The 44,722-nt window shown below is 31.9% G+C and carries 25 protein-coding genes and 1 tRNA gene; 7 read left to right on the top strand and 19 right to left on the bottom strand.

Annotated features, from left to right (window positions below; genetic code table 11):
- The 4 genes from GQS57_RS07470 to GQS57_RS07455 form a co-directional block, all read left to right on the top strand.
- Window positions 1-372: T9SS type A sorting domain-containing protein (locus tag GQS57_RS07470; protein ID WP_165731955.1), on the top strand; the 372-nt coding region annotated here is incomplete at its 5' end.
- A 653-nt stretch (window positions 373-1,025) separates the two neighbouring features.
- Window positions 1,026-12,428 (top strand): T9SS type A sorting domain-containing protein, encoded by an 11,403-nt coding sequence (locus GQS57_RS07465; protein ID WP_165731953.1) that lies wholly within the window; start codon window positions 1,026-1,028, stop codon window positions 12,426-12,428.
- A 995-nt stretch (window positions 12,429-13,423) separates the two neighbouring features.
- Window positions 13,424-22,411 (top strand): T9SS type A sorting domain-containing protein, encoded by an 8,988-nt coding sequence (locus GQS57_RS07460; RefSeq protein WP_165731951.1) that lies wholly within the window; start codon window positions 13,424-13,426, stop codon window positions 22,409-22,411.
- Window positions 22,412-22,863: 452 nt separating this feature from the next.
- Window positions 22,864-23,841 carry a T9SS type A sorting domain-containing protein gene (locus GQS57_RS07455; protein WP_165731949.1) on the top strand — a complete coding sequence of 326 codons (978 nt, stop codon included), beginning with the start codon at window positions 22,864-22,866 and terminating at the stop codon, window positions 23,839-23,841.
- A 66-nt stretch (window positions 23,842-23,907) separates the two neighbouring features.
- Here the strand turns inward: GQS57_RS07455 and GQS57_RS07450 are convergent.
- From GQS57_RS07450 to GQS57_RS07435, 4 genes are all read right to left on the bottom strand, one after another.
- Window positions 23,908-23,981, bottom strand: a tRNA-Arg gene (locus tag GQS57_RS07450).
- A gap of 33 nt (window positions 23,982-24,014) precedes the next feature.
- Window positions 24,015-24,464 carry a GatB/YqeY domain-containing protein gene (locus tag GQS57_RS07445; RefSeq protein WP_165731947.1) on the bottom strand — a complete coding sequence of 150 codons (450 nt, stop codon included), beginning with the start codon at window positions 24,462-24,464 and terminating at the stop codon, window positions 24,015-24,017.
- A gap of 20 nt (window positions 24,465-24,484) precedes the next feature.
- Window positions 24,485-24,934 carry a retropepsin-like aspartic protease gene (locus tag GQS57_RS07440; protein ID WP_165731945.1) on the bottom strand — a complete coding sequence of 150 codons (450 nt, stop codon included), beginning with the start codon at window positions 24,932-24,934 and terminating at the stop codon, window positions 24,485-24,487.
- A 52-nt stretch (window positions 24,935-24,986) separates the two neighbouring features.
- Window positions 24,987-25,694 carry an alpha/beta hydrolase gene (locus tag GQS57_RS07435; protein WP_240915444.1) on the bottom strand — a complete coding sequence of 236 codons (708 nt, stop codon included), beginning with the start codon at window positions 25,692-25,694 and terminating at the stop codon, window positions 24,987-24,989.
- A 314-nt stretch (window positions 25,695-26,008) separates the two neighbouring features.
- Here GQS57_RS07435 and GQS57_RS07430 point away from each other — a divergent pair, with 314 nt between their 5' ends.
- The gene (locus GQS57_RS07430) at window positions 26,009-26,188 is read left to right on the top strand and encodes a hypothetical protein (protein WP_165731941.1); all 180 of its coding nucleotides are present in this window, start codon (window positions 26,009-26,011) and stop codon (window positions 26,186-26,188) included.
- A gap of 312 nt (window positions 26,189-26,500) precedes the next feature.
- Here the strand turns inward: GQS57_RS07430 and GQS57_RS07425 are convergent, their stop codons facing one another.
- The 12 genes from GQS57_RS07425 to GQS57_RS07370 all read right to left on the bottom strand — a co-directional run bounded on the left by GQS57_RS07425 (window position 26,501) and on the right by GQS57_RS07370 (window position 38,551).
- Complete coding sequence (locus GQS57_RS07425; RefSeq protein ID WP_165731939.1) at window positions 26,501-27,247, bottom strand: LytTR family DNA-binding domain-containing protein; 747 nt, start codon at window positions 27,245-27,247, stop codon at window positions 26,501-26,503.
- Window positions 27,234-28,040 carry a sensor histidine kinase gene (locus GQS57_RS07420; RefSeq protein WP_165731937.1) on the bottom strand — a complete coding sequence of 269 codons (807 nt, stop codon included), beginning with the start codon at window positions 28,038-28,040 and terminating at the stop codon, window positions 27,234-27,236. The genes GQS57_RS07425 and GQS57_RS07420 overlap by 14 nt, the downstream gene beginning before the upstream one ends.
- Window positions 28,013-28,675 (bottom strand): hypothetical protein, encoded by a 663-nt coding sequence (locus GQS57_RS07415; protein WP_165731935.1) that lies wholly within the window; start codon window positions 28,673-28,675, stop codon window positions 28,013-28,015. Before GQS57_RS07415 ends, GQS57_RS07420 begins: the two co-directional genes overlap by 28 nt.
- A 34-nt stretch (window positions 28,676-28,709) precedes the next feature.
- Window positions 28,710-29,402 carry a hypothetical protein gene (locus GQS57_RS07410; protein ID WP_165731933.1) on the bottom strand — a complete coding sequence of 231 codons (693 nt, stop codon included), beginning with the start codon at window positions 29,400-29,402 and terminating at the stop codon, window positions 28,710-28,712.
- Between the two features lie 164 nt (window positions 29,403-29,566).
- Window positions 29,567-30,421, bottom strand: coding sequence for a hypothetical protein (locus GQS57_RS07405; protein WP_165731931.1), 855 nt, complete (start codon window positions 30,419-30,421; stop codon window positions 29,567-29,569).
- Between the two features lie 90 nt (window positions 30,422-30,511).
- Window positions 30,512-32,236, bottom strand: a complete 1,725-nt coding sequence (locus GQS57_RS07400) for an OmpA family protein (protein WP_165731929.1) — start codon at window positions 32,234-32,236, stop codon at window positions 30,512-30,514.
- A 240-nt stretch (window positions 32,237-32,476) separates the two neighbouring features.
- Complete coding sequence (gene nqrF, locus GQS57_RS07395) at window positions 32,477-33,787, bottom strand: NADH:ubiquinone reductase (Na(+)-transporting) subunit F (protein ID WP_165731927.1); 1,311 nt, start codon at window positions 33,785-33,787, stop codon at window positions 32,477-32,479.
- 2 nt (window positions 33,788-33,789) lie between these two features.
- A complete protein-coding gene (gene nqrE, locus GQS57_RS07390; protein WP_165731925.1) occupies window positions 33,790-34,518 on the bottom strand; it encodes an NADH:ubiquinone reductase (Na(+)-transporting) subunit E in 729 nt (242 codons plus the stop codon).
- Between the two features lie 79 nt (window positions 34,519-34,597).
- Window positions 34,598-35,245, bottom strand: a complete 648-nt coding sequence (locus tag GQS57_RS07385) for an NADH:ubiquinone reductase (Na(+)-transporting) subunit D (RefSeq protein WP_165731923.1) — start codon at window positions 35,243-35,245, stop codon at window positions 34,598-34,600.
- 3 nt (window positions 35,246-35,248) lie between these two features.
- The gene (locus GQS57_RS07380; protein ID WP_165731921.1) at window positions 35,249-35,995 is read right to left on the bottom strand and encodes a Na(+)-translocating NADH-quinone reductase subunit C; all 747 of its coding nucleotides are present in this window, start codon (window positions 35,993-35,995) and stop codon (window positions 35,249-35,251) included.
- A gap of 2 nt (window positions 35,996-35,997) precedes the next feature.
- A complete protein-coding gene (locus tag GQS57_RS07375; RefSeq protein WP_165731919.1) occupies window positions 35,998-37,197 on the bottom strand; it encodes an NADH:ubiquinone reductase (Na(+)-transporting) subunit B in 1,200 nt (399 codons plus the stop codon).
- A gap of 4 nt (window positions 37,198-37,201) precedes the next feature.
- Complete coding sequence (locus tag GQS57_RS07370; RefSeq protein ID WP_165731918.1) at window positions 37,202-38,551, bottom strand: Na(+)-translocating NADH-quinone reductase subunit A; 1,350 nt, start codon at window positions 38,549-38,551, stop codon at window positions 37,202-37,204.
- Window positions 38,552-38,755: 204 nt separating this feature from the next.
- Here GQS57_RS07370 and GQS57_RS07365 point away from each other — a divergent pair, with 204 nt between their 5' ends.
- Window positions 38,756-39,973 carry a DUF5103 domain-containing protein gene (locus tag GQS57_RS07365; RefSeq protein ID WP_165731917.1) on the top strand — a complete coding sequence of 406 codons (1,218 nt, stop codon included), beginning with the start codon at window positions 38,756-38,758 and terminating at the stop codon, window positions 39,971-39,973.
- Between the two features lie 62 nt (window positions 39,974-40,035).
- On the top strand, window positions 40,036-42,465 hold the full coding sequence (locus GQS57_RS07360; protein WP_165731916.1) for an ATP-binding protein: 2,430 nt from the start codon (window positions 40,036-40,038) through the stop codon (window positions 42,463-42,465).
- Here GQS57_RS07360 and GQS57_RS07355 read toward each other — a convergent pair.
- The 3 genes from GQS57_RS07355 to GQS57_RS07345 form a co-directional block, all read right to left on the bottom strand.
- Window positions 42,458-43,816 carry a sigma-54 dependent transcriptional regulator gene (locus tag GQS57_RS07355; protein ID WP_165731915.1) on the bottom strand — a complete coding sequence of 453 codons (1,359 nt, stop codon included), beginning with the start codon at window positions 43,814-43,816 and terminating at the stop codon, window positions 42,458-42,460. The two genes, GQS57_RS07360 and GQS57_RS07355, sit on opposite strands and share 8 nt — an antisense overlap.
- Before the next feature lie 126 nt (window positions 43,817-43,942).
- Window positions 43,943-44,305 (bottom strand): hypothetical protein, encoded by a 363-nt coding sequence (locus tag GQS57_RS07350; RefSeq protein WP_165731914.1) that lies wholly within the window; start codon window positions 44,303-44,305, stop codon window positions 43,943-43,945.
- A gap of 93 nt (window positions 44,306-44,398) precedes the next feature.
- Window positions 44,399-44,722 (bottom strand): hypothetical protein (locus GQS57_RS07345; RefSeq protein WP_165731913.1); only part of this gene is annotated, 324 nt, incomplete at its 5' end.

Below are 44,722 nucleotides of genomic sequence, written 5' to 3'. Positions count from 1 at the left end.
ACAAATACATCTTACAATGTTAAACAAGGAAAAGCTACTTTAACTTTAGAAAAAGGAGTTTATACAGATCGATTTGTACTTGCTTTTAAAGATGCTAATGTACTTAGTGTAGAAGATGATGTTTTAGCTGCATACACCAATATATACGCAGACAATGAAAACCGCCAAATTGTTATTTCTGTTAATAATGAAGTAGAAATTAATAAAGTTGAGTTGTTTGATATTCTTGGTAAGAAAGTAAGTCTTTGGAACATTAAAGAACAAAAAGATGCGTATCAATTAGATATCAAAAAACAAATACCAACAGGTGTTTACATTGTAAAAATGAATACCAATAAAGGAGATACAAACAAAAAAATTATAATTAACTAATATAATATAAGTATATAAAATTTTAAAAAAAATGATGCTACTAACTCAAGTACCTCCGGTAAACCCACCACCTCCACCACCAGGTCTAGAAATAGATAATGGAATTTTAATACTAGGTATCGCAGCTATATTATATGCTGTTTTTATCATCCTAAATATTAAAAAATTAAAATATAAATAATCACTTAAAAAAAAAGGCCAAACTTATATAAGTTTGGCCTTTTTTTTTAGTGATTATCAACTGCTGTAAAACACCTTTTTTTCAACCTCTACTAACACCAAAAACCTAAGTAACTAATAAAAAGACACTTAAAAATATCGAAAAAAATAAAATCTTAAAAAAAAGTTAAAATTATCACAAAATAAAATTATCTTTATAAGAAAAAAAAGCTACTTTATATAATCTAAGAAAAAAACACCCCCATGACTCCTCCAAAAAAAAAGAAATCTTTTTTTAAACTTAGTAAGGTTTTATACTCATTGCAAACAGTTGTCTTTATAACATCAAGACTTCACAAGACCTATCGTCTTAAAATACCCCTCTTTTTTCATTTTAATTACAATTAATTGTTTTCTACAACAAATATTTTGTTCTAAAGAAAACGTGTAATCAGTTTTAAAAAGTTAAACCTATGTTTAAAAAAATACCTCACATGAAACCTTTTTCCAAATACTTTGTTAAAACTACAATGCTATTTCCCTTCTCATTTAAAACATTTATTTTCAATAAAAAAATACATATCAAATTAATTATATGTACTCTTTTATTGTTTAATCTATCATTACAAGCACAAACAAACCCAAGTACATTTACTTCTGGAGATAAAGTAGATTATTATCCTGGCGGTGTTTTTTCTTCAATACTTGCAGATAATAATGATGCGAACCCAACAAATGAAGTTTCAGATTTAAAAACATCTGGAGAAGATAACACTCCTTTAATGACAACAGGAGATGTAGTTGCCTATAGAAATACAGGAACTCAAGGAGGAACAATGTATGATATTATTGCAACAATAATATCTGTCGTTCCTTATTCAGGAACAATAGATACTGCTCCTGTTGTTGCTACAACAACTTATACCACAGGTAATGTAACAGATGGCAATGGGCATTTTCCATACTTTGTTATGCCAACCGGTACAGGAAGTAAAGTTGGTTTTGCTGTAGCACCGAGTAATGTTTTTGGAGGTACTTCTGCAGAATACTCAGCTACTATAAAATTAGAATTTTTTGAAGCAGGAACATATTCTGGTAATGGTACAGGAACACCAATAGAAATATCACCAATTTTCGAAATGCTAGATATTGACTTTGACCCTAATTTAACTGGTACAGAGAAAAAAGAATTTGTAACCTTATATAAAAATGATTTTGAAAATTTATATTTTAGCAATAATACATTTTTATCTGATATAACTTCTGGAACAAATGCTGTAACAGTTATCTCTTCAGACTCAAATAATGTATCACCATTAATCACCGACGAACAATTAGCCGTAAGAGTTGATACTAATGGAATTACAGACATCACTTTTACAATAGGTTCTAAATCGGGTCACGAAGGACCAGCTTTTAGAGTACAATCTATACAACCCGTTTTAATTGATGATACAGAAGTAGGAACTGCAATTTCGGGAAACCCAATTTCTGCGAATAATGATTCTGGATCTGTAAATAAAGGTTATGGAGGTACAGCTATTGCAAATGTTGTTGCAAATGATAAATTAAACAGTACAAGCACTACTATTGGTACTAGTGCAGGTCAAGTTACATTATCTCAAACAAGTTCTACGAATGCTGGTATTGTTTTAAATACTTCTACAGGTGAAATTACAGTTACAACGACTGTTCCTGCAGGCACGTATAGCGTGGTTTACGAAATATGTGAAGCAGGCGCCTCACCAGCAAATTGTGATTCTGCAACAGCTATAGTTAACGTTGTCCTTGATACTGACAACGACGGAGTACCAGATGCTACCGATGAAGATGATGACAATGATGGTATTTTAGATACAGAAGAATGTACAAGTGTATTAACTTATAACGACTCTTTTGAAATTCCGGATTTACAAGCAGAAACGCCAGACTTAGTAAGTAAAATAGATGGTGATGGAGATACTGAAATAGATTTTTTAATAAATCAAACTAGTGTTGAAGGGTGGGTAACCACAGATACAAATACTTTTGATATTGCTTTTGATGCTTTTAATGCTTCTGATGGAGACCAAAGTATCGATTTGTACGGAACACCTTCGGCAACCGGTATTCAAAAAACATTTTCTGGGTTTACAGAAGGAATCCCTGTTGCTTTTTCTTTAGATTATAGTTCTGTTGCTGGTCTTTTTGAAGCAACAATTTCTGTAGATTATGGTGATGGTCCAATTTTTATTACAACTTTACAACCCAATAATATTGCTACATCAGATAGCCCCAATACAGCTGGATCTAGAATTGCTTCTATTGTTTGGGCTAGTTATACCGCAAATTTATTACCAACATCAACGGGAGATATTAAAATTATCATTCAATCTACAAGTTTAGGTTCTGGTCAATCAGGAGTTTTAATAGATAACGTAACTTTATCACAACCCACTTGTCCAGATACAGATAGAGATAGTATACCAAATCATTTAGATTCAGATAGTGATAATGATGGTTGTTCTGATGCTGATGAAGCATATTTTGTTCTTGGGTCTAACCCAGATGCAGACACAGATAATAATGGATATTATGGTACAGGTGTACCAATAGTAAATATGACTACTGGTAGAATAGATGGTCTTACTTATACTACTACACCAAATGCATATTATTTAGATGCAGCCGTTAACACTTGTAATGATAGTGATAATGATGGTGTACCAGATGCTCTTGACTTAGATAGTGATAACGATGGTATTTTAGATTCTGTAGAAATAAACCTTAACTGTCCATCTACAGATTATATAGATTTAGGCACTACATTTACAAATACAACTACAGGTACAAATGGAGGAAATTCTTCCGGTACTACATCTAATCTTTACACATTTGAAGGTGTAGAAGCTTCCTTTAGTTTTGAAACAACAAACTCAGCAACTTGGGCCAGTGGAGTTGCTAGTGCAGGTCCAACAAACGGTATAGACGGAAACTACATCAACGTACAACCAATTAATACTAAATTCCCTTTAGGTTCTTACTATCCAGCAGATGCAGCAAACATAGATGTAGCTGTTTACAAATTAACATTTACAAAACCTGTTCACAACTTAGAGTTTAAATGGGGAGGATTAGACAATGACGACAGAGTAGACTTTACAGCGAATTTAAATGGAACAAATGTTCCTTTAACAATCACTAACAACACATTACCAAGTAATAGTTATACAATTTCAGGTCAATCTGTTACTAGTACTAATGCCGGATCTAATGCACCTAATAACAGTGTTATTGTTTCTTTAACAGGTCCAGTGACAGAAATTATTTTCGTTGCCGGTAAAAATAATTTAATTAATACTGCTTCTAATGTAACAATGCAGTTATTTGAATTAAAATACTGCCTAGCCACAGACACAGATAATGACGGAATACCTAACTATTTAGATTTAGATTCTGATGGTGATGGTATATCAGATGTTATTGAAGCTGGTGGTACAGATACTGATGGAGATAGTATGGCAGATGGTGGTGCAGGTATTACACCAACAACCAGCGGTATACCTAGTAGTGCAGGTACAGGTAACACTCCTCCGGACACAGACACAGACAACATACCTAACTATTTAGATTTAGACTCAGACAATGATGGTATTTACGATATTTTAGAAGCTGGTGGTACAGATGATAATGCAGATGGTATTGCAGATAACACCAGTGATTCTGACAATGATGGTTTAGCAGATATTTATGATGGTAGTTGCGTAACACCTGCTACTCCTGCAACAACAAAATATGCAACATCTATAACAGCTTCTAATGAATTTAGCAATACTCAAAATGCAATTGGTTCTCCTGGTTCTTCAGCCTCATCAGGACCTATTGGCTACCCTGGACCAGGCCCATATTTTATAGTTTTAGGGTTTGATGAAACACTACCTGATGGTACAGAACTAACAATATCCCTTGGTTCAAGTTCAGGAACATCAGAAATAAGATTTAGACAATCAAATGCTGCAGGAGTAGATGCAGCTCAAGTAAACTATCAAAATCAATCTGTAAATACAACAGGACCAACCAATTTTACCTATACAATTAACAGCAACGGTACAGACCATGTTAAAATACAAACTTATAGTCAAAATGGAGCACTTCTTTACGGTGTAGAGTATACAATACCTGCTACACCAGCAGGTAGTTGTGCAGGAACATATTTAACACCACCAGAAACAACATCTGGTACACCAGATTATTTAAACACAGACTCAGATGGAGATTTATGTACAGATGCAAAAGAAGCAGGTTTTACAGATGCTAATAACGATGGTTTAGTAGACGGAACTGGTGGTTTTACTGCTACAGGTAAAGTTATAGGAAGCGATGGTTATGCAGGTACATCTGCTTCTGTAACAGATAGCACAAATAATTTTGCTTGTTTAGATAGCGATTTAGACGGCGTTTTAGACATAAATGACTTAGATGATGATAATGATGGTATTTTAGACTCAGTAGAATTAAGTACCTGTACAATTACAAAGGTCGAATGGAACCACAATTCGCCCGAAACACCAAATGCAGCAACTGTTAATACAAACAATGCTGGAGACTCAGATTACGCTACTTATGAAGATCAAACCTTAATTAGTAGTCCAAACTTTACTTCTGCACCAAATATTTCTTTTAGCGAATTAGAACAAACTGGTTATGAAAACAACAAAAACACGTATATAATTAGTAACGCAACAGAAGCTACTTTTACTGCTGCCAAAGCTGCAAATAAATATGTACAAGTATCATATACACCTGCAGTAGATCTTATAGCTTCAGAAATAAAATTGGGTTGGTCTACTGGAGCAGCTACCGCTAATGATGATACATTTGGTAATTTTGACATGGCTGTAGAAATGGATACAAATCCAAGTTTTGAAAGTCCAACTGTTAAAGATCAAGATTTTCATATAGGAGAAATGATAATCGATGGTTATTTGCAATATGAAATACCAACTACTGATTATCTAGTTGCTGGCACAACTTATTATTTTAGATTTTATATATACAACAACCAAAACGGAACTGGTTTTACAAGATTTGATGATATCTCTTTTGAACATCGATTAATTTGTGATGCAGATGCAGACGGAATTCCAAATCATTTAGACTTAGATTCAGATAATGATGGTATAACAGATGTTATAGAAGCTGGTGGTACAGATGCAAACCAAGACGGTAAAGCAGATGATGATGATAATAATGTAAGCAATACTGCTTCTAATGGTATACCTACTTCTGCTGGTGCTGGTTTAACACCAACAACTACAGACTCAGACGATTTACCAGATTTCTTAGATATAGATGCAGATAACGATGGTATACCAGATAATATAGAAGCACAACCAACGAGCCCTTACATAGCGCCTAGCGGAATTGGTAGTTCAATAACAGATATCAATAAAAATGGTGTAGATGATAATTATGAAGTTGGTGGTATTGGTATAATTCCTGTAAACACAGATGTTTCTAATGATGCAATACCAGATTACCAAGATTCAGATTCAGACAATGATGGTATCCCAGATATTAACGAAAATGGCGATACAGACAACATATTAGCAGGAACAGATGCAGATAGTGATGGTTTAGATGATAACTTTGATGATTTCACAGACATACCAACAACTGGTTTTACTGTAAACAACGGTATCAATCCTCCAAGCGCTGCTAACTTAGGTGATGAAGATGGAGATTTAGGCTCTGGCGGAGAGGTAGATTATAGAGATTTTAAAGACAGTGATAATGATGGTATATCAGACGCAAATGATTTAGATGATGATAACGATGGTATTCCAGACAGTATAGAAAACAGTAGTTGTGCTATTGAAGAAAAAACAGAAGTTGTAGAAATACTTACTGAAGATTTTGGAACTGGTACAGCAAGAGAAACGAATGCATATATACTAAACCATACATACCAACCTACAGGAGATATACAAGATGGTTTTTATGCAGTAGCCTCATCTCTTACAAGTGATTTAGCCTCCTTTAATAGAACAAACTTAACTGGAGATAAAGATGCAAATGTAGACCAATATACTGGCCCTGATAACGGAAGTACAAATGGTAGGTATTTAGTTATAAATTTAAAAAACCAATTAGATATAGAGTTTTATCGTCAAACATTAAGCAACTTAATTGTAGGACAAGATTATAGGTTTAGAGTAGATTTAGCAGGTATATGTGACGGATGTGATGATGCACCAATCTTTGAACTAGAAATAGAAAACCCTTCTGGCGTAATAGTAGAACAGTTATCATCTGCATCTCTAAATGTTGCTAATGATGATGTATGGAAAAGAGTTGTATTAAATTTTACAGCTGCAACAACCTCTTTAGATATTGTAATTATTAACCACCAACCAGATGGAGCAGATGGTAATGACGTTGGGGTAGACAATATTGTTTTAGCTACATTAGAATGCCCAAATACTTTAGATTCTGATAACGACGGTATTATTAACTCTTTAGACTTAGATTCAGACAACGATGGTATTCCAGATTTAGTAGAAGCTGGTGGAGTAGATACTGATGGAAATGGACGAGTAGACGATGTTAATGCAAATGGCACGCTTATAAATGATTTAGATGGCGATGGTTTAGATGATCGTTACGATGCAGATAGTGGTGCAAGCACAAACATCATTACAAACCCAGATACAGATGGCGATGGTATAAAAGACTTCTTAGATTTAGATGCAGATAATGATGGTATTCCAGATATTGTAGAAGCTGGCGGTACAGATGCAAATGGTGATGGTAAAGCAGATGGTTTTATAGATAACGATAAAGATGGTTTTAACGACCTTGTAGATGGAGATACAAATAATGATGGTACTTCAGACAATATATTAAACGCTTTAATAGCTACTGGAAACGATACAAATAATGATGGTGTTCCAGATTCTTATCCAAATAAAGACACAGACAATGATGGTATTCCTAATCATGCAGATTTAGATGCAGACAATGATGGTATTGCAGATATTGTAGAAGCTGGTGGAACTGATGTAAATGGTGATGGTAGAGCAGATAATTTTATTGATGTAGATAAAGATGGTTTTAATGATATTGTAGACGGTGATCCTACAAATATTTTAGCAGTAGGAATCGATACTGTAGGTGCAAATACAGATAATGCTTTAATTGTTACTGGAACTGATGGTAATAATGATGGTAAACCAGACACCTATCCTAATGGAGATACAGATAAAGATGGTGTTCTAGATATTTACGATTTAGATGCAGACAATGACGGTATTCCAGATGTTGTAGAAGCTGGTGGTACAGATGAAAATGGTGATGGTAAAGCAGATGACTTTGTAGACGCTGATAATGATGGATTTAACGACATTGTAGATGGAGACCCAACAAATGCTCTAGCCTTTGGTATAGATACTGTTGGTGCAAATACAAGTAACGTGTTAATTGCAACAGGTTTAGATACTAATGGAGATGGTAAACCAGATTCAATCCCAACAGGTGATACTGATGGTGACGGAATAAGAGATAATTTAGATTTAGATGCAGATAACGATGGTATTCCAGATGTTATTGAAGCAGGCGGTACAGATGCAAATGGTGATGGTAGAGCTGATGATTTTATAGATACTGATAAAGATGGATTTAACGACGTTCTTGATGGTGATCCTACTAACGCCTTGCCAAATGGTACAGATACTGCTGGTGCAAACACGGTAAATGCTTTAATTCTTACAAGCCTAGATACAGACGGTGATGGAAATCCAGATTCTTATCCTACGGGAGATACAGATAATGATGGTATTCCAAACTATTTAGATTTAGATGCAGACAATGATGGTATTGCAGATGCAGTAGAAGCTGGCGGAACTGATGAAAATGGTGACGGTAGAGCTGATGATTTTGTAGATGCTGATAAAGATGGATTTAATGATGCCGTAGACGGAGACCCTACAAATGTGTTAGCAAGCGGTACAGATACTGCAGGTGCAAATACAACAGATACCTTAATACTTTCAGGAGAAGATGCAAATGGAGATGGAAACCCAGACACCTACTCTACTGGAGATACAGACAATGATGGTATTCCTAATCATTTAGATTTAGACGCAGATAATGATGGTATTGCAGATGTAGTAGAAGCTGGTGGTACAGATGTAAACGGAGACGGTAGAGCAGATAATTTTATCGATGCTGATAATGATGGTTTTAATGATGTGGTAGACGGTGATCCTACAAATGCGTTAACATTTGGTACAGATACTGCTGGTGCAAATACTAGTAATGTTTTAATTGTAACGAGTGCAGATACAGATGGCGATGGAAACCCAGACACATACCCTAACGGTGATAATGATAACGATGGTATTTTAGATCATTTAGATTTAGATGCAGACAATGACGGTATCGCAGATGTAGTAGAAGCTGGTGGAACTGATGCGAATGGCGATGGTAGAGCAGACAATTTTGTAGATGCTGACAACGATGGTTTTAATGATATTATTGATGGTGATCCTACAAATGCGTTAGCTGTTGGTACAGATACAAGTGGTGCTAATACAGATAATGTATTAATTATAACTAGTAACGATAGTGATGGTGATGGAAAACCAGAATCATATATTAATGGAGATACTGATAATGACGGTATTCTAAATCATTTAGATTTAGATGCAGATAATGATGGTATTGCAGACGTTATAGAAGCTGGTGGTACAGACACCGACAGAGATGGTAAAGCAGATGGAATATTAGATGTAGACAATGATGGTTTTAACGATTTAGTAGACGGAGATCCTACAAATTCTTTAGTGAAAGGTACAGATACTGCTGGCACAAATACAACCAATGCTTTAATTATAACGAGTGCTGACGATAATAGTGATGGAAAACCAACTTCTTATTTAAAAGGAGATGCTGATACTGATGGTAAACCAAACTTTTTAGACATCGATGCAGATGATGATGGTATTCCAGATAATATTGAGGGGCAACCTTCTGTTGGTTATATTTCGCCAAGTGAAGTTGTAAACGGAACCATAGGAATCATAGATACTAACAATAATGGTGTAGATGACAAATATGAAGTAGGCAGTATTGGTTTTATTCCAGAAAATACAGACGGAACGGATAACCCAGATTATTTAGATTCGGATTCAGATAATGATGGTGTTTTAGATATTGAAGAAAATGGAGATACTAATCATCTTTTAATGGATCTAAATGGATTAGTAGATACAGATGGAGATGGTTTAAATGATACTTTTGATAATAACACAAACGACACTAATGGAGCTACTGTAAATGATGGTGTGGGATCTAACGACAAAATTCTTGATGAAGCCTCTTTAGAAGATGCTTTTGGTGATACCGACAATGACTTTAACCCTGGTGCAGGAGATCTTGATTATAGAGATATCCCAGACCCAGCAGATGTTATGATTACACAAGTATATCAATTCGGTGATGAAAAATGGATAGAAATCACCAATATTGGGGAAATAGATATTCCCGCAAACACCATTAAAATTCAATTGTACAAGGATAAAACGATTGCACAAATGATTGCTGCTCCTCTTACAGAACCAACCGTATCTTCAATTACAGTAGGTACCATATTACTTAAAGGTAAATCTGTCTTATTTAAAAACACTACAAATTCTATTGTCCCTGATGAAACTAATTCGGGAGTAACAACTGTAACAAGTGCAGCAGTAGACTTGCTAACAGACTTAAGTCGTGATGAAACAGATCAAACTACACTTAATAGTTCTAATGACATCATTACACTTTCAACGGGTATTGGAGCTTATTCATGGAATAATAGATATGATATTGCTTCTAATATTGGTAATAAAACTTCTGTTGTAAGAATTGATGAAAGGTTAACAACTAACAAAGATTATGATGTAACTGAATGGGTAGTATTTATTGATGACGCAATAACTCCTTACCAACCAGTTGGTACTGAAACAGCTGATATAGCTGACATTGTAAGACATCCTCAAGATCCATTAATATCAGAAATAACATCTTCTAGTATAGAAGCAAACACACTATTAGGTTTACACAGAATAGATATTACTACTTCTAATTCTAGCAGTAACACATGGACTAATGGTTTTCCAGATAGATCTCGTTCTGTAGTAATTGATCAAGATTTTGAGCACACTACAAATAGATTAAGCGCTAGAAAACTTAAAGTAGATACTGGAGTAAAATTAGCAGTAACAGATCAATTATTAGTTGTTACTAATAATATAACTTTAGATGGTAATATTCGTTTAGTAGGTACTTCTCAATTAGTACAAACGCATACAACAATACCTCAAATATCTGGTACTGGAAAACTATTAGTAGATCAAAATTCAGAGACACCTAGCTTATATAGATACGGGTATATGAGTTCGCCCGTTAATTCATCAGGCTTCATTTACCTAATAAAAGATGTATTAAAAGATGGTACTACTCCATTAGATGCTACATCTACAGTTGGTACTCAAGTAGCTAAAAATATTAATTTTATTAGTGGGTATGACGGAGATACTACAGATCCTATTTCTCTTGCAGATTACTGGATATATACCTACTCTCCAGAGTCTAATGGTAGATCTAATTGGACACATAAGAATGAAGATAAACCAATAGATCGTGGAGATGGTTATATTTTTAAAGGACCAGGTGAAGTATTACAAAACTATACATTTGTTGGTACACCTAATGATGGTGAATTTTATACCGTAGTTGGAATAGGTGCTAATGAAGATTATTTAATTGGTAACCCTTTCCCTTCTGCTATGAATGCAAGAAAGTTTATGGAAGACAATGATGGTTCTATCAAACAAACATTATATTTCTGGGAGCACCACGAAAGTGCCATTGGTGAAGGAAACGGAATAGATGGGCATATATTTGGTGGGTATATTGGTGGATATGCAACACTAAACTTATCAACAGGAACTGCTGCTAGCGCTATCGCAGAGAATAGCAGTAATGGTACTTCTGGATTAGGTGGAGGTACTTATAAAGAACCAGAACCATATATTGCAATAGCACAGGGTTTCTTTGTTGAAGGAAATGGAACTGGTGGAGTTATAAAATTCGATAATAGTCAAAGAGCATATGTAACTGAAGGTACTGAATCTATTTTCTTTAAAGGAAGTGCTAAAAGCAGTAAAGCTAAAACAGGTTTATTACCAATTATTAAATTAGGTTTTGAGTTTAAAAACACAGAAGACTTATTACTACATAATCAAATAGCAATTTCTTTTCAAGAAACAAACTCGTTCGATTACGATAAAGGTTATGATTCTGAAATTTATGAAGTTGGTAAAACAGATTTCTATTGGAAATTTTCGGAGGATGAGACAAAATATGTAATTGCTGGAGTTCAAGAAATATCTAACGAGTTAGAAGTTCCTTTAGAAATAATTATGGATTATTCTGGACAAGTAACTTTAATGGTAGATGAAATTATAAATGTTGATAACGGTATTTATATTACAGATAAACTTACAGGCACTTCTTATAATGTTAAACAAGGTAGAACTACTTTAACTTTAGAAAAAGGACTATATACAGGTCGTTTTGTACTTGCTTTTAAAGAAACTAGTGCACTTAGTGTAGAAGACGATATTTTAGCAGGATATACAAGTATTTACGCAGACAATGAAAATCATAATATTGTAATTTCTAAAAATCAAGATATAGAGATTAACAAAGTAGAGTTGTTTGATATTCTAGGTAAAAAAGTAAGCCTTTGGAAAATTAAAGAACAAAAAAGTACGTATCAATTAGAAATCAAAAAACAAATACCAACCGGTATTTATATTGTAAAAATGAAGACTAATAAAGGTGAAATGAATAAAAAAGTAGTTATTGAATAACACTTTAGAGGTATTCTATACATAAAAGAGCAAATCTTAAATTTAAACCAGTGAAAAATATTTCACTGGTTTTTTTGTTATACAAATTCAAAGAAATAGTAAAACTTAACATTCTGAACTTATTTCAGCATTAAAATTCGCAAAAATGGAATCATCATTATCACCTATTATAAATTTAGAGTCACAAGCAACTCTGCTTTTAGATAAAATTTTTAAAATAATTATATAAAAATAAAAACTTATTAAAAAGCACTAATTATAAAAGAATTAGCTTTCAAACAGCCCTCTGTTATTAAGTATTTCTACTTAAATAAGGTGGTGAAATAAAATTAAAAACACCAAAAATTAAAACATTAAATACCTAAAAGAAAGTAATTAATTTTATTTAAAATAAATAATTGTGACTTATTGAATATAATGGTGTCTTATAATAGGTGCATGGTTAATAATGACTACTTTAGCACTTTTTATAAAATTTTCTTAATGATTAAATATCTAAAAGAAACGAAACTATTTGGGGAAATAGCTCGTTTTAGATTAGACAACCCTTCAAAAAAAATACTGCTTTTAAAGTATAAAAAGATTTCTTTCTTTTTATTTCCAATCTTTTCTATTTTCAAACTTTTAAATAGACCAATCCATGCTATAGAGTATGAGATGACAATTGGACAAGAATTCGCCATAAAAAACATATCCTCCTAACAAAACATTAATTCATTTTTAACCTTTAGAAATGAAAGTGACTTTTACTTTTTAATAAAACTTACTATAAGTTATTGTTAAAAATTATTGTTCTCTTTTTTAATTTCCCTGTGGGTTAAATAAGGCGGGCTGCAATAAAACTCTTATAGAGCCCCAATTGACCAACCAACTCCTATAAAGGGGTATTGACATTTAAAACTATATAAAACTGAAAACTATACCTATTTCTAAAATAGCTTGAAGTAAATAATAATAATAATAATAACTTTTGCACTTTTTAAAATTTTTCTTACATGATTAAATATCTACTAAAAACGAAACTATTTGGGGGAATAATTCGTTTTAAATTTAAAACTCCTTTACATTTATTCATTGTATTTGTGTTGTTTTCTTTAATAAATACAAATGCACAATGTGATAGTCCTAATCACACATTAAATAGTAATCAAACAAATGGTTATACTTTTCAAACAGGTATTACAAGTGTTACTGGAAATGTAAGTATTACTAATGGTAGTGGAGCTACTTTCGAAGACGGGGCTATTGTTTGTATTTCTTCTAAAGGAAAATTAACGATTTCATCCATGTCAGCAAACAACGGAAGTATATCTATATATATTGGAGATGGAGAAGTTGTTTTTAGTCAAAGTGCTAGTATTAATGCCAACTTAACCTTAACATTAGGTACTGAAGGAATATTAACTTCTACAAACACCATTAGCTTTAATGGTGGTAATAATAGTATTTATAATGAGGGGACTATGAATGTAGGCTCTCTAGATTTTGGAGGTAATACACTTAATACATTTGATAACTTGGGAGATGTAAATGTTTCATCTCAAATTAACGCATCTTCCATTGGTGCAAGTAATTTTAGAAATCAGGGAACAATGGAGGTTAACAATAATTTTGCTATAAGTGATGAAACCATTTTAGTAAATTGTGGTACAATCGTTTCTGGTAGCTCTTTTAACCATAATGGAGGTATGGTTGTAAATACAGGAGTGTTTAATATTACATCTGGCGCCTTAGCTATGGGGTCAACTTCAGCTATTTTTAATAATTATGGAGAATTTTACACGTCTTCTGGAGATGTTAATCTAGATGGAACATTTTATAATGAAGGGTACGCAAAAGTTGGTGGTAAATTTCAGGGTAATGGGTCTCTTACCGGGCCAGCTAGCAATGAAAATAAAACTGGTTTTGTAAGTATTGGAAATCAATCTAATATTTCTGGTAATCTGGGACCAAATTTAAATATTGCTTACACTTTTGGGGGTGGTGATACTCATGCAATACAAAATGAGACAGTAATAGCTCCGGTATCATATAATTGTGATAATAATGGAAATTGTAATAATCCAATGGATACAGAAGAAGTCTGTGCTAATTTAGATGGCACAATACCTTGTACTATAAATGATCCTGGCACATTAATTGGCTCTTGTATAAATGGTTCTGATTTACAATTTACATTAAATTTAACTGGAAACGATAAAATAGGAAGTTCATATACAATTTCAGGTACTACATCAACTACAGGTATTTATAACACTAATACAGTATTTGTAATAGCCAATGGTGCAGATGGGTTAGATAAAACAATAACCGTAACAGATATAGATGACCCAAATTGTAATTTAACAATTACAGTTTCTGGCTCAGCTTCATGTATAGATACAGATAAAGATGGTGTTATTGATTCTATTGATTTAGATGATGATAATGATGGTATTTTAGACTCTGACGAATTAAATTGTCTTTCAGCTTCTAGTTATATAGATCTTGGCCAATCATTTACACAATCTAGTACTAATACTACTACAGGTAGCAAAACTTCTGGATCACAAACAAATCTTTACAATCTTAACGAAGTAAGTGCTTCTTTTGCTTACCAAGTAATTAATTCAGCCCAATGGAGTGATGGTGTTTCAAGCAAAGGACCTACAAATAATGTCGATGGAAATTATATATATGGGCAGGCTAAAAACACAAATTTCCCAAATGGATCTTTCTACCCTGCAAATTCAGCAGATTTAAGTGTAGCAATTTATACAATAACATTTACAGAACCCGTATATAATATAGAATTTAAATGGGGTGGGTTAGATAATAGTGATAGAGCTGATATTTCAGCTAATTTAAACGGTATAAATGTTCCTTTATCAATCAAAAATAATTCATTAAACGCAGGAGAATATACAATTAATGAACAATCTATACATAGCACTACTAGTGCTGGAAACGCCCCTAATAATAGTGTAATTATTTCTAGTGCAAGCCCTATAACGCAAATAGTAATTGCGGGAGGTAAAGAAGATGGCACAAGTAGAGTTTCAACGATGCAGTTATTTGAATTAAAATACTGTAGCTCTCCAGACACAGACGGAGATGGTATTCCAGATTACTTAGATTTAGATTCAGATAACGATGGTATTCCAGATATTGTAGAAGCTGGTGGTATAGATACTAACGGTGATGGATTAGTAGACTACCCAACTGCAGGAGATCCTACAAGTATCGTAGATTTAGATGGAGATGGTTTGTCAGATATATATGATGATACAGACACTGCAGGAGGTACTCCAAATTGGGTTGCAGGAACACCTATTGCTAATCCAGATTCAGATGGAGATGGTATTCCAGATTACTTAGATTTAGATTCAGATAACGATGGTATTCCAGACCTTGTAGAAGCTGGTGGTATAGACACTAACGGTGATGGACGTGTAGATAACCTTACAGATATTGACCAAGATGGTTTAGCTGACATTCATGATGAAAATGCTTCTAACGGATCTGGTGATAGTGGTACAGCTCTTATTAAAACAGACGCAGCAGGTAACATGATAGGTGGAGATGGTACTTCTGTTGATACTGATAACGACGGAATCGCAGATCACTTAGACTTAGATGCAGACAATGATGGTATTACAGACTTAATGGAAGCTGGTGGTACAGATACTAATGGAGATGGACGTGTTGACAACAATACAGATGAAGACAAGGATGGTCTTGTAGATATTTATGATGAAAATGCTGCCGATGGACCTGGAGCAGATGGTACAAATGGTACCGCTCTTGTTCAAACAGATGCAGATGGTAAAATGGTAAGTGGTAATGGTAGTTCTATTGATACAGATAGCGACGGAATTCCTGATCATTTAGACTTAGATTCTGACAACGACGGAATTCCAGATTTAGTAGAAGCTGGTGGTCTTGATACAGATGGTAACGGACATGTAGACACAAGTACTGATTCAGACAAAGATGGTCTTGCAGATATTTATGATGAAAATGCTTCTGACGGACCAGGAACAGACGGTACAAATGGTACTGCTCTTATTAAAACGGGTTTAGATGGTAATACTTCAGGTGGAGACGGTGAATCTATTGATGCAGATAGTGACGGAATTCCTGATCATTTAGATTTAGATTCAGATAATGATGGTATTGCAGATATTGTAGAAGCTGGTGGTGTAGATACAAATGGTGACGGTAAAGTAGATGATATTAACCCAAAAACAAGCCAACTTTTAAATGACTTAGATGGAGATGGTTTAGATGATCTTTATGATGTTAATAGCGGTACAAATACCAATGCAATTACATACCCAGACTCAGACAATGATGGCATTCCAGATACAAAAGATTTAGATTCAGACAACGATGGAATAACAGATGTTATAGAGGCTGGTGGTTTAGATACTAATAGAGATGGTATTGCTGATGATTTTGTAGACACAGATAACGATGGTTTTAACGACTTAGTTGATGGAGATGTTGGTCAAGATGGTACATCAGAAAACATAGATAATGTTTTAATCATTACAGGTGAAGATACAGGTAGTGATGGGACACCAAATTCTTATCCTAGTGGAGATAACGATGGTGATGGTAAATTAAATCATATAGATATTGATGCAGATAATGATGGTATACCAGATAATATAGAAGCACAAACAACTAGTGGTTATATAGCACCAAGTAATCCTAACGGAGCAATGCTAGACGCAAATAAAAATGGTGTAGATGATAATTATGAAGTAGGTGGTATTGGTCTTATTCCAGTAAACACTGACAATAAAGATAATCCAGATTATTTAGATTCTGATTCTGATAACGATGGTATACCTGATATTGCAGAAAACGGTGATTCTGAAAATAATGCAATAATAGACATCAATGCAGATACAGATGGAGATGGATTAAATGATATTTTTGATGATAACAATGATCCTGAAAACGCTAGAGTTACTGTAAATGATGGATCAAGCACACTTAACAAAGTAACTACACCAAGTGATTTAGAAACTGCCTTTGGAGATGAAGATAATGACTTCCCTGAAAACGGAGATCTAGATTATAGAGACATTAAAGATACTGACAATGATGGTGTTCCAGATTTTTATGATTTAGATGACGATAACGATGGTATCTTAGATACAGATGAAGGTTGTGGTAACTTAATTATAAACGGAGATTTTGAACTTCAAGATTTTTCAAGTGCAACTGAATTTCCTAATCCAATTAACCCCGGTGCAACAGATACTTATGGTACGTTTATAGGAAAAAAATTTAACACAAACACTTTAACAGGTTGGTCTTATACACAAAACCTAGACGGATGGGTTGGAGGACAGTCTCCAAGTTGGTCAACTAGTAATTATGCAGACGCTTATAGCGGAAACCAATATATAGATGTTCTTGGTAATAACGATAAAAGTGATGGAGGTGTAAGTAATATTCTTTCACAAACTATTTCTACAGTACCAGGTAATACATATACACTTTCTTTTTATTGGGGAGAAGATATTGGTCATGAAACAGGTCAAGATGTTACTTTAAATGTAAAGGTAAAAGATGCCTCTAGTTCTAATATTCTGGATAAAACATTAACTGCAATAGCTGAAGGTGCTGTAAACGGAGTTGTGGGGCCTAAAAAATGGTATCATTTTACTACAGTATTTGTGGCTACTACAACAGAAACATCATTAGAGTTTCAAGCATCTCCTCCTGTACCAGGTTCTATAGGAATTGGAGCTGCTCTAGATTTAGTAAGCATTTTCTCAAATAATTGCGAAGACACAGATAATGACGGAATACCTAATTCTTTAGATTTAGACTCAGATAATGACGGTATACCAGACTTAATTGAAGCTGGAGGAGAAGATACTGATGGAAACGGATTAGTAGATGACATTAATGATGACGGTACTCTTATAAACGATACTAATAATGATGGTTTAGATGATCGTTACGATGTAAACAATGGTGGAATTGCTATTACTAACCCAGATACAGATGAAGATGGTATTCCAGATACACTAGACTTAGACTCAGACAACGATGGTATTCCAGATGTTGTAGAAGCTGGCGGTACAGATAATGATGGAGATGGTAGAGCTGATAATTTTATAGATACTGATAATGATGGTTTTAACGACCTTGTAGATGGTGATGTAAATGGAACTACAGACGATACCAAAGCATTAATAATTACAGGTGAAGATGGTAATAATGACGGTATTCCAGACAGTTATCCGAATGGAGATACAGACGGAGATGGTATTTTAGATAATAAAGATTTAGATGCAGACAACGACGGTATTCCAGATTTAATTGAAGCTGGCGGAATAGATACTAATGGTGACGGACGTGTTGATGAAGATACAGATGTAGACAACGATGGTTTGGCAGATATTTATGATACAGATGCTTCTGACGGTCCAGGACTTGATGGTACAAACGGTAATGCACTTGTAAAAACAGACGCTTCTGGTAACATGGTCGATGGCGATGATAATTCTGTTGATACCGATGGTGATGGATTCCCAGACCATTTAGACTTAGACGCAGACAACGACGGTATTCCAGATTTAATAGAAGCTGGCGGAGTAGATATTAATGGAGACGGACGTGTAGACATAAATTTAGATGCAGACAAAGATGGTTTAGCTGATATTTATGATACAGATGCTTCTGACGGTCCAGGACTTGATGGTACAAACGGTAATGCACTTGTAAAAACAAATGACTCTGGTAACATGATAGGTGGTAATGGTAATACCGTTGACACCGATGGTGATGGTATTCCGAATCATTTAGACTTAGACTCAGACAACGATGGTATTGTAGATATTATTGAAGCAGGTGGTACAGATACAAATAAAGACGGTAAAGTAGAACCTACAAAAGATAACGACAATGATGGTTTTGATGATGCTCTAGATGGTAATGTAAACGGAACAGAAAACTCAAGTAATGCTTTAATTACAACAGGTACAGGTACTAATAATGATGGAATAGCTGACACTTACACAAAAGGTGATGCAGACTCTGATAAATTACCTAACTTTTTAGATATCGATGCAGATAACGATGGTATTCCTGATAATATAGAAGGACAAACAACCGCAGGGTATGTCTCGCCAAGTGGTAAAGGTACTGCTATGGCAGATACAGATAAAGATGGTATCGACGATAGATATGATATAGATTGTACAGGTGCAAATTGTGCTGGTGTTACAGGTGTATATATTATCCCAGAAAATACAGACGATACAGATAATCCTGACTATTTAGATTTAGATTCAGACAATGATAATATTCCTGATATTGCAGAAAACGGACACTCGTTAGATGTTGCTTCTGGTAATGATGATGATAATGATGGTTTAGACAATGCATTTGACGATAATGATGACTCTGCTATTGCTGGATTTACAGTAAATGATGGATTAGGAGATGGTAATAAAGTAACCAACACAGGTACCTCAGATACTTCTTTAGAAGATGCATTTGGAGATGAAGACAATGATGTTAATACTGGTGGAGATTTAGATTATAGAGATAGACCTGAACCTGCCAAAGCAATGATTACGCAAGTATATCAATTTGGAGATGAGAGATGGATAGAAGTAACTAATATAGGTACAACTAATATCCCTGCTAATACAATTAAAATTCAATTGTATCAAAATAAAACAATTGCAGAAGTTACCGCGTTAGATGAAGTAATACCTAGTACTGAGGCTATAGTAAATTCTGAATTAATAGTAGGTAAATCTGTCTTATTTAAAAGTAAAACAAATTCTATCATAACAAATTTAGGTGATGCAACGATTATAAAAAACAGCGCATTAACTGCAATTGCTTTAGGTAATGATATAGTAACACTTTCATCTGCTACGGGGATTTATGCATGGGCAAATAGATATGACATCGTTTCTGATATTACCGATAAAACATCAGTAGTAAGGATAGATGAAACACTAACAACTAACACTACATACACACCAAGTGAATGGGTAGTATTTATAGATGATGCAATAACACCATTTCAATTAGTAGGAGAAACAGATGTTACAGGAACTAAAAGGCACCCTCAAGATCCTTTAATCTCTGAAATTACATCTTCTAATGTAGAGTCTAATACTTTATTAGGATTACATAGAATTGATATTACTACTTCAACAAATAGTAACAATGTTTATACAAATGGATATCCAGATAGATCTCGTTCAGTAGTAATTGATCAAAATTTCGAACATTCTGAAGATAGATTAAGTGCTAGAAAATTAAGAGTAAATGCAAGTAAAAAACTAACAGTAACAGACCAATTATTAGTAGTAACTAATGATATTACTTTAGATGGAGATATTCGTTTAGCAGGTACTTTAGCTCAATTAGTACAAACACATACAGGTACAAGTACAATTACGAGCTCTGTTTCTGGAACTATGGGGAACCTTTTAGTAGATCAAAACTCAGAAATACCAAGTTTATATAGATATGGTTATATGAGTTCTCCTGTTAATTCTGGTGTAAACAACTACACAATAGAAGGTGTATTAAGAGACGGTACAGATCTTAATAATCCAAAAGACATTAATTTTGTTGGTGGATATGATGGAGACACCACAGATCCTATTTCTTTGGCAGACTATTGGATATACACCTATGCACCTGGATCTGATGGTAGATCTGATTGGGCACATCAATATAAAAGTGGTACTATAACCAGAGGTGAAGGTTATATTTTTAAAGGCCCTGGAAGAGCACAGAATTATACATTCTCAGGTACGCCTAACGATGGTGATTTTAGCACAACTTCTAAAATAGCTTCAGGAGAAAGTTATTTAATTGGTAACCCTTACCCTTCTGCTATGAATACTAAGAAATTTATAAAAGATAATTTAGCTAATACTACTGGAACACTTTATTTCTGGGAACATCATGAAAGCGTTCTTGGAGAGGGAGAAGGAATTGCTGGGCATGTATTTGGTGGTTACATTGGTGGATATGCAACTATAAACTTCGTTACAGGAGTAGCAGCAGATAAAATAGCAGGTGTTAGTGTTAATGATAATAACGGAACTTCTGGTTTAGGTAGTCAGACATACAAAGAGCCGCTACCTTATATAGCAATAGGTCAAGGATTCTTTATTGAAGGAGATGCGGTAATAGCAACACCACAAGCAGTAAACTTTAATAATAGCCAAAGAGCTTATGTTACAGAGGGAGATGAATCTGTATTCTTTAAAACAAGTCAAAAAAGTAGTAAAACGGTAAGTACAACTAACTTGCTGCCAATTATTAAACTAGGTTTTGAATACAAGAACACAGAGGAAACATTACTTCACCATCAAATAGCAGTTTCTTTTCAAGAAACGAACTCATTTGATTTTGATAAAGGATATGATTCTCAAGTATATGAAATTGGTAATACAGACATTTACTGGAAATTCCCTAATGATAATAGCAACTATGTAATTGCAGGTGTACAAGGTATATCTAATGAATTAGAGGTACCATTAGAATTAGTAATGGATTATTCTGGTCAAGTAAACTTAATGGTAGATGAAATTCAAAATGTTTCTAGAGAGGTCTATATTACGGATAAACTTACAGGAACTTCTTATGATGTTAAAAACGAGAAAATAACTTTAACTTTAGAAAAAGGAGTTTATACAGATCGTTTTGTACTTAATTTTACAGAAAATGCTGCACTTAGTGTAGATGACGAAATTTTAGCAACATCTACAAATATTTATGCAGACAATGAAAACAACAATATTGTAGTTTCTAAAGATGGTGATGTAGAAATCAATAAAGTAGAAATGTTTGATATTCTTGGTAAAAAAGTAAGTGTTTGGGAAATTAAGGAACAAAAAAATACTTACCAATTAGAAATCAAGAAGCAAATACCAACTGGTATTTACATTGTAAAAATGAATACTAATAAGGGTGAAACAAATAAAAAAGTTATTATTGAATAAACACTAAAAATAACTATTTTAATTAAAGCTGAATAATGAAATCATTATTCAGCTTTTTTTTATTCTTTTTTTATAAGTATAATAATTAGGAAATATCGTGACTACGACCTAAAAAAACTACTGAATCCCCAACAAAAACCCTATTTTATTAAGTAATAAGACAGTAATTAACAATTTTTTAATCATTTATAGGGTAAAAATTAGCAAACCCAATATTATTTAGTTACTTTTAAAATAGTATTTATTTAATATAATCCCCCAAAAAATGAATAAGACTAAAATACCAAGAAAATATTTTTTAAAATATTCTACTTTTCTAAAAAACACCATTAAAAAGAACTTGTCTTTTTAATAGTGTTTACTTCTATCCATTTTCTTTAACACTAAAACTTTTGCCTATTATCTGTAATTCTATTTAACACATTGTTTATTTAATATAATCCCCCAAAAAAATGAATAACACTAACAACACTCAGAAATTATTTTTAAAAAACTTCAATTTTTCTAAAATCCAACATCTTGAAGAAAAGAAAACTTATAAAAAAGGAATTATCTATTTAATAGTATTTCTATCCGTTTTCTTAAATATTAAAACTTTTGCCAATATAATACCAAATAGAGGGTCATCATCAGAATTCTGTAAAGCCTCCACACCTAAAGAAGGCTATTATAATAAAAATTTTGAAGATCACAGAAGTAACAAAACTGAATTTACAAAAACTAATGAATTATTACCAATCATTAAATTAGGGTTTGAATATACAAATACAGAAAATTTAAGGTTACATCATCAAATAGCAATCTCTTTTCAAGCAACAAATTCATTTGATTATGAAAAAGGTTACGATGCGGAGTCATTTATCGACAATGAAACTGACATCTATTGGAAATTTAAGGATGATCATAGAAAATATGTAATTACTGGTGTGCAAGAAATTTCTGATGATTTAGAAGTTCCATTAGAAATTACAATGGGGTATTCTGGACAGGTAGATTTAATGGTAGATAAAATTCAAAATATTTCCAGAGAAATTTACATAAAAGATAAACTTACAGGGGTTTCATACAACATAAAAGATGGGAAAATCAATTTAACCTTAGATAAAGGTGTCTGTTCTAATCGTTTTGTTTTAGCTTTTAGAGAATCTATCTCTAACACACTTAAACTAGAAAACAATACACTAATTAACGAAACTACTATTTATGCTGATAATCAGAATAAAAATATTGTAATTTCTAAAAATCAAGAAATAACAATACAGAAAATAGAACTTTTTAATATACTTGGTAAAAAAACAAGCTTATGGAACATTACAGAACAGAAAAATAGCTACAAGCTAGCCATAAAAAATCAAATACCAATTGGACTATACATTGTAAAAATGTATAGCAACAAAGGTACCCTAAGTAAAAAAGTAGTTATTGAATAATTAGAATAATCTTAATTGACAAAAAAAGGCTAAGAATTACAAAATGTAATTCTTAGCCTTTTTTTGTGACCGCGAAGGGATTCGAACCCCCAACCCTCAGAGCCGAAATCTGATATTCTATCCAGTTGAACTACGCAGCCATTTTGTTTTCTAATAAGAAAACAAAATATTTTTTACATTAAACTCTTTTTCACTAAAGTAGAAATGGTTTTACCATCTGCTTTACCCGCTAATTCAGCAGAAACAATTCCCATAACCTTTCCCATATCTTTCATTCCGGATGCTCCTACTTTGCTAATCGTAGCAACAACAACACTTTCAATTTCTTCTTCTGATAAGGCTTCTGGCAGAAACTGTTCTAAAACAGCTAATTCAGCTAATTCTGGATCGGCTAAATCTTGTCTACCTTGTTCTATAAAGATAGCTGCACTGTCTCTTCTTTGTTTAACTTGCTTCTGAATAATTTTAATTTCTTGCTCTTCCGTAATTTCTGCTTGAACACCTGTTTCCGTTTTCGCTAATAAAAAGGCAGATTTAACCGCTCTTAAAGCTTGTAAAGCAACGGTATCTTTTGCTTTCATTGCTTCTTTCATTTTATCCATTACTTGTTTCTGCAAACTCATTGTATTTTATTTTAAATTAATTATTTCTTTGTTTTCTTTAAGTATAAAACTTTTTTATGATAATCTATAAATGCTTTTCCTTTTTGTAGCACATCTGCACCAATAATTCCATGTACTTCTTTTGCTTTGTGTTGCGTTAAAGCTGTATTAACATGCGATAAATTAAACAATACTAAATGGCATTTATTTGTTTTCCAGCTTCCTATTTTCAAAGAATTATTATCAGACTGTAACGTTTCCATATCTGTTGCTCCTGCCCCAGCTGCTTTGGTTTCACTTTCTACAGCTTCCAAATTAAAATGAGTAATCATATCTAATCCTACACAAGAGTTAGAAGCACCTGTATCTAGAATAAATCGCCCTTTTACACCATTAATTGTTGCTTTTAACTCCAAGTGATTGGTCGCAATTTTCTTTAGCTTTATTTTGACGAATTTCTTCTTCTTTAAAATTTTCTTAATACTACTCATTTTATTATTCTTTGAAGTGATCAAAAATACGATTTATAAATTTTAAGAAGTACTATCGCTCTAAAATTTCTTTTAAATTCTCTTTATAAATGGCAAATTCTCTAATATTATGATGCGTACCTCCATCAATCTCTATATACTTATTTTTAGTTGATGTATTTAGCACCAACAACCTTTTAGATTGCTTATAAGAAGTGGTAGTGTCTTTATTACCATGAAACAGTGTAATAGGACATGTTACTTTAGAAATGTCCTTATCAGACCTAAATTGGTATTTCAACAAAAAGGTTGGAACAGACTTAAACTTATAAGTCGCTGCTTTTTTAAAGTTGTAAAAAGGAGCTTCTAAAACTAATTCTTTCGGGTTATTTACTGAAGCTATTTTGGTAGCAAAAGTACCTCCTAAAGAAAACCCATAAACCACAATATTCTCTTCTTTAAAATTCTTTTTTAAATGATTATAAACAAACAAACCATCATTGTACATCGCTAGTTCATTAAATGCGCCAATACTCTTACCGTAATTCCGATAATCAAAAACAAAGACCTCGTAATTATATTCTAAAAAGTAAGCAACTCTATCTCCCCACTTTGTTAAATTCCCTTTATTGCCGTGACAAAATAACACAACTCCTTTTGGGTTTGGTAATTGAAAATGAAGTGCATTAATTACATTACTGCCATCAGTTTTTAAAAAGACTTCTTCAAACTTGTTTGTAAAGTTATATTGATAATTTTTATCTAATTTATTACCATTCAAAAAAATAAATCTTTCTTGAAATAAATAAAGTCCAATAAAAAAAATCCCTATTATTAGTAGTAAAGAATAAACTAAGTAAATCATTTAAAAGTTTGAACAACGAAATTAATCATTTTTAAAGATTTTAAACACAAATTACAATGCTAATAAAATGTGGGTTTGTAGGTATAAACCTACTTAAATAAAGTAAACAAATTAGCCACAACACTTTTAAATAGCTAAAGCTAAAAAAGAGCACTTAAAAATAATTCCTCCTTTTTTTAATAATGAAAAAAATTATCTTTATTTTACTATGAATTAAAAAACATAAAAAAATGAAAAAATTATTATTTGTAGTAGTATGTTTAACAATATCATTCACCGCTTGTAGAGAAGATAAAAAATCAGAAAAAAAGACAGAGGTTAAAACTGAAAATAATGTAAATATTGAAACTCCACAAGGAAGTGTAAAAACTGATGGAGATGGAAATGTTGATATTGAAATTAAAGAGTAAATAGTAAAACTTAAAGTAAATTTTCTTTTTTATTAGGAAAGCAAAATTTATGTGTATAAAAAACCGATTCATCCCTGAATCGGTTTCAATACTAAATTTTATGTTGATGAGAAATACAGGTATAAGTTCAGCATAATAGTACTTATTACCTATCCTAAACGTAATTGAATTCTTATAAGTCTTAGACTACATAGCAAATGTAATGAATCTCTCTAAACATATTGAGAAAGAAAATGAAGAGCCGGTTTACTCTATAAAAGCTTCTTTGACGAAATATTAAAGGAACTAACTACCTTTTAAAAATACTTAAAACTAACCTTTTAGATTATTTAAAAAATCTTGTCGTCTATTTCTAGAAACAGGCACTTTATGGTTCTCACTTAATAATACATAACCTTCATTCAAATATTTTTTTATATGCTCTAGATTTATTAAATGAGATTTATGGACTAAGTAGAAATCCTGCTGCTGTAATAATTTATTAAAATGACCTATGCTTTGTGAGCTTAAAATGGGCTTTTGATTACTGAAATGAATCTTAGTATAACCATCTACACCTTCGCAATGTATAATTGCATCTATTTTTACAAACTCTAATCCATCTGCAGATGGAATGACTATTTTTTTCTTCTGAAAATTTTGTACCCCTAAATTCTCTATCAGTAATTTGTTTTTTTCTAAGGCAGATTTATCTGCAATATTTTTAGAAGCCTTTATTACGGTTGCTATTAAAGTTTCATTATCCACCGGCTTCAATAAGTAACCAATAGCACTATAATTTATAGCATCTATTGCATATTGGTCAAAAGCGGTTACAAAAATAATTTCAAAATTAGGTTTCTTTACATTTGCTAAAACATCAAACCCATTCATTACAGGCATTGCTATGTCTATAAATACAAGTTGAGGTTGCAATTTATCTATAAGTTCTAAACCTTTTTCTGGACTCTGAGTTTCTGCAATAATATCTAAGTCTGGACAGTATCTTTCAATTTTATTTTTTAAAATAGATAATGCTTTCCGCTCATCATCAATAAGTATCGTTTTAATTTTTGTCATAATAATTTTGATTAAATTCTAAAACAATTTCTGTTCCTGTTTCACCAATTTCTATAGAACGATCTATCATTTTATGGCGCACATTCCAAGAACCACTTTCATTTAAAAAATGAATTCGCTCGGTTAATACTTCTGATGAATGTGAAGCATTTTGACTTTTGATAGAAGTATTTAGTTCTTTCGATTTTTTTAAACCAACACCATTATCTATTACACTAACTTTAAAGCAATTTGCATTTATAAAATTGAATATTACAGTTACTTTTCCATTCCCTTTTTTGTGAAATAAACCATGGTTTATAGCATTTTCCACCAACGGTTGTATAAGCATAGAAGGTATCTGTTCTTCTTCAATATCTAATTCTGGATCTACTTTTATTTCATACTCTATTTTTTCTTCGAAACGTAATTTCTCTATTTGAAGGTAATTCTCTAGCAAGCTAATTTCTTCACTTAAACTAACACTTTTCCTTCTTGAATAATCAAAAAACTGACGCATTAATTTCGAGAATTTTGCTAAATAGTTTTCTGATGTTTCAACATCATTCTGTTGAATATAATATTGAATCGCATTTAAAGAATTATGTACAAAATGTGGATTCATTTGACTACGCAAAGCCTTTAATTCTAAATCGTGCTGACGTTTTTGGTTTTGTATAGTTGCTTCAAAGTTATCACGTACTAATTTGTTTTTTCGGTTTATAAACACAAAAAAAAGCAATACTAGTAATACCCCTAAAAAAACGAGTATTAATATTGAATAACCTATGATTGAACCTTCTGGTGAGTGCATATAAAACCGATACTTAAAATGATACTTTTTAAACTTGTAATTGTAATTAATAAACCAAACAAATGATGAAACTCTTTAAAACTTGCAAAATAATTTTGACCTACTTTAAAAGGTATAAAGCCTAAATAGTAGATAAAATGTGCAATAGCTATCCATAGTAATAAATTGGAATATACATTTTCTTGTTTACTAGATGTTAATAACATCATTAAATAATAAGCTACAAAGATTAAAATACTAAATCCACCAATTATGTAAGACTCTAAAAAACTCTGACTAGTGTAATCTATTTGTTTAATCAATAATTCATAAGCAACAACTGTAAAATATAGAACCCCAAAAAATATAATTATTTTTTTAAATATTTTACTATTGAATTTAGAATAGAATAACCAAAAAAGAAAACTAAAATAAATAACATTGTATACATTATAAAAAACTGCGTTTTTTTGTATTACAATATATCTACCATAGTATAAAGCAAAAATTTCATTAAATACCCCATACCAAAGTAATAGTACAAAATATCGATATTTAACATCTAGTTTTTTAATATAAAAAAAACCAATAAATGCAGGGATAATCTGCAAATATAAATGATAGTAAACAACAGAATCATATATTACTTCTAACAAAATTATTTGTTTTTTAGTTGCTATTTTATAAATCTTATTGCCTAGGAGGCATTATATTAAACTCATCTGCATTTAAACTTGAATTTCTTTCTAAAGATCTTGTAGCACTTTTAGTTTCCTTATTTTTTAGGTAGGGTAATAAATATTTATAAGTTCCTTTATATTTATTATCTTGGTTTGTATATTCAATAAAAAAGGGAATATGTCTATCAAACTCATTGGTAAATATTGAATCTTTATGGTTTTCTCTAAAGGTTGGAGCTAAAAAAACTGTTTCTCTATGTCTCATGTCTCCAACTACCCTATCATTTTTTTCATTCATCTCGTCATAACTCTTAATATTATGATTAAATTTAGGTATAGAATTAAGTGTTTTATTTTTATCATGCGCACCTAAAAATATTGCAATTCCAGTAACTTCATTGTTGTCATTACCTTTATTCGTTTTTTCTACTTCCTTTAAAAATCGAATGTAATTTTCTAATTGTTGTATGCTAACCAATACATATTCTGTTCCTTCATATCCTTTTCTATCCAAAATTGAATTTTGTGCTTTTTCAACGTAAGGCTTTATATTGTCATTGTAATTTTCATATAAACTATGGCTTTGCTTCATTGTAATTGCGTGCCCTGATTTTTCATATAATTCAATTGGGCTTGCACAAGAATAAAACATTAGAGCAGTAATAGTTGCGTAAAAAAGGTGTTTGATTTTTAAATTTTTCATATTTTTTTCTTGAAAGTTAATGTTTATAAATGAAATGTTAAAAAAAATGTTTGATATCAATATAAATAACCTCTGTATTAGTTCTGAAGATAATGTTTAAAAAAGCAACTTTGATACAATCTCCATTGCCTTTTCATGAATGATTATTAATAATATTAGTTTACTTATTTTTCATTATTAACACAAATATCTTCAATTAGCTTAATAATATCTGTACCTACATTGTTCAAATTTGCATTCATAAGTTTTAAACCTCCGTTATTAATATCTACTAAACTTATTTCATAATTTGATGTAGCTAATGATGAAACTAAAATCACCTGAATACCATCTAGATTTGCTTTTGCAGCAAGAGATGCCAAATACGTGTCATCAATTCCATTAGCAGTATCATCATCTCCACCTGCCACAGCATCAGTGATAATTATAGCTAGTTTAGTAATATTAGTTGTTCTCCAATTTCCTGCAAAACTATTATTTATCAGTTCATTAAATAATAAGCCTCCAGGTTCTGGTGATCCAACTCCAGAACCTAAACTTAATGCCCCATTTAGTTTTGCTAATTGATTACTAAATGAGGTTTTATTATTTGTTCCAAATTTTTCCATCATAGTTAAATACTGATCCCTTGTTGCAAATGTAGAATTTACTATTTTTTGACCTGCAGGTAAACTCACATAGTCCGTTTGGGCAGCATAAGCTGGTAAATTACCTTCTGGTTGTTCGTCAAAAATTGATAAAGAGAGTCTATAATCTCCCCCAGACTCAGTTACAATTGTACTTGCAATTGCAGCAACAGAGCTTTTAATACCTTCTATTGCTCCCCCCATACTTCCCGTATAATCAATTAAAAAAGCCACATCCATACCTTCACTACACGCAAAAGGAAATCCGTCATCTTCCACATCATATTCACAGCTTTCATCACTACCACAACTCACAAAGTTCATCATCACGAACAAGCTAAAAAGTATACTTACATATTTTAAAATTCTTCTATTTTTATATCTCGTTTTCATATTTTCTAGGTTTTTTAAATGTAAGTCAAGACAGCATTTTACTGCCTTGACTTGGTTTACTAATTATCAATTAACTCAAACAAATACTTATTAAAAGCAAACTACTTTAAACTCAGTTCTTCGGTTTATTCTGTGTTCGTCATCCGTACATGGTACGTTATTAGAACATTTGGTATTCTTTAATTCACTTTCTCCTGCTCCACGGCCAACTAACCTACTTCTTGAAATGCCTTTACCAACAATATAATTTACTGTTGCATCTGCTCTTCTTTGAGATAAACTTAGATTATAACCATCACCTCCTTGGCTATCTGTGTGAGAAGACATTTCTACAGTAATACTTGGGTTGTCTTGCATTAACTTCACCACATAATCTAAATCTGGTTTTGCCGCTGGTAAAATAATTGCTTTGTCTAAATCGAAGTTTATATTGTCTAATTTAATGGCCACTCCACATGGATCTATACACATTTCAAAATCAATAAATAAAGTGCTTTCTCTATTGTAAGAATTGGTAGCCACTTCTACTTCATTAGAGAAATAACCATCTTTTTTACCATTTAAACCATACCTTGAAGCTTGTTTTAAATGAAAGATAAAATCTCCTTCTGCATCAGATAGTGTGTTTTTTTGCCCTGCTCTAAGCTTATCTTTTAAGATAATATCTACGCCTTGTATTCCGTTAGTAGAATTACATTCTACCACATTTCCTTTTAAGATGAAGTTTTCATCAGCATATACAATCACTTTTTGTATACCTGCACTTTCCTTTTTACAGTTTTTGAAATCTTCTTTTGTAATGCTTCCTTCTTCTAAAGTAACATTGTATAGTTTTCCTCTAATTACATAATTATCTTCTGGCACTTCTGTAAATACCACAACACCGTAAGAATTTGTAGTGGCTGTTTGTACAATGCTACCGTTTAAATCAGTTAATACAACATCTGTATTGGGTAACGTTTCTCCAGTAAATTTATCTTTAGCTGTTACGGTTACATTACAACCACATGTTGCACAACAATAAGGTGTGTGATTTTCACCACAAACTGGACAAGATTTTTCCTTTTTACTGAATTTGATGGTAACCCCTGCAAATAAACCAACTGATGAAATATCACAATCGCACGGTTCACTTCTTACCTTCGGATTTCCTTGATCAATATAAAATTCGCCAGCATCCTCGGTAAAGGGTTGGTAACTTGCAGAAAGCCCTCCTTCATTTAACTCTGTAACACCGAAGTGTCGCATATAATAGGCTCCTGCATTAATTCCAAAATTTTCGGATAAGAAATAAGTAAAACGAACCTGACCTTTAAATGTAAATACACTTGATGCGTTATAACCAGCATGAAAATTTAATATGTTTGCTGCTGTTGGACCTGCTAAAAGTGTTCTACCACCTTTTATAGATGCTAATCCAAAACGTGTATTAAATTCAGTTTTAAATTTACCAGAATTACTTCTTATTTGCGCATTGGGACCAATTCCATAAAACATGCGTGTAATTTTTGCTTCGGATAAGGTTGTTGGTAAAGTACTTGCAATTGTTGGATACGTACTTTCTGGCTTATTTTTGATGTAATCAAAATCCGCCCCTATACCAAACCATGTCCAGTAATAATCTAAGGAAATGCCTAAATCTAAACCACCTTTATAATCGATATAGGGTGTATTGTTATTGTAGGTCGGAAAATCGTATCCAACTCTTGGACTTAATTGTAAATAATTTTTGTCTAAAGGCTGTTGTTGGCCCATTGATAAAAATGCATTTGTAAATACAAATAGCATTAATAGTACTTTTAATAAATTTTTCATAATAGAGTTTGTTTTACAAAAAAGCATTTCTTCTTTATTGCTTCTTATCTGATTAATACAGAACAAATATTCTATTAAATTTCAATTTTTTATAGAGTGATTTTATAAACTGACGTTTTCAATCTATAAATGGTAATGATGAGGTTATATAGAGGAATATCTGTATATTTTAGAAAGTTAACCCCACAAAAAAACCGATTCATTTCTGAATCGGTTTGTAGTATTATAATTAATTGAAGTCTATCCTCCAAAGTCATCAAAACGAATGTTTTCGTCTGCAAGACCAAAATCTTCACCCATTTTCTGAACGGCATTGTTCATTAATGGTGGTCCACAGAAATACAATTCTAAATCTTCTGGTGAGTCATGCTTAGATAAATAATTATCAATTACACAATTGTGAATAAACCCAACAAAACCATCTCCAGCTTCATCATGAATATCTGTTTTCTTTGTCCAGTTATCTGCCTCAGTTGGGTCAGATAAAGCAATATAGAATTTAAAGTTTGGAAAATCTTTCTCCAATGCTCTAAAGTGTTCGATATAGAATAATTCTGCTTTAGAACGACCTCCGTACCAATATGTTACTTTTCTACCCGTTTTTAAGGTTCTGAATAAATGATATAAGTGAGAACGCATTGGTGCCATACCTGCTCCACCACCTACATATAACATTTCTGCTTCAGATTCATTAATAAAGAACTCTCCATAAGGTCCAGAAATAACACATTTATCTCCTTTTTTAAGGTTGAAAATATATGAAGATGCAATACCTGGATTAACATCCATCCAGCCACCTTTTACTCTATCAAAAGGGGGTGTTGCAATACGTACATTTAACATAATTTCTCTTCCCTCTGCTGGGTAAGAAGCCATAGAATATGCTCTTTCTACAGTTTCTGTATTTTTCATTACTAATGGACGTAAGTTAAACTTATCCCACTCACCTTCAAACTTGTCTGGTGTATCGTGCTCTTCTGGATGTGCAGTAATATCCATATCAGAATATTTTACTTCACAAGCTGGAATTTCAATTTGAATATATCCACCTGCTTTATACCCCATATCTTCTGGAATTTCAACAACAAATTCCTTAATAAATGTAGCTACATTGTAATTTCTTACAACAACTGCATCAAATTTCTTAATTCCAAAAATTTCTTCTGGAATAGAAATATCCATGTCTTGTTTTACTTTTACTTGACAAGCTAAACGAATTCCTTCTTTTAATTCTTTACGAGTAAAGTTAGGTATTTCTGTTGGCAAAGCTTCACCTCCACCAGAATTTACGTGACACTCACATTGAATACAAGTTCCACCACCTCCACATGCAGATGGTAAAAATATCTTTTCGTTTCCTAAAGTTGATAGAAGAGAACTTCCTGAACCAACTTCTATTTTACGCTCACCATTAATAGTAATTGTTACTGGACCAGATGGCGATAGTTTTTGTTTTACAAATAATAATAACGCGACCAATACCAGTGTTAATACTAAAAAAGCTGCTACTGTTGCAATTATGGTTCCTGTTGTACCTGCTGCTAATATCATATCTACTCTTGGTTTGTATTTGTGTTTTCAGCTACAATTTCTTTCGTTGCTGGTTTTACTTCTTCTTTCTTAATACTAGCTTCCGTAGCTGGTTTTTCTTCTTCTTCATCACCACCACCAGTTAACATTCCTCCAAAGCTCATAAATCCAATAGCCATTAATCCTGTAATGATAAACGTAATTCCTAAACCTCTTAATGCAGGTGGAACGTTAGAGTATCTAATTTTTTCACGAATTGCAGCAATTGCTACAATAGCTAAAAACCATCCAATTCCAGAACCAACTCCGTAAGTTAATGCTAAACCTAAAGTAGGAATTTCACGAGATTGCATAAATAAACTTCCACCTAAAATTGCACAGTTTACAGCAATTAATGGTAAGAAAATACCTAGTGAGTTGTATAATGAAGGTGAGAATTTTTCAACAATAATCTCTACCAATTGTACCATGGTTGCAATCGTTGCAATAAACATGATAAATGATAAGAAACTTAAGTCGTATTCTGCATACTCTGCACCCAACCATTTTAATGCGCCTGGTTGTAAAATATATTGATCTAATAACCAGTTTAATGGTACAGTAACTGCTAATACAAAAATTACAGCAGCTCCTAAACCAACGGCAGTAGTTACTTTTTTAGATACGGCAAGGTAAGAACACATTCCTAAGAATACTGAAAATACCATGTTATCTATAAATATCGATTTGAAAAATAATTCTATATGTTCCATATTTTTAGTTTTCAGTTTTTAGTATCAGTATTTAGTGAGCATTTTACTGCAAACTGTAACTGCTTACTGCAAACTCATTTTAATTTTCTTCTATTAATGATGTGTTTTTACTACGCTGTATCCAAATAATAATACCAACTACAATTAATGCCATTGGAGGCATAATCATAAATCCATTATTTTCGTAACCAAATGCATACAAACCTGTTTTAGTAATAGGGTCTCCTAAAACTTTAAATCCTAACAAAGTACCAGAACCTAATAATTCTCTAAAGAAACCTACAATAACTAAAATTAAACCATAACCTGCAGCATTACCAATTCCATCTAAGAAAGATTTCCAAGGTCCGTTTGCTAAAGCAAAAGCTTCAAAACGTCCCATAATAATACAGTTTGTAATAATTAACCCAACAAAAACAGAAAGTGTTTTACTCAGTTCGTAAGCAAAAGCTTTTAAAACTAAATCTACCACAATTACTAAAGCAGCAACTACAACTAGTTGTACAATAATTCTAATTTTAGATGGTATAATGTTACGCATTAATGAAATAACCACGTTTCCTACAGCCAATACTGCCATAACTGAAAACGCCATAATTAAAGATGCTTTTAATTCTGCTGTAATAGCTAAAGCAGAACAAATACCTAATACTTGTATAGTAATAGGGTTGTCATCTAATAAAGGGTCTGTAATTAATGCTGCGTCTTTTTTTGATAAAAGTCCCATAAATTATTTTTTTAAAGTTTTAAAATAAGGAATGTAAAGCTTTAACTCATCTTTAATCATTGCAGACACTCCGTTACCTGTAATTGTTGCTCCCGCGATGGCATCTACTTCATTATCCGTTTTATCTACGTTCATTGGGTCGTTATTACCTTTTGCTACATCAACTCCTTTAAAGTTTCCATTGCTAGATAATAAGTGTTCTCCAATAAAATCATCCATAAAAAAACGTTGTTTTATGTTTGCACCTAAACCAGCAGTTTCTCCTTTATGATCAAAGTAAGCACCTTGTATAACCATGTCTTTATCTATAGAGATATAAGCCCAAATTGCATCCCAAAGTCCTTTTCCTCTAATTGGTGCAATATAAAAAGTAACACCATCTTTCTCACCAATAAACAATGGTAAGCGACGCTCGTTTCCTTCTTTTGCGCTTGTTTGTTCTTTTTTAATATCAATTAAAAACGCTTTATCATCCTCAGTAACTTTATCACCTTGAATAACTAATTGTTTTTTAATGTATTTTTCAAATTCCTCTTGAGCAATATCTGTAGAAACAAAGTTTGCACTTGTTTCGTCATTATCATTTACGCCCATAGCGTACAAGATATTTTGCTGTTTTTCTATACGTTGATTCGCTGTTATGGTTGGTCTTAAAGACGAAGCCGTAAAAGCCAACATAGTACCAACAACTAATACCATTGCTACGGCAAAAATCATTGTATATGAATTACTATCTGTTCTCTTACTCATAATTAGGCAGTTTTAACTTTAGCACGTTTTAATCTTTTCTTTACATTTCCTTGTACCACATAGTGATCTATTGTTGGAGCAAAAACATTCATTAATAAGATTGCTAAAAATACTCCTTCTGGGTACGCTGGGTTAAATACACGAATCATAATTGACATAAAACCAATTAAGAAACCGTAAATCCATTTCCCTTTATTTGTTTGTGATGCTGTTACAGGATCTGTAGCCATAAAAACAGCTCCAAATGCTAAACCACCAATCATTAAGTGTTCCCACCAAACCGTATTCATTAATCCATAAAAAGAACTAGATTCTGTAATAATATCTGCGGCTACAATTTGATTAAAAATTAATCCCATAACGGCTGCTCCTATAAATGTAGAAACAATTATTCTCCAACTTCCAATCTTAGTAAAGATTAAGAAAGCAGCTCCTAAAAGGATTAATAATGTAGATGTTTCTCCAACAGAACCAGGAATGAATCCCATGAACTTATCAAAATTAGAATAAATTACTTCACTGTTTTGAGCGTAACTACCTAAAATAGTTTCACCAGAAATTGCATCTGCAGTTCCTGCTCTATTTACAGCATCGTGTACCCAAACTTTATCTCCAGACATCCATGTTGGATATGCGAAAAACAAGAAAGCTCTAATGGTTAAAGCAGGGTTTAAGATGTTCATTCCTGTACCACCAAAAACTTCTTTACCTATTACTACACCAAAAACAACGGCAACAGCTAACATCCATAACGGTGTATCAACTGGCACTATTAATGGCACTAACATACCTGTTACTAAGTATCCTTCTTCTACTTCATGACCTTTAATGATCGCAAAAATAAATTCTACTCCAAGACCAACTCCGTAAGAAACGATTACTAATGGTAATACTTTTAAGATTCCAATCCAAAGATTATCTAACGTAAAAAAGTTAGCTAATACATCTGCTCTTAAAGAACCATCTATTGCTGCATAGTGTTGATAACCTGCATTAAACATTCCAAAAAGCAAACAAGGAACTAAAGCCATAATTACCGTATTCATGGTACGCTTTAAATCGTCTGCCGCTTTTATATGAGTTCCTCCGTGAGTAACATCATTTGGTAAATATAAAAAGGTATGGATTGCATTAAATGCAGGTGCCATTTTGGTTCCTTTATATTTCTCTTTTAAATTATGTAAATTTTGTTTTAAGCCCATAATCTTATCCTAATTCTTCTCTCATTAAATCTAAACCTTCACGTATTATTTTCTGGTGAGGTTGTTTAGATACACAAATAAATTCTGTTAGTGCAAAATCTTCTGGAGCTACTTCGTAACCTCCTAAAGCTTCCATTTCATCTAAATCTTTATACATACATGCTTTTAACAATTGCATTGGATAAATATCTAAAGGAAAAACATTTTCGTAAGAACCTGTTACAACAAATGCTCTATGCTCTCCGTTTGTGTTTGTATTTAAATCGTATTTTTTCTTTGGTGTTAGCCAAGAAAAAGTTAATGCTCTAGATGTAGATATTTTATTAAAAACTGGTTTATTCCAACCAAATAATTCATAATCATCTCCTTCTGGAATTGCAGTAATCTGATTGTCATAATACCCTAAAGAATCTGCTTCTTTTACTTGCTTTCCAGAAAGTACGTTTCCGCTAATAATTCTTGTATTATCATTTACTAAATTCCCAGCAGTAACATCTGCAATAGTTGCTCCTGCAATAGCAGTTACATATTGTGGATTGCTAAATTTAGAACCTGTTAAGGCTACTGTTCTAGTTGCATTATACCTACCTGTTAAAAGTAATTCTCCAATAACAATTAAGTCTTGTGGTGTAACTACCCAAACAACTTCTCCTTTGTTAATAGGATCTATATTTGCAATTAAAGTACTCACATTCCCAGAAGGATGCGGACCGGAAACCTTGTGTAATTCTATTCCTTTTATGTTAGCTAATGGTGAGTTAGAATTGGCTCCTACAGAAACATGCACTTTACCTTCAGTAAGTTTAGAAACCGCTGTAATTGCTGCTTGCAATTCGGCTTCTTTACCTGCTAAAGTAAAATCTAAATCTGCTGCTAAAGGTGCACTTGCATACCCAGAAACAAAAATAGCTTTAGGTGCTTGGTTTGGATTTGCAACAACATCAAAAGGACGTTGTTTTACAAATGGCCAACAACCAGAAGCAAATAAATGATTCTTAACTTCTTCTGCAGACATTTTATCTGCATCTTTAGCCCCGAAATCTTTATATTCTTGTGTTGTGTCTGCAGAAATTTTAACTGCTAATACTTTTCTTCTTGCTCCACGTATAACCTCTACTACTTTACCAGAAACAGGACTAGGAAATAAAATGCGTTCGTCACTTTTTGAATAAAAAAGTACTTCTCCTGCTTTTACTTCTGCTCCTTCTTTGGCAACAAGTTTAGGTGTAATTCCGTGAAAGTCTTCTGGCTTAACCGCATAAATACTACTTAAAGAAACCTCTTTAGTCGTTTTTTCTGCAGCGCCAATAAGCTTAATATCTAAGCCTTTTTTAATACGAATGTCTTTTGACATAGTAAATTGGAATTGTTAGTTATCTTAAAAAATCAAGCAAATTTAGGCTTTTTGCTATGTATGAGTGAAACATTTTAACTTTTATCTTAGTTAAATATTCTTATTTATAATTAATCTAAATAATAAGAATAAATGAAAACGTTTTAGTTATAAATTTTGGCTTAAATATTGATAATTAAAACAAATGAACACTATTTTTGTAACATGTATAAAAAGCTTCTAATCACTGTTTCAATCCTATTTTGCCTAAACTCTTTTTCGCAAAACATAAAATCTATTCAATTAAGACCATTGCAAGAAAATAACTTTTCTGCCATTGTTCCTTTAGGCACTGTATTAGAATTATCTTTTGATGATTTAGATGCAGATAGTAAAGATTATCAATATAAAATAGAACACATGACACATGATTGGGAACCTAGCAGAATGTCATCTAGCCAATACATTAATGGTTTTGACCAAAACACCATTATAGAAGTAACCAATTCTTTTAACACATTACAAAGTTACTCCCATTATTCTGTTCAAATACCGAATGTAAATACCGTAATTACCAAAAGTGGAAACTACCTTTTATCTGTTTTAAATAGTTATGACGAGCTTATGTTTACAAGACGTTTTGTTTTATACGAAAATGCCACAACAGTTGGTGTATCCGTAGAAAGAAGTAGAAATACAAAAACATTAAACACACAACAAACAGTTCAGTTTTCTATAACGCATCCAAACATAAAAATAAATAATCCTAGTCAAGAAATAAATGTTGTTATCCTAAAAAATAATAATTGGAACGAGAAAATAACAGATTTACAACCTACATTTTTTAAACCTAATCAATTACTTTACACCTACACCAACAAAACAAATTTTTGGGGAGGAAACGAATACCTCAATTTCGATAATAAAATTATTAAAAATAATAGTTTAAACGTAGTTAAAGTAATAAAGGAAGATGTTTTTCATCATTATTTATATCCTTATACATTTAATCAATTTAACGAATACAAATACAACCCAGATATTAACGGACAATTTGTGGTTAGAACTATAGAAGCAGATGATTCTAGAACGGAAGCTGATTATGCAATGATGCACTTTTCTGTTTTGGCTGATGAACCTATTGCGAATAAAGATCTTTATGTTTACGGTGCTTTTAATGATTTTAATATTACGGAAGAAAACAGAATGGAGTATAATTCTAAGGAAAAATACTATGCAGCAAATATACTTTTAAAACAAGGTTTTTATAATTACACTTTTGTTACTTTAGATGCTAACGGAAATGTAAATACAAATGATATATTGGGCACATTTTATGAAACCGAAAATGAATACACTGTAATTGTTTATTACAAACCTTTTGGTAGTTTTTATGAACGTGTAATCGGTATTGGAAACGGTTATTTCAATCAGAATAGGTAAACAAAATATTGCTTTTTTTTTATAAAATTAGCATGCTTTAAAAAATATTACACTCTTACTTTATGAAATCATTAAAAAAGAATATTACTTTTAAAGTTATAATAGGCTACATCATACTTGGTCTTTTAGCAACTATTGCTGGTTTTTTAGTGCTTTCTGAACTAAAAACATTTACACAATTACAAAAACAAGATATCTCCGACAGAAACGTAATTGTTAGAACCGGAACTTTAATAGCTCACATATACAAAAATGAAAGTATCGCTAGAGCTGCACTACAATTAAATTCTCCAACAAAATTTAATGAATACCTAGAAGAAAATAAAAAATTAGTATCAAAGATAGACTCACTGAGCCTTATTGTTACTAACAATTCTCAAGAGTTTATTTTAGATAGTATAAAATTAATTATTGATAAAAAACTGAAAAATATTATAGATTTAAAAGATCTAAACACCAATTATGATTCCAACAAACCTATAACTGAAGCCATAAATAAATTAGGCTCTATAGATTCTTTACTTTTAAAAATTACCATAAATGATTTTATTAAAAACCCTTTATATTTTGATAACGGAACGAGTTCTAAATTAGAAAATTTTGCACTGGCTCTAAACCAATACGTACCCAAAGATTCTATCAATAATATTGAACAAAAGCAAATAGACTCGTTGGTTTCTATTTCTAGAAAAATGCTAAAAGAGGCTCAAAACAAAAACAATAGTCAGCGTTTTTATCTAAGAAAAAAACAAAATGAACTTATAAATAATGATTTAACCATTTCTAGAAAGCTACAAGAATTGTTAGAAAATCTTGAAAAAGACATCCTTTTCTATACTAGTAATATGGATAAACAAAGAGAAGCAACATTAAACCAGAGTAGAAAAATTATCTTATTTGCAGCCGGCATTAGTTTTATCATCATTATTATTTTTTCTATTATTATTTTAAGTGATTTCTGGAAAACCCAGCGCTATCGTTTACAATTAGAAAAGGCGAATAGCACCACACAATCGCTTTTAAAAAGTAGAGAGCAGTTAATTTCTATGGTAAGCCATGATTTAAGAACTCCGCTAAGTACTATTTCTGGTTTTAGTGAATTACTTCAAAAATCGACAGAGAACACAAAAGACAAAAATTATTTAGACCATATACGAAGCGCATCAACATATATGGGACAGTTGGTAAACGATCTTTTAGAATTCTCTAAACTAGAAAATGGCCATATCGCTATAGAATCTATTCCTTTTAATCTAGAGAATTATATTAATGAGATTATTCTAAATTCGAAAAACATCATTCAAGACAAACCCGTACGCTTTGTGGTTAAACAAGACGATTCTATTAACAGTCTTATTATTAGTGATCCATTTCGAATTAAGCAGATTCTATATAATTTAATTGTAAATGCATGTAAATTTACAAACGAAGGTACCATTACTATTCAAAGTTCTATAAAGCAACAAAACCACAAGAGCACCTTAGAAATTTTAATTATAGATACAGGAATCGGGATTAGTAAAGACAAAAAAGCAACTATTTTTAATGCCTTTAATCAGGCAGAAAATGCAAGCGACAACAATTTAAAAGGTTTTGGTTTGGGGTTAACCATCTCTAAAAAACTAGTTGAACTTTTAGGCGGAAAACTAACCCTAGATAGCAAACTAAATATAGGAAGTACTTTTACCTTAAAAATACCGGTAAAATTGTCTGACAAACCAATTATAAAAACTAAAGAAATTAAAAAGACAACGACCGCTTTTAACTTAACCGCTGTTGTTGTAGAAGATGATGCTTCTGTCCGCCTACTTTTAAATGATTTTTTAAAACAATTTAATATTGAAGTATACACATTTGAGAATGCACAAAATGCGATTAATGCTATAGATGAAATTTCATATGATTTTGTAATCACAGATATTCAACTTCCAAAGATGAATGGAATTCATTTTATGGAAATCCTTAAAAATCATAAACTTTATAAAAATCAACCGATTATTGCAATGACCGGACGTGCAAATATTTCTAGAGAGGAGTATTTAAAAATTGGCTTTGCAGAAGTGTTGATAAAACCATTTAACTCCAACCAGCTTCAAGATGTTTTACATCGTTTTTTTAAGTCGAGTAGTATACCAATTAAAACCAAAGTAGTAGAAAGTACAGAAAAAGCAACTGTAGGTTTTAGTATCAAATCTTTACAATCTTTTTTAGGTAATGATATTGCTTCCATAAAAAACACCTTACAAATTTTTTTAGAAGACACTAAAAAGAATAGCTTAACACTAATAAAAGCCAAAGAAGAGGCTGATATTAAGACGCTAAATGAAATAAGCCACAAGATGCTTAGTATGTTTAAACAGCTAGAGGTAAAAGTCGTAATTCCTTATTTAGAAGTATTTGAAACTACAACAACTATTGATAAAACCAAATTTATTGATTTTGAGAAACAGTTAAATAATTTTATAAAAACTTTAGAAGAGTACCTTAATTAAGGTCATACTCTTTCATTTTATTATAAAGTGTTTTTCTAGTAACATTTAATAATTTTGCTGCTTGAGTCTTATTATTTCCTGCTTCTTCTAGCGCACTAATAATAAGTACTTTTTCATTTTCTTTTGTAGAAAATTTATTTGATGAAACGGTGTTTTCTTTTACTTTAGTTAATTCACTTGGTAAAACATCTACATCAATAACTTCTGTTTTTGTTAATAAAGTAGCTCTTTTAATCACATTAGACAATTCTCTTAAGTTACCAGGCCACTGATAATTCTGAAAAATAGTTAATACTTTTTTAGAAAAACCAATTACAGATTTATTCAACTGTTTGTTTGCCTTGTTTAAAAAGAAATCTGCATATAAGATTAAATCGTCTTTTCTATCTTTTAAATTAGGGACTTTTATAGAGAATTCATTTAAACGATGGTACAAATCTTCTCTAAAATCACCTTTTTCAACCGCCAAAAGCAAATCTTCATTTGTTGCGGTAATCAAACGAATATCAACATTAATTTCTTTACTACTTCCAACCGGTTTAATTCTTCTTTCTTGCAAAGCACGTAACAGTTGTATTTGATTTTCATAAGACAAATTACCTACTTCATCTAAAAAAAGAGTCCCTCCATTTGCAGATTCAAAATGCCCAATCTTATCCTCATTAGCACCTGTAAAAGAACCTTTTTTATGTCCGAAAAACTCACTAGAAGCTATTTCCCTAGGTATTGCACCGCAATCTACCGCTATAAATGGTTTGTTATGCCTAGGACTCTGTAAATGAATTGTTTTTGCAACCACCTCTTTTCCTGTACCACTTTCACCTGTAACCAGCACAGACATATTAATAGGAGCTACAAGAGAGATATACTCATCAAGAACTTTAGAAGAACTACTAATACCTTTTACAAAACCAGTATCTGTATTACTATTTTCTTTTTCTTGCTTCGCCTCTTTTTGCTGTTTTTGTTGATGTTCGGCAGCATCATCTGCTTTTTCTTCTAAAGCATTGCTAATAACTTCTAAGACCTCAGTTGGGTTAAAAGGTTTCGAAATATAATCAAAAGCTCCTTGTTTCATTGCTTGTACAGCTGTAGAAACCTCTGCATAACTAGTCATTAAAACTACCGGAGTAGCCTTTTTACTAAGTTTTATTTGCTTTAACAAGGCAATTCCATCACCATCAGGAAGACGTAAATCTGTAAAAACTAAATCGTAATTCTTCTTTTCTAACTGTTGTAAAGCATTTTTTATATTATAACTCACCTCTACAACATACTTATGTCGTTTAAGAAACTGCTTCAACATTTCTGAAAATGCTACATCATCTTCAACTAATAAAATCTCCTTCATAAAGCTTATACATTTGTTACAAAAATATCAAGATAAATTGATTGTAATCAAAAAAAAAGACATTTTAATTAAAAAATGTCTTTCTCTTCCGAAAAATTGAGTTTAAAAAATATTTAAACCTTTTTACTACTCAGTTTTTTCTTCACTAAAATCCCCTTCTTCTTTTGCTGTTATAATGTCTGTACCTTTTAACCAGTTACCTTCTTTATCTAAATAAACTACACCTTTTGTTCCATCTGCAGTAAGTTCAATCTTGTATTGCTCACTATCATTTAGATACGCTTTAACAACAGTGGCTGTAGAAAAATCTCTTGAAATTGAGGTAGAAACCGCTTCTGGTAATTCCTTTATTTCAATTTCTTTAAAATCGTCGTTGGTTGCTACCATCACAATTTCGTCTACATTGTTGGTGTTGATATCGTTTGCTGCAAATACTGTTGCTCCACTTGTTAAAACTGCTACAGTTAATGTTAAAACTAATTTTCTCATGATTTTATATTTTTGATTATTTTATGATTGAATGTGTGATAATTAAAGATCCCTTAGACCTATAATTGTGTTACTTTTTTTTATGAATCAGAATTACTCTACTACTACAACATCAGATTCTTCTAACCAATTTCCATCTTTATCAGCGTAAACTACACTTTCAGTTCCATCAGTAGTCAATTCTATTTTATACTGCTCACTACCGTTTACATAAGCTTTTACAACAGTAGCTGTTGGAAAATCTTTTAAAATTGCGTTAGAAACTGCTTCTGGTAATTCTTCTAATGTAATTTCTTTAAAATCTTCATTGCTTACTACAACTACAATTTCGTCTACATTATTGGTGTTGATATCGTTTGCTGCAAATACTGTTGCTCCACTTGTTAAAACTGCTACGGTTAATGTTAAAACTAATTT

It is taken from the genome of Polaribacter sp. 20A6 (genome assembly GCF_011378915.1).
GTDB lineage: Bacteria > Bacteroidota > Bacteroidia > Flavobacteriales > Flavobacteriaceae > Polaribacter > Polaribacter sejongensis.
The sequence above is the reverse complement of the archived record's forward strand: the minus strand, read 5'-3'. Positions and strand labels throughout refer to the sequence as shown.

What these genes read in the sequence shown, in the direction of transcription:
- GQS57_RS07420 (WP_165731937.1), bottom strand. Translation starts at nt 28,040, where the DNA reads ATGCACTCACCAGAAGGTTCAATCATAGGTTATTCAATATTAATACTC.
- GQS57_RS07365 (WP_165731917.1), top strand. Translation starts at nt 38,756, where the DNA reads ATGTATAAAAAGCTTCTAATCACTGTTTCAATCCTATTTTGCCTAAAC.
- GQS57_RS07370 (WP_165731918.1), bottom strand. Translation starts at nt 38,551, where the DNA reads ATGTCAAAAGACATTCGTATTAAAAAAGGCTTAGATATTAAGCTTATT.
- GQS57_RS07400 (WP_165731929.1), bottom strand. Translation starts at nt 32,236, where the DNA reads ATGAAAAATTTATTAAAAGTACTATTAATGCTATTTGTATTTACAAAT.
- nqrF (WP_165731927.1), bottom strand. Translation starts at nt 33,787, where the DNA reads ATGATATTAGCAGCAGGTACAACAGGAACCATAATTGCAACAGTAGCA.
- nqrE (WP_165731925.1), bottom strand. Translation starts at nt 34,518, where the DNA reads ATGGAACATATAGAATTATTTTTCAAATCGATATTTATAGATAACATG.
- GQS57_RS07410 (WP_165731933.1), bottom strand. Translation starts at nt 29,402, where the DNA reads ATGAAAAATTTAAAAATCAAACACCTTTTTTACGCAACTATTACTGCT.
- GQS57_RS07375 (WP_165731919.1), bottom strand. Translation starts at nt 37,197, where the DNA reads ATGGGCTTAAAACAAAATTTACATAATTTAAAAGAGAAATATAAAGGA.
- GQS57_RS07405 (WP_165731931.1), bottom strand. Translation starts at nt 30,421, where the DNA reads ATGAAAACGAGATATAAAAATAGAAGAATTTTAAAATATGTAAGTATA.
- GQS57_RS07430 (WP_165731941.1), top strand. Translation starts at nt 26,009, where the DNA reads ATGAAAAAATTATTATTTGTAGTAGTATGTTTAACAATATCATTCACC.
- GQS57_RS07425 (WP_165731939.1), bottom strand. Translation starts at nt 27,247, where the DNA reads ATGACAAAAATTAAAACGATACTTATTGATGATGAGCGGAAAGCATTA.
- GQS57_RS07445 (WP_165731947.1), bottom strand. Translation starts at nt 24,464, where the DNA reads ATGAGTTTGCAGAAACAAGTAATGGATAAAATGAAAGAAGCAATGAAA.
- GQS57_RS07460 (WP_165731951.1), top strand. Translation starts at nt 13,424, where the DNA reads ATGATTAAATATCTACTAAAAACGAAACTATTTGGGGGAATAATTCGT.
- GQS57_RS07350 (WP_165731914.1), bottom strand. Translation starts at nt 44,305, where the DNA reads ATGAGAAAATTAGTTTTAACATTAACTGTAGCAGTTTTAACAAGTGGA.
- GQS57_RS07465 (WP_165731953.1), top strand. Translation starts at nt 1,026, where the DNA reads ATGAAACCTTTTTCCAAATACTTTGTTAAAACTACAATGCTATTTCCC.
- GQS57_RS07385 (WP_165731923.1), bottom strand. Translation starts at nt 35,245, where the DNA reads ATGGGACTTTTATCAAAAAAAGACGCAGCATTAATTACAGACCCTTTA.
- GQS57_RS07455 (WP_165731949.1), top strand. Translation starts at nt 22,864, where the DNA reads ATGAATAACACTAACAACACTCAGAAATTATTTTTAAAAAACTTCAAT.
- GQS57_RS07355 (WP_165731915.1), bottom strand. Translation starts at nt 43,816, where the DNA reads ATGAAGGAGATTTTATTAGTTGAAGATGATGTAGCATTTTCAGAAATG.
- GQS57_RS07440 (WP_165731945.1), bottom strand. Translation starts at nt 24,934, where the DNA reads ATGAGTAGTATTAAGAAAATTTTAAAGAAGAAGAAATTCGTCAAAATA.
- GQS57_RS07360 (WP_165731916.1), top strand. Translation starts at nt 40,036, where the DNA reads ATGAAATCATTAAAAAAGAATATTACTTTTAAAGTTATAATAGGCTAC.
- GQS57_RS07380 (WP_165731921.1), bottom strand. Translation starts at nt 35,995, where the DNA reads ATGAGTAAGAGAACAGATAGTAATTCATATACAATGATTTTTGCCGTA.